Annotated in this window: 45 protein-coding genes, 1 tRNA gene and 1 pseudogene (1 of these 47 cut by a window edge); 19 read left to right on the top strand and 28 right to left on the bottom strand. The window is 55.6% G+C overall.

Annotated features, from left to right (window positions below; translation table 11 throughout):
- The 6 genes and pseudogenes from AVHM3334_RS06655 to AVHM3334_RS06630 all read left to right on the top strand — a co-directional run.
- Positions 1-124 (top strand): annotated as a pseudogene (locus AVHM3334_RS06655) (IS630 family transposase); the annotation flags it as partial.
- A 307-nt stretch (positions 125-431) separates the two neighbouring features.
- Positions 432-1,631 (top strand): site-specific integrase, encoded by a 1,200-nt coding sequence (locus tag AVHM3334_RS06650; RefSeq protein WP_284410715.1) that lies wholly within the window; start codon positions 432-434, stop codon positions 1,629-1,631.
- Positions 1,603-2,268, top strand: coding sequence for a PIN domain-containing protein (locus AVHM3334_RS06645; RefSeq protein WP_284410714.1), 666 nt, complete (start codon positions 1,603-1,605; stop codon positions 2,266-2,268). The genes AVHM3334_RS06650 and AVHM3334_RS06645 overlap by 29 nt, the downstream gene beginning before the upstream one ends.
- 29 nt (positions 2,269-2,297) lie before the next feature.
- The gene (locus AVHM3334_RS06640; RefSeq protein WP_284410713.1) at positions 2,298-2,933 is read left to right on the top strand and encodes a hypothetical protein; all 636 of its coding nucleotides are present in this window, start codon (positions 2,298-2,300) and stop codon (positions 2,931-2,933) included.
- Positions 2,923-3,801 (top strand): hypothetical protein, encoded by an 879-nt coding sequence (locus AVHM3334_RS06635; RefSeq protein ID WP_284410712.1) that lies wholly within the window; start codon positions 2,923-2,925, stop codon positions 3,799-3,801. The genes AVHM3334_RS06640 and AVHM3334_RS06635 overlap by 11 nt, the downstream gene beginning before the upstream one ends.
- A 2-nt stretch (positions 3,802-3,803) precedes the next feature.
- Positions 3,804-4,556 (top strand): caspase family protein, encoded by a 753-nt coding sequence (locus AVHM3334_RS06630; protein WP_284410711.1) that lies wholly within the window; start codon positions 3,804-3,806, stop codon positions 4,554-4,556.
- 157 nt (positions 4,557-4,713) lie between these two features.
- On the opposite strand, the gene AVHM3334_RS06625 is transcribed toward AVHM3334_RS06630, so the two are convergent.
- Genes AVHM3334_RS06625 through AVHM3334_RS06615 form a run of 3 tightly spaced genes read right to left on the bottom strand, consistent with a single transcriptional unit; the run spans position 4,714 to position 6,778 of the window.
- Positions 4,714-6,066: a relaxase/mobilization nuclease domain-containing protein gene (locus AVHM3334_RS06625; protein ID WP_284410710.1), complete on the bottom strand. Its 1,353-nt coding sequence runs from the start codon at positions 6,064-6,066 to the stop codon at positions 4,714-4,716.
- Entirely contained in the window at positions 6,063-6,365 is a 303-nt protein-coding gene (locus tag AVHM3334_RS06620; RefSeq protein WP_284410708.1) for a hypothetical protein, read from the bottom strand. The genes AVHM3334_RS06625 and AVHM3334_RS06620 overlap by 4 nt, the downstream gene beginning before the upstream one ends.
- Entirely contained in the window at positions 6,362-6,778 is a 417-nt protein-coding gene (locus tag AVHM3334_RS06615) for a plasmid mobilization protein (protein WP_284410706.1), read from the bottom strand. The genes AVHM3334_RS06620 and AVHM3334_RS06615 overlap by 4 nt, the downstream gene beginning before the upstream one ends.
- Positions 6,779-7,234: 456 nt before the next feature.
- On the opposite strand from AVHM3334_RS06615, the gene AVHM3334_RS06610 reads away from it, so the two are divergent.
- Positions 7,235-7,603, top strand: a complete 369-nt coding sequence (locus AVHM3334_RS06610; RefSeq protein WP_284410705.1) for a hypothetical protein — start codon at positions 7,235-7,237, stop codon at positions 7,601-7,603.
- Entirely contained in the window at positions 7,600-7,884 is a 285-nt protein-coding gene (locus AVHM3334_RS06605; RefSeq protein WP_284410703.1) for a hypothetical protein, read from the top strand. Before AVHM3334_RS06610 ends, AVHM3334_RS06605 begins: the two co-directional genes overlap by 4 nt.
- A gap of 130 nt (positions 7,885-8,014) precedes the next feature.
- Here AVHM3334_RS06605 and AVHM3334_RS06600 read toward each other — a convergent pair whose 3' ends face one another.
- The 5 genes from AVHM3334_RS06600 to AVHM3334_RS06580 form a co-directional block, all read right to left on the bottom strand.
- Complete coding sequence (locus AVHM3334_RS06600; RefSeq protein ID WP_284410701.1) at positions 8,015-8,545, bottom strand: hypothetical protein; 531 nt, start codon at positions 8,543-8,545, stop codon at positions 8,015-8,017.
- Positions 8,546-8,620: 75 nt separating this feature from the next.
- Positions 8,621-9,208 (bottom strand): hypothetical protein, encoded by a 588-nt coding sequence (locus AVHM3334_RS06595; RefSeq protein WP_284410699.1) that lies wholly within the window; start codon positions 9,206-9,208, stop codon positions 8,621-8,623.
- Positions 9,209-9,342: 134 nt separating this feature from the next.
- Positions 9,343-9,711, bottom strand: coding sequence for a helix-turn-helix domain-containing protein (locus AVHM3334_RS06590; protein WP_284410698.1), 369 nt, complete (start codon positions 9,709-9,711; stop codon positions 9,343-9,345).
- 84 nt (positions 9,712-9,795) lie between these two features.
- Complete coding sequence (locus tag AVHM3334_RS06585; protein ID WP_284410697.1) at positions 9,796-10,152, bottom strand: hypothetical protein; 357 nt, start codon at positions 10,150-10,152, stop codon at positions 9,796-9,798.
- A 13-nt stretch (positions 10,153-10,165) separates the two neighbouring features.
- Complete coding sequence (locus AVHM3334_RS06580) at positions 10,166-10,999, bottom strand: DNA-methyltransferase (RefSeq protein WP_284410695.1); 834 nt, start codon at positions 10,997-10,999, stop codon at positions 10,166-10,168.
- Positions 11,000-11,520: 521 nt separating this feature from the next.
- On the opposite strand from AVHM3334_RS06580, the gene AVHM3334_RS06575 reads away from it, so the two are divergent.
- A complete protein-coding gene (locus tag AVHM3334_RS06575) occupies positions 11,521-11,859 on the top strand; it encodes a hypothetical protein (RefSeq protein ID WP_284410693.1) in 339 nt (112 codons plus the stop codon).
- A 177-nt stretch (positions 11,860-12,036) separates the two neighbouring features.
- Positions 12,037-12,219, top strand: coding sequence for a hypothetical protein (locus tag AVHM3334_RS06570; protein ID WP_284410691.1), 183 nt, complete (start codon positions 12,037-12,039; stop codon positions 12,217-12,219).
- On the opposite strand, the gene AVHM3334_RS06565 is transcribed toward AVHM3334_RS06570, so the two are convergent.
- The 3 genes from AVHM3334_RS06565 to AVHM3334_RS06555 form a co-directional block, all read right to left on the bottom strand.
- Complete coding sequence (locus AVHM3334_RS06565) at positions 12,216-12,416, bottom strand: hypothetical protein (RefSeq protein ID WP_284410689.1); 201 nt, start codon at positions 12,414-12,416, stop codon at positions 12,216-12,218. The genes AVHM3334_RS06570 and AVHM3334_RS06565 overlap by 4 nt on opposite strands.
- 107 nt (positions 12,417-12,523) lie before the next feature.
- On the bottom strand, positions 12,524-13,357 hold the full coding sequence (locus AVHM3334_RS06560; protein ID WP_284410687.1) for a hypothetical protein: 834 nt from the start codon (positions 13,355-13,357) through the stop codon (positions 12,524-12,526).
- A 42-nt stretch (positions 13,358-13,399) separates the two neighbouring features.
- Positions 13,400-13,756 (bottom strand): helix-turn-helix domain-containing protein, encoded by a 357-nt coding sequence (locus AVHM3334_RS06555; protein WP_271466929.1) that lies wholly within the window; start codon positions 13,754-13,756, stop codon positions 13,400-13,402.
- A gap of 133 nt (positions 13,757-13,889) precedes the next feature.
- On the opposite strand from AVHM3334_RS06555, the gene AVHM3334_RS06550 reads away from it, so the two are divergent.
- The 3 genes from AVHM3334_RS06550 (at position 13,890) to AVHM3334_RS06540 (ending at position 15,539) form a co-directional block, all read left to right on the top strand.
- On the top strand, positions 13,890-14,651 hold the full coding sequence (locus tag AVHM3334_RS06550; RefSeq protein ID WP_284410684.1) for a hypothetical protein: 762 nt from the start codon (positions 13,890-13,892) through the stop codon (positions 14,649-14,651).
- 173 nt (positions 14,652-14,824) lie between these two features.
- The gene (locus AVHM3334_RS06545) at positions 14,825-15,130 is read left to right on the top strand and encodes a hypothetical protein (RefSeq protein WP_284410683.1); all 306 of its coding nucleotides are present in this window, start codon (positions 14,825-14,827) and stop codon (positions 15,128-15,130) included.
- Between the two features lie 115 nt (positions 15,131-15,245).
- On the top strand, positions 15,246-15,539 hold the full coding sequence (locus AVHM3334_RS06540) for a hypothetical protein (RefSeq protein WP_284410682.1): 294 nt from the start codon (positions 15,246-15,248) through the stop codon (positions 15,537-15,539).
- 308 nt (positions 15,540-15,847) lie between these two features.
- On the opposite strand, the gene AVHM3334_RS06535 is transcribed toward AVHM3334_RS06540, so the two are convergent.
- The 5 genes from AVHM3334_RS06535 to AVHM3334_RS06515 form a co-directional block, all read right to left on the bottom strand.
- Positions 15,848-16,840, bottom strand: a complete 993-nt coding sequence (locus tag AVHM3334_RS06535) for a replication initiation protein (RefSeq protein WP_284410681.1) — start codon at positions 16,838-16,840, stop codon at positions 15,848-15,850.
- Between the two features lie 239 nt (positions 16,841-17,079).
- Positions 17,080-17,799, bottom strand: coding sequence for a DUF6710 family protein (locus AVHM3334_RS06530; protein ID WP_284410680.1), 720 nt, complete (start codon positions 17,797-17,799; stop codon positions 17,080-17,082).
- A gap of 63 nt (positions 17,800-17,862) precedes the next feature.
- Positions 17,863-18,366 carry a DUF1240 domain-containing protein gene (locus AVHM3334_RS06525; RefSeq protein WP_284410679.1) on the bottom strand — a complete coding sequence of 168 codons (504 nt, stop codon included), beginning with the start codon at positions 18,364-18,366 and terminating at the stop codon, positions 17,863-17,865.
- A 1-nt stretch (position 18,367) separates the two neighbouring features.
- Positions 18,368-19,288: a hypothetical protein gene (locus AVHM3334_RS06520; protein ID WP_284410678.1), complete on the bottom strand. Its 921-nt coding sequence runs from the start codon at positions 19,286-19,288 to the stop codon at positions 18,368-18,370.
- Between the two features lie 181 nt (positions 19,289-19,469).
- Positions 19,470-19,943, bottom strand: a complete 474-nt coding sequence (locus AVHM3334_RS06515; protein WP_284410677.1) for a hypothetical protein — start codon at positions 19,941-19,943, stop codon at positions 19,470-19,472.
- A 303-nt stretch (positions 19,944-20,246) separates the two neighbouring features.
- On the opposite strand from AVHM3334_RS06515, the gene AVHM3334_RS06510 reads away from it, so the two are divergent.
- Positions 20,247-21,434 (top strand): phospholipase D-like domain-containing protein, encoded by a 1,188-nt coding sequence (locus AVHM3334_RS06510; protein WP_284410676.1) that lies wholly within the window; start codon positions 20,247-20,249, stop codon positions 21,432-21,434.
- Here the strand turns inward: AVHM3334_RS06510 and AVHM3334_RS06505 are convergent.
- On the bottom strand, positions 21,431-23,065 hold the full coding sequence (locus AVHM3334_RS06505; protein WP_284410675.1) for an N-6 DNA methylase: 1,635 nt from the start codon (positions 23,063-23,065) through the stop codon (positions 21,431-21,433). The genes AVHM3334_RS06510 and AVHM3334_RS06505 overlap by 4 nt on opposite strands.
- A gap of 290 nt (positions 23,066-23,355) precedes the next feature.
- Positions 23,356-23,808 carry a hypothetical protein gene (locus tag AVHM3334_RS06500; protein WP_284410674.1) on the bottom strand — a complete coding sequence of 151 codons (453 nt, stop codon included), beginning with the start codon at positions 23,806-23,808 and terminating at the stop codon, positions 23,356-23,358.
- Positions 23,809-23,861: 53 nt separating this feature from the next.
- Between AVHM3334_RS06500 and AVHM3334_RS06495 the strand changes: the two genes are divergently transcribed.
- A tRNA-Arg gene (locus AVHM3334_RS06495) sits at positions 23,862-23,937 on the top strand.
- Positions 23,938-24,368: 431 nt separating this feature from the next.
- Positions 24,369-24,878: a guanylate cyclase gene (locus AVHM3334_RS06490; RefSeq protein WP_284410673.1), complete on the top strand. Its 510-nt coding sequence runs from the start codon at positions 24,369-24,371 to the stop codon at positions 24,876-24,878.
- A 32-nt stretch (positions 24,879-24,910) separates the two neighbouring features.
- On the opposite strand, the gene AVHM3334_RS06485 is transcribed toward AVHM3334_RS06490, so the two are convergent.
- From AVHM3334_RS06485 to AVHM3334_RS06460, 6 genes are all read right to left on the bottom strand, one after another.
- Positions 24,911-29,137: a translocation/assembly module TamB domain-containing protein gene (locus tag AVHM3334_RS06485; protein ID WP_284410672.1), complete on the bottom strand. Its 4,227-nt coding sequence runs from the start codon at positions 29,135-29,137 to the stop codon at positions 24,911-24,913.
- A 24-nt stretch (positions 29,138-29,161) separates the two neighbouring features.
- On the bottom strand, positions 29,162-31,063 hold the full coding sequence (locus AVHM3334_RS06480) for an autotransporter assembly complex protein TamA (RefSeq protein WP_502869868.1): 1,902 nt from the start codon (positions 31,061-31,063) through the stop codon (positions 29,162-29,164).
- 145 nt (positions 31,064-31,208) lie between these two features.
- A complete protein-coding gene (locus AVHM3334_RS06475; protein WP_284410670.1) occupies positions 31,209-32,396 on the bottom strand; it encodes a vWA domain-containing protein in 1,188 nt (395 codons plus the stop codon).
- 27 nt (positions 32,397-32,423) lie between these two features.
- Positions 32,424-33,026, bottom strand: a complete 603-nt coding sequence (locus tag AVHM3334_RS06470) for a GNAT family N-acetyltransferase (protein ID WP_284410669.1) — start codon at positions 33,024-33,026, stop codon at positions 32,424-32,426.
- Between the two features lie 8 nt (positions 33,027-33,034).
- On the bottom strand, positions 33,035-33,265 hold the full coding sequence (locus tag AVHM3334_RS06465; protein WP_284410668.1) for a hypothetical protein: 231 nt from the start codon (positions 33,263-33,265) through the stop codon (positions 33,035-33,037).
- A gap of 12 nt (positions 33,266-33,277) precedes the next feature.
- On the bottom strand, positions 33,278-34,132 hold the full coding sequence (locus AVHM3334_RS06460) for an AAA family ATPase (protein WP_284410667.1): 855 nt from the start codon (positions 34,130-34,132) through the stop codon (positions 33,278-33,280).
- A 104-nt stretch (positions 34,133-34,236) separates the two neighbouring features.
- On the opposite strand from AVHM3334_RS06460, the gene AVHM3334_RS06455 reads away from it, so the two are divergent.
- Positions 34,237-34,902 (top strand): c-type cytochrome, encoded by a 666-nt coding sequence (locus tag AVHM3334_RS06455; protein WP_284410666.1) that lies wholly within the window; start codon positions 34,237-34,239, stop codon positions 34,900-34,902.
- A gap of 246 nt (positions 34,903-35,148) precedes the next feature.
- Positions 35,149-36,207, top strand: coding sequence for a hypothetical protein (locus AVHM3334_RS06450; protein ID WP_284410665.1), 1,059 nt, complete (start codon positions 35,149-35,151; stop codon positions 36,205-36,207).
- Between the two features lie 45 nt (positions 36,208-36,252).
- Here the strand turns inward: AVHM3334_RS06450 and AVHM3334_RS06445 are convergent, their stop codons facing one another.
- The 4 genes from AVHM3334_RS06445 to AVHM3334_RS06430 form a co-directional block, all read right to left on the bottom strand.
- The gene (locus AVHM3334_RS06445; protein WP_284410664.1) at positions 36,253-38,772 is read right to left on the bottom strand and encodes a bifunctional diguanylate cyclase/phosphodiesterase; all 2,520 of its coding nucleotides are present in this window, start codon (positions 38,770-38,772) and stop codon (positions 36,253-36,255) included.
- A 165-nt stretch (positions 38,773-38,937) separates the two neighbouring features.
- A complete protein-coding gene (locus AVHM3334_RS06440; protein ID WP_284410663.1) occupies positions 38,938-39,372 on the bottom strand; it encodes a DUF1841 family protein in 435 nt (144 codons plus the stop codon).
- A gap of 126 nt (positions 39,373-39,498) precedes the next feature.
- Positions 39,499-41,361 carry a methyl-accepting chemotaxis protein gene (locus AVHM3334_RS06435; RefSeq protein WP_284410662.1) on the bottom strand — a complete coding sequence of 621 codons (1,863 nt, stop codon included), beginning with the start codon at positions 41,359-41,361 and terminating at the stop codon, positions 39,499-39,501.
- 218 nt (positions 41,362-41,579) lie between these two features.
- Complete coding sequence (locus tag AVHM3334_RS06430; RefSeq protein WP_284410661.1) at positions 41,580-42,383, bottom strand: IclR family transcriptional regulator domain-containing protein; 804 nt, start codon at positions 42,381-42,383, stop codon at positions 41,580-41,582.
- Between the two features lie 109 nt (positions 42,384-42,492).
- Between AVHM3334_RS06430 and AVHM3334_RS06425 the strand changes: the two genes are divergently transcribed.
- Positions 42,493-42,514 carry the 5' portion of a 3-oxoacid CoA-transferase subunit A gene (locus AVHM3334_RS06425; RefSeq protein WP_284410660.1) on the top strand. 680 nt of this gene lie beyond the right edge of the window, so 22 of the gene's 702 nt are visible here — the first part of the coding sequence; its start codon is at positions 42,493-42,495; its stop codon lies beyond the right edge, outside the window.

Below are 42,514 nucleotides of genomic sequence, written 5' to 3'. Positions count from 1 at the left end.
ATTGCGAAAGGGGGAGAAGCTCAAGGAGCGTGTGGATGCGCAGTTGCAGTCGGTGGCTGAAGATCCTGCACTCATCAGGTCATTCTTCAGACACCCATCTGTCGCCTATATTTCTGACTTGTGAGTAGGTGTTCGGATTCCCACATCGTCATGCGTTCCCTCCAAGAGTTTGAGAACTCGGTTTTGTCCCGAACTTGTCCCGTTTTGGCGACCTTGAGGAAAAGGCCGTTGATTTCACTGCAGAAATCTGGTCCCCTCGACAGGAATCGAACCTGTATCTAGCGCTTAGGAGGAAACCAACCTAAGTCAGAAAACCTGTTTCCTGACTTGTACTTAGAGATTATTGGTACGCTATCCTAGCAGAAATGTTCCAAATTTGTTCCAAGTGCCAAGTTGGTGACTGGAACGGACTGCATAGGAGAGCGGCTGGGATGGCAGGCAAGTTGATCACAGAGCGGGTGGGAGTGCATGGCGATGTCTCCTACCTTGTGCGCATTCGTGAGGCCGGGGCGAAAGTCACCAAGACCTTCAAGGCCAAGAAGGAAGCTGAGAAGTTCATCCGTGAGGTCAAGACCAAGCTGGATCGAGGTGAGTCGGTAGACATTGCCAAGGTCAAGAAGATGACCCTTGGGGCCATCTTTGACGACTACTTGAAGCACAACACGGTGGCGAAGGGGAAGCTCTACACCCTGAACAAGCTCAAGCTGGAGATCGGCGCCGTGCCTCTCCAAAGCTTCAAGGCTGGCACGTTTGCCATCTACCTGAAGACCAAGCTTGAACAGCCCATTCCCGATCAAGCCAAGAAGAAAAAGGATCACCCCTTGTTCAAGGGAAACATGGTCAAGGACGAAGCTTCTGGGGAAATGGTCAAAAAGACCTATGCAGAAGGCACTGTTCGGAAAATTTACTATGTGATCAAGAATGCTTTGGAGTGGCATTCAAGGCACATGGATTACACATTTGATAGCAAGCCGTTCGATGACAATCCACCGCCCAAAGCTTGGAAGCCACGTGATCGCATCTTGGAAGAAGGTGAGCTTGAAAAGCTGCTTGCTGCTACCGATAAGATGTATGTGAAGCGGGAAGAGTGGAAGTGCTTCATCCTCTGGCAGTATTACTCTTGCATGCGCGCTGGAGAAAGCTTGCTCATGAAGTGGAGCGATATTCATATCAATGAAGAAAAGCCGCAACTGTCTTATATCTTCCTTCCCAAAGAGAATACTAAGATCGCAGACAAGAAGAATGCTGAAGACCGTAAGGTGCCTTTGCGGCCCGAATTCTTTCACTTCATCAAAGATAGGCTGCTGAAGCTGAAGAAGGAAAAACAGCAGCTTGTCTTTGGCGATTACTGGACCAGTAGCTCAACGCTGGGCAACAGGTTCAAGGTGATCTGCAAGAATGCTCAAGTTGAGAACTTCAAAATTCATGATTTGAGGCATTGTGCTGTCAGTTGGTACTTCATCAACACCAGCTTGACGGACATTGAAATCAGCAAGATTTCAGGTCACATTGAGCTTGAAACCTTGAAGCGGTATGCCACCTTAAGGCATAGTGACATCGGTGTGAAGCTGTGGGCGAATACCGCTGTTGAAAGCAAGAAAAATGAAGAGCAAGAAACTGTTGTTGGTTGATCTGGAGAATAAGCACAAGGTGGACCTGTCACCGCTGGACGAGAGCTTCAGGGCCATCATCTTCGTTGGGGCCAACCAGAACCCTCCCAAGGCTGCGAAGAAGCCTGCTACAGCGCACAGGTTCAGCCGTGTGGATTTCCTGAAAATTTCAGGCGCTGGCAAGAATGCTTTGGACTTCCACATTGCCTTTGAGCTTGGCCGGACCTTTGAGACAGCACCTGACACCGAATGCTTCGTGCTCAGTGGCGACAAAGGCTTTGATCCCCTGCTGAACCACCTGAACAACAACGGCATGAGCTGCCGCAGAGTGGAGAGCATTGCTGAACTGGTGCCGGTCAATGTCGTGCCCTTGGTGGCTCATGACCAGGTGGTGTGTCCATTCTGCAAGAAGGCCAGCACGATTGAGCATTATGGTGGGCACTGGTGCAGCAACTGCGGCAGGTTTGCTACGCCTCCTGATCCGAAGCTCTTGCCGTCAAACCAGAAGGGCTATAGAGAGCCTGAACGGTATGCCTACGAGGATACGACCCACTATGGAATGTGTGGCTGGTGTCACCAGAGAACCGATCTGACGGGGGGTATCTTCGATGACGGGGAGTGGATGTGTGGCGGCTGCATAGCTCGCTATGCCCGTTGAAAAAATCAAAAGAAGGAATGCGTTTGCGTATGAATTACGAAGAAATTTTGGAGTACAAGCAGGTCTATCTTGGCATGTTGACCAATGCCATTGCAGAGTCTGCAAAGTTGGGCTTTACCAGGCCAGCGATCATTTCTCCTGAAGCGCACATTGACGACAGCGTTCTTGGTGCAACCTCTGAACTTCTTGGTGAGCTTTCGGCCTTCTTGAGCATGATTGTTCCTGGCTACTGGGGAAACTCTTGCCAGACACTATCCACCAATTTTTTTGCGCACCTGAACAATCAAGGCATACCTGCGAACATCGTTCTTGGGAATGTCTGGGTTGGTGCCACGGATGAGTTTGAGACAACCTTGGAGAGTCTTCAGCAAGAGGTGTTGGCAACAGAGCAATTACAAGGTGAGCAAAAGGTTCATGCGTGGATCTCTTTAGGAGGCGACACCATTGTTGATGCTGCGCTACCTCCGCGTCTGGTCAGGCACTACAAGGCTCCGGAGCAGTTCAATGACATGATTTTTATTGGAAGGGCTGCTGAAATGGTTGATCGCTACAACATCAAATATCAGCCCATCTTAGTGGGGACAGAGTTCTTTGCGAGAACCAATCCACCAGATCCAATGGATCTTCTTAATGGGATGATAGAAAGAAGATGTCTTGTCGGTTGAGTCTTTCGTGGCTTTGATAAATAAAATCAAGAAAGATGAGGGATTGATGTTTAAAAGAAACAAAGAAGAGGCTTGTGACTTTGGTCAGTACGATGAATTGTGGAAAGTGCATAAAAATAGCTGCAAGCGCATCATAAGAATCACCAGCCGCTATATTGTTTGCATTGACCGTCAGAACAATATCGATTGGGAGACTACAGAAGAATACGACAATTCAAAATCAGAAGAAGGAAGACGAGCTAATGAAAAGGTTCTCAGTCAATGCCTGATTGCTGAGCATAAACCAACGGCGGGGTTGAGCGAGTCTACGATACTGAGCTTTAAAACCATCATCGGAGAAGCGATAGTAAACTGTCTGGAGAGCAACTGTGAAGGCTCTTATGAAATCCTGAGGCAGGCTGATGAATTCAGGCTTGATAGGGTAGTGGAGAAATCAAGAAGCTGGTATCTGAGCTACTCGGTTCTTATTTCGGCTCTGCTGATTGTTGGTGTGTTGGTTGCCGCACGCTTTGCCAATTTTTCCGAAGAAACACTTTGGCATCTCAAGATAGGTGCTTGGGCTTCTGCCGGTGCATGTCTTTCGATAATGCTTAGATCTGGCCGATTGCAGCATGCAAGCTATGCGGGCCGACAGCTCCACTTTATTGAGTCTGCATGTCGAATATTTGGTGGATTTATATCTGGTCAGATTGTTTATCTCGGTATTAAATCGGGGGTGATATTTTCAAGCTTCGTGTCTGGAGATAACGCTCCATATGTGATTTCATTCTTGGCACTGCTCGCAGGAGCAAGTGAGAGGTTCGCGCCGTCGATAATCACCAAGATTGAAGAGGCTCCTTCATTTCAAGAATCAGCAAAGGATAAATAAACATGGCTTCTCGTAAGGCTCTTATTATTGGATCCCCCGATGAAAAAATTCCGGGTGTTAATGTGGATCTTAAGCAATTGAAGGACTATTTGAAGTCCGCTATAGGTGGATTATGGTACGAAAATGAAATCACTACGCTGATCTCACCCTCTGCCACTTCAATAAGAGTCCAGCTCAACTTGCTGAAGTTAAATGACTATTCGCTGATATTTTTTGGCGGGCATGGTTTTCATTCTGTTGAAAGAAATAGAACAATCCTGCACATTAACTCTCATGAAACTTTTGACAGTCTTGAGCTACGTGTTGGTGCTCAAAAGCATTCACTAATTCTTGATTGCTGTAGGAAAGCACAGAGCGAGCGCCGTATAGCTAAAGCTACTATGGAGGGATATACGTTTGATTCGGCCAATAGGCAGCAGTTAGACCCAGCTCAATGTCGGCAGTATTTCGATAAAGCAATTTCGGAATGTGACGCTGGTCTTGTTGTTATGAATGCATGCTCATTGAACGAGACGGCTGGTGAAAGTACTACAGAAGGCGGGTATTACACTTCCTCTCTAATCGATGCTGGAAACGAATGGGCAAGAAATAAACTCTCATCCATTGACTTGGCAAAGAGCTATGCAACCTCATCTACTCAGGATTGCCATGAAGCGGCAGCAACACGGGTGAAATTGCTAAGTGGGGGGCGACAGACACCTAACTTTGAAGCTCCGAGAGCGGATAAGAAATTCCCATTCGCTGTCGTGGCATAAATTAGGAGGCTAGTTAGTCAAAATCATATGACTTTGACTTACGCAAAGAAAAAAGTACCCTTTTGGGTGCTTTTTTATTATTGCAGTTTCGATTTTTCAAGCTCTAGCCTTGCAATTGATTTTGTGAGTAGGAATGTCAAATTTTCGATAGCATCATCTATGTCGTCAGTGGCAGCGGTGTGTTCTTATCTTGAAGTTTCTTTTTTTCAAGTTCAAGATTTAAGGCCGATAGCTCTTGCTCCAAGGCCATGATTTGAGACTTGATCTGTGAAGCTCCTCTTCCTTTGGCACCAGCCAGCATGAGAAGAAGGCTGTGGTACTGCATGGACAAGCTGCCGATCTGAGCTTCTAGGCCACCGACAGCACCACCAGTGCCACCGGGCACACTCGATGCGATCTCATGATCGTCCTTGTTACGGGCCGCGTGGTGTGGAAGGTGGGAGGCGGCGCTTTTGGTTGCTGAGGCAGCTTGCTCTTTGAGCGTGTCTAGGTGGGCCTGTAGCTCTGCTCGGATTTCCTTTGCAGGCACCGGCTTGGCCATCTGATCCAGCTCGCCCTTGCGGCGTGCCACTCGGTGTGGAAGGTTGGCAGTCGGTAACTTGGCCCTGCGAACTCGCTTTGCACCTGGCTTGGGGGTGAGGTAGCGGCGCTGAGTGAAGGCAGCACGTGCCTCTATGCCATCCGCAAGCTTGGCTTTCTGAGCCTTGGCCTCGGCAGGTGTCAGGTACTTCGGGACCTTGGACTGGTGGTGTTCGGCCACGAGTTGCGCGTAGTCGCTGCCCTTGGTAAACAGCGGCCCCTTGAGGCGGGTGTTCTTGCTCGCACCAGGCAGACGCACGGTGATGAAGTCTGTGCCAATGGTTGGCACCTCTACGCCGTGGCGTTTCAGGTAGCCAATGAGCTGGTTGCGGTCTTTGATGAAACCACCAACGATTTCGGTGTGAAGCACCTTGGCAAAGTCGTCCTTGGCCTTCTTGTCCTTCTTCCCGTTGGGTGATTTGGCTTCAAAAGGTGTCAAGCTAATTTTGAGGGGGTCGGGTACCACTTGTGCGAATCCGAAGGTTTCGTTCATCACACTGACAAAGACATTGAAGAACTGAATATTCTTCTCACCGGGTGGGTGAATGTTGAGTTGGGTGCCGGTGCTCAACTCAGTGTTGGCGACAAGGAAGTGCAGTTCAACGTTTCCTTTTTCGCGGTGCATCACCCAGAAGTCTGCGAAGTTCTCATCCACCTTCAGGCCAGGTAGAAACGTCGCACGGAATGTTTCGATGAGGGTATTGACTTGATCAGGTGTGATCGTTTCATTGTCACGAAAGGCGATGACACCAGAGGTGTACTTATGCTGCCTTTTGGTGGCATTGGCGATTGCTGTGAAAGTATCTGGATCGCCAAACAAGATCTCAGGCATGACGAAACGCTTCTTGCCTGCATGGTCGGTGTCACTGAGTAGGTATCTAACGGCTGATTCGGAACCTCCTTTGCCGGTAGGAAAGATTGTGACGTTCATATCTTTTCTCTGCTGGTGCTTCCTTTCTCACCAAGATTGGACTCAAGCTTCTCTTTCAGGGCCTTCTTCTCTAAGAATTGGCCGTACTCTTCTTCGGAAAGCTGACGGCCATGAACCCACCATTGGTGGGGCTTGCCTTCTAGAAGAACGGCAGGGCCATCTTCTCTGTGCAGTTCGCTATTGCGGTAGTGGTAGATATAAATGACTACATCATCCGTGCCTGTTCGGTAATCTGTAGTTGTTCTTGTGAATTTCATTACTCCTGAAAAATTTTCTGGTAATTCTTTTTTGTTGATCATTTTTTCTCCTTGAATAATTGACTTATGGCGCTCACTCCTTCCTGAATCTTGGTGAGTTCCTGGAACATCCCTTTGGTTGTGTCGTTCCACATCTTCATGCGGTTTAGCGCACGAGCGATCTGATTTATGTTGCTACCTATCTTTCCAAGCGACGCCAGAAGCTGAACACGCAACTTGTGTTCTGCCTTGGTTTCTTGATCGGCTAAGTGATTGGATGGAAGCAGGACAGAACGAGCGTAGATCGCTGTTGAAGATGCGCCTGCTTCACTGGCACGTTGTTGGAGTGCCACCCATTCTTCAGGTGTGAACCTGATCTCAAATCGCTTGCTGCGAATTTTTCTGTTGACCTCTACGCCAGTTTGACCCGCTCTTGTTTTGAGAGTCGGGTCTTTTTCTTTTATGGGGTGTGCCATTGGGGCCTCCTTTATTCTTGTTTTTATCGAGCCTCGCGCAGCAGCGGGTGTGGGTGAAACCCACGATATTCAATCCTAAAGTTAGCCCAAAGGGGTATACGTAGGATTGATTGACCTTGCTTTTTCTATTTTTTCCTGCTTTTGGCAATTTGCAGGGGGTTAGAGTAACGGTGCTTATTAGTACCTTAGCAGGATAAAAATTGAAGTCAACGCCCGATGGAATAAATCGTTTGCTTCCATGCTGCCAATATCGATGTGGACGTTCTGGAGATAGACGTTATTTCCATATCGCCATTTTTTCCAAATGGCATCATCTTTCTATCGCCATCTTTTCCAAATCAACTCATCTCCAAATGGACTTCTTATCGATGTGGAGATGTAGCAATTACCAGCAATTGACATTGGGCGGATGTTTTTGCGAAATGGCTCTAGGCGAAAAGAGAATTTAGCGTTGACTTGAGAATTTTTTCTGCTATTGATGATGAAGCAATGGAGGAATCAATGGCTAAAAAAAGAACAAAAGATGCTACAGGTAAGCAGCCATCCAGAGTTGAGGCACGAACAAAAATGACGGCAAGGATAAATACGCAGGTCTATCTAATGTTCAAGGCGGCTTACTCTGGTGGTGATAAATCTATCGAGGAAAGAATCGAAGAGCTCATGAAGAGGGATTTGGATGGGCTGCTAAAGACGGATTGGTTTAGAGAAAAAATCGCAGGTGGATATTTTGAGGTCGTTGCAAGCAGGCTTCGATCAGAAGAAGGTTCTGATGGTCAATCAAATGATGCTCAATGGAATAGCAATAACAAAGGAGACAAGCAATGAAAATAAGAAACAGCAAGGTGAAGATAGGTGCGAGAATTAACTATCAGGTTTACTTCATGTTTAAATATGTTTGCATGACACAGGGCATCACGATGGAATCTAGGGTTGAAGAGCTTTTGGAGAAGGATATGAAGGCGACTATGAAGAAGACATGGTTCCAAGACTACTTGATTGAATTGGAGAAAACGGAGCCATCTGTCTTTGCAATGCTCGTTACCATATTCAATGGTGGAAAAGCAACGGGTGGAAATGAAGAAAATTCAAATGAGATAGAAGATTGACTTCTTCCAGCGCACACGCCTTGTGGCGGCCCCGGCCTCACATGGTTAAGGAACGACGGAGCGTTCTCACTAACGTGTCAATGTTGCAAAAATAAGAAAGCCCCTGAATGGGGCTTATTGATTGTGCTACTCATGCTTTGGGTTTGTTGGTGGATTCGGTCACATTCACCTCTCTCATCGCCAACATCTTGGCAACAATGCGGGAGACACTTTTAAGCTGTCTGTCACTCAAGGTGGATAAAGTGGACTCCACGTGTTTCACCTTATTCATGGGGAACGTTTCGCGGCTATATCTTCGACCATGAAGAAACCACTCATTCATGCCGTTAGGATCTTCTACAGCAGGGCCGTCACTGCGATGTGGTTCGCCATTTAAATACCACTCCTTGCGGCCATTAGGTGCTTCAAAGGCTGGACCATCTTCGCGGTGCATTAAGCCGTTGACATACCACTCCTTGATGCCCATCTCCATAATGATGGCAGGGCCGTCCTCACGGTGTTTTTTGCCGTTGATGAACCAGTCTTGCCTTCCGTTTTTCCATTCAACGGCAGGTCCATCTTCACGATGGGGTTCTCCATTGGCGAACCAAATTAGCCCTTCATCAAATTCCACCATGCCATCTTCTTTTGGTGGGTTGTTTAACATGTAGTAAATGTCCATTTGCGCTGACTCCTTATTCTTATCATATTGATGATAAAAGGTGATTTTTGGAAGTCAACGCATGATGAGCTGCTACTAGATATCTAGTATGCCCGCCAATGCATTTACAGCTTGAAATAGTGTTTTTTTGTTATTCTCTTCATTGAGCTGTGGGAATTTTTCGTGCAACCTCAGCATGGACCACCATAAGCCTGAGCCATCGTTAATTTGTTTGATGGGCGTCCAGACAGTTGTATTGTTTATGTTTTGCTGAACCATATAAATTCCGCCGTCGAACTTGAGCCCGCAGCATCTTATAAATCTAGATGGCAAATTGAGGTTTTTGGGGTCTTCGGCTTTCGAATTAACAGAAATAAGCACGATCTCACCAAAAATTTTGACTTGCTCTCGAACCTCTTCAAAGAGGCCCTTTCCCCATGTGCTTCGATATTTTACTTCTACAAGTTGTTTGGTGGTCTGCTCCCTATTCATGACAGTAAAGTCGGGCAGGTGACTCATTGCATCAGGATAGCCCAGTTTTCCATACTCAATAGAATTTAGGCAAGATAACTCCCGAAGAACTTTTTCAATGCCGCAATCAATGACTCTATATTGGGCGTCCTCAAGTATCGCTTTTACTATGCCCTCAGTCATCTCTTTTTTGATTCGGTCGGAGAATTTCATTTGCTCTACTATTTGGGTTGATGGTTGACCTGTTTTATTTCTGAGCGTGCTCTGAAATGAAATAGGAGCTTCCGCAGGATTGCTTAAATTTTTGCCGAATTTCTATGACTGTCGCAAGACTTGAACCTACACACTCATGGTTTATGGCTGATTAGCTTATTCTGCTTCTTGTGTGAAAGGGCACAAATGCTTTCAACAATCTTGACGATTTCATCCCGATCACTGCTGGACACGCCCTCAAGAAGATCGGCAATGTGTTGCGCCTGTGCAGACAAACCAACGCTAGTTTCTACAATCAATTCTGTAATTGAGCATTGGAATACCTTAGCCAATTGATCAAGCAACTCGATGTCTGGAGAACTGTCCCCTCGTTCGTACCTAGCGTAGCCCTCTGTGCTTAGGCTCACCTGTTCCGCTACATCTTTTTGAAAAAGCTTTGCCTCCCTGCGCTTTTTGGCAATGCGTTGACCTACGAGGTGTCTAAGTTGTAGTTGGCGGCTCATGGTGCGTCTTGTTTAGTTAAATTCATATGATTTGACTATAATAGGGAAAGTTGTCTATAAAAAGCACCCGATTGGGTGCTTTGTTTATTGAAAGAGTTCGTCAAGCTTTCTTTTTTGCTTGCTGCTCAGGCATGACAAAAGCATTGTGAGATTGCCTTCCACTGTCTTCACCAACTCATCATTGAGTCGGGTAAATTCCTCGGAGGTCATAAACTTGATGACAGACATAGGTGTCTTGGGCATACCCTTGAGCTGCATGGCCGCTTGAACCATGAAGTAGCTGTTGTAGGCAATCAAGAGTTCCCTGATCTGGACTTCCCGGCTGGTGAAGTTCTTTTTGCAGAAGTGAAGCAATGCTTTGCCGTCTTTGGACTTGGCGAAGCTGAAGATGCGGTCACTCATACCATTAACGCAATATTGGAGGCAGGTAGTGCTTTTCATATTCTGCCCCTCCTTAAGCCAATGCAGCAAGTTCGTTGTCCATGACGCGGTTCAACTCGCGCACGATGGCTTCGTCGTCAAAGGTAGCGTGGAATGCAAGTTCAAGCTGCTCTTTGCAGATCCTGTTCCTGGCCATCTCATAGAACCAAGGCTCACTTTCAAAGCCAATGGCATTGCGGCCTTGCTGCTTGGCAATCACCAAAGTGGTCGCTGATCCCGCGAAGGCGTCAAGCACCACATCACCTGGCTTGCTATGGTTCCTGATAAGAGGCTCAACCATCCATGAATACTTCTCTGTAGGGTGGTGAGTCTTTTTCTTGCCAATAGAGCCTTCGTACCACTGCACCATGTCAGCCTGCGGTCCAAAGTTGAAAGTGAATTGCTTGCCCTTGGTGAACCAGACGGCCTCTTCAACTGCGCTGCGGTAGTTCTTCTTGCGAATGCTGGGGACAGGGTTCTTCTTCCTAAAGTAAATTTTATTCTTGAAGTTCAAGCTGAAGTCTTTTTCAAGGCAGCGAATGATGAAGCCTGTGTATTTCCTATCCAAGAAAAGAATAAGAGAACCATCGTCTTTCAAAACGCGGATGAACTCAGCAATGAAAGGTTTGATCCACTCATAGTAATCTTCAACGTTGTCCCAACTGTCGTTGAAGTCGTTGCCCCATGCTTCCTGGGTGCTGACGATTTGGGAGCCCTTTTTGGTGAGCTTGGTGGCATCAGCAATGCCATAAGGCGGATCGGTGAGAACCAGATCGATAGACTCGCTCGAAATCTTTTTGAGGCCCCTGTGGCTGTCGGTGTGCGCAAAATAATTAACAGAAAAATAGTCTTCTTTTGTTTTGTTCATGATGAACTCCTTTTTTAATTCATGTTTAATCCTCCTTTCCGTATGAAAGTAGGTGTGATGCGGGTGACCGCTGGGAACTCCAATTTGATCGCTGTATGTTGAATGTCGTTTGCGCCAATCAACAAAACGAACTGTACGCTTGTCGTCTTCTAAGATCTATGAATGCGTTCTTGGGGAGCCCAAGAAAAACGTAGGGTCGTAAAAAAGCACCCGAAGGTGCTTAAGTCGATAACCGATTGCTCTTGATCGTTTGTGGTTTTTTGCTAGCTTGTTGTCAGGAGGGTGAAGGAGTCAATAAATGAAAAATGGCCTTTACCATGAGGATGATTTAGAGCTATGGTATTTCAACGATCAACTACACAGAGAAGACGGTCCAGCTTGTATTGAGTCAGATGGAACGCAATCTTGGTACTTGCACGGCAAGCTGCACCGTATAAACGGCCCTGCTGTCATGTGGGGAGAGGGGCGGCGAAGAATGGTGGCAATTTGGTGTGCGACACCGCACAGATGGCCCTGCCGTCATGAACGCAGACGGTAGCTGTCGCTGGTATTTGAAGGGCATGCTGCACCGTGTTGACGGGCCGGCGATAGAAGCGGCCAGCGGTGCTGCGGCTTGGTATCAGCGAGGGCAACTACACCGCGATGATGGGCCTGCTGTAGAAGGTGCTGACGGGACCAGGGAGTGGTATTTGCGTGCTATCAAGCTCTCTGAAGAAGAGTTCAACGCGGCGCACGGTATCAAGCCGATACTTAAAACCACACCTCAAAAGTCCAAGCATGCGGTTAAGCGGGACATCTTGTCGCTGAGAGAAAAGTATCTCAACAGCGATGGAGCTTCGGGAATCAAGATCAGGTGGTGAAGTGCTTGCCACCTGCTTCATATCTGTCGGAAGGAAGGTCAAGCCTTCCACTGGCGTAATGCCAAGGGAGAACGGCACCTAAGAATTCTTGGGTGCTTTCCACTTGTCTATGTTGTCGATGCCCAAGTATTGATCAAGCAGAAATATTGCTAGTTTGATTTCAAACATGACTTTGGATTGCAATTCATCTCGCTCTTGCTGGTCTTTGATGTGGCGACAATACTTGTGTATGTGATGAAGTGCTTTCAGCTTCTTGCTGGATTTGATAATGAATTTGTCTCTTGGCATGCTATGGTGCAGGGAAATTTCTATAACTCAAATACAACAGGCGTTAAAAAAGCACCCGAAGGTGCTTCTTAGTAGTTTTTCTGTGCTGAGATCCGTTTGCGGATAGCGATGATGATGTCTGCCTGCTCTGGTGAGAGCCCACCGTTGCTTGAAGTGACTTGCTCTTGGTGGAACGGCTGATTCTTGATCCACTGCGACAAGATATCCTCCGCAGTTTCGCTAAGTTGTGTGCGTTGGTCCATGAATTGCATAGGTTGCTTGAAGCTCATTTGCTTTGTTTGCTATAACTGCAGTGACGTGCAAAGCGTAGCTTCTACGTAAAAAACAAAGTGGATCTAAGCTGTAATAATGATGATCCAACCGTAGGTATAAGTGCTCAACTTGGTTGGTGAGTGTCTTCTGATAAATGAAACTGTAATGGATTGGCTAGGTCAAATTCATCTAAAAGCTCAACTATTCTTCGTGCGGGTACACCGCGAATAGTTTCATCTTTTAAATATTCTAATCCGATTCCTGCGAATCGAAACGTATCTTCAAGACTGGGCTTTAATATTTGTTTTTTTGCAAAGAAGAACATAGCCCCGCCGCTCATCCCTTTGGGGTGGTAAGCTGTGCTGACCTTTCCTTTGTATTTCAATGATGCGTCCTTGGGCGAATACTTTCCTGTGATTTCAATCGCATTGTTGTTTATTAACTTGGAGGTTATTTTGTAGTACTTTGCACTGGTTAGATAAACTCCTGTGGAATCACTGTGGACGTATCTATTGACTAGCGTGGCGGGAGTAATGGTTTTGCCAATCGTTTTTATTTCTGAGAGGCTGGCGGGGAAGCCGATCCATGTAAAGTGTCTTTTGTCAAAGCCAAGAAGGCTTTTTTGCTCAAGGTCAAAGTAGTTTTTCCCATCAAGCCTTTGGTTGAAGCAATCAACAATGACCACATCTTCTTTTTCAAAGACTTTATGCCCGATTGATAAATCGTGTATTGGGAGGAATTCTCCATTGACTAGCATCATGTGAATTTTTTGAAAATCTTCCTCGGTGCGTAGTGCGTGTGCTGCAAATAAAATATAATGATGGTTTTGGTATTTTATCAATGTGCCAGTAGATGAAAAATGAAAATTCTCTATTTCATCTTTTAAATACAGCGGAATGACAAACCTTTGGGATTGTCGGTCATATTCGTCAGATTGATAGTAGAAGGAATTTTTCATTTGGAGGGTTTCTTTCAATTCTTTGAATGCTAGTTGATAAATTTACAGCCTATCCTTCAATCTAGCCGCAATTTTCTGCACTACCTCAACAATCATGGCTCTGTCGGCGTCTGGCAGGGTCTGGAGCACTTGAGCGATCAGCTCGGCCTGGTCGTTGCTCCGTGTGCTGCTGGCAATCAGTAGCTCATCGATCCCGCACCCATACACCTCTGCCAACTCGGCCAGCCGCTGCACGGTCGGCATGGTGATCCCTCTCTCCATGCGGGAGACTGCCTCTGTGCCTATCCCCAAGGCTTCAGACACTTGGTCTTGAGTCAGGCCCTTGGCTTCTCGGCGCTGGGCCAGCGTGCGCCCAATGCTCTTGAATAGCTCAAGGTGTGGTGTGTTCTGTGGGGGCATGCTACTGGTTCCATCTTCGTTAGACAACTTCAATGGTTGTGAGTCAACGCCGAAAGATGAACATGCGTTAGAGTCGTGTATCAACCTGAAAAGTCTGGTTGGTGCCCAAAGTTCTCTAACGAAAGTAGCAAAGATGCATCTCAGTCTGAAGCTGGCAGCAGCCAACATCCTGGCGATGAGCCTGGTGGCATGTGGTGGGGGAGGAAGTGACGGCAGCGCAGGATCTGCACCACCCAACGGATCAAGCCCCACCAGTCCGCAACCTGCGGGAGAGGACAACGTGACGGCCTCCGATGCGCAAGTCGTCGCCAACGTAAAGTCCAGCAACATTGACTTCTTGCCGGGTAACCGGCCTGCTGGCACATGGCGCTGGTCTGGAACCCATGCCCAAAAGGTTGCGGTGTATGTGCCTGTTCCTGCTACAGCCACTGAGCAAGACTACGCGGGCAAGGTTCGCGCCTCCATTGCCCAGATCAACACCAAGCTCTCTGGCTCCTTGGTCATGGAGGCCACCGACACCCTGCCTGCAAGTGGCAACTTCATCCGTGTGAGTTATGGCACGTCGTATGTGCCAGCGGGTTCCACCAACTATGCCGGCTTCTGTGCCAATGTGGCTATCGGCCCCAACGTCGGCAATCCGATCCAGCCTGACCAGCAAAACGGCATTGCCTCCAGTCCTGTCTATGTGAATCTGGGCAATGGCCGCTGCGATGTGACCCAAGAGATCGTGACCCACGAGTTCGGCCATGCCCTTGGCCTTGCCTACCACTTTGACGGCTTCGGCGGTGACGGCCCAGCTAGCTCTACTGCCTTCTGGGACGTTCTGGCTACCTTGTACGGCAACCCGCAATCCACCGTGGCTAGCAATCTAGCTGTGAAGCGTGCAGCCAAGTAACTGCCGGTTCATCTAGACAAGCCAACCAAGAAAGCGAGATAGAAATGGGTATCCAATGTCCCAAGTGCGGCAGCGACCATGTGCAGTCCGTACGCGTCATTCTGGATAGCGGCACCTCCCTCAGTTCTGGCACGGTGACAGGGGTGGGTGTGGGGAGTGGTGCAGCGGGCTACGTGGGCACCGTGAACGGTGTGAGCCAGACCAGCCTTGCGCAGCGCTTCAGCCCTCCGAAGAAACCGGCGCTCTGGGCTGTGTTTGCTCTGGGCGTGCTGCCTCTGGTGAGTTCACCGTGGCTCGCGGCCAGCGGTCCTGACGCGATCTTCCGCTACATGAACTTGGCACTCTGGGCTGTGTTTGCACATGCAGTCTGGAGCTATCGCAAGAAGTCGGCAGTCTATAAAGTGGAGTTCCCCAAGTGGAAGGCTCTGTATGACAGCGGCTTCTTCTGCCACCGCTGCGGTCACACCTTCTTGAGCTGATCAAGACGCCCCCATAAAATGGGGGCAACTTATTGAGGAATAGAGATGCTGCAAAAGAGCTTCTGTCAGAACCTTGTTGGGGTGCGAATACGTAGTAGCACCACACATGGACATCATGACCATCTATCTGGCATTTTTTGAAGCCCACATTGATCCAGTTTTTCGCAAGGACACCAACAAAACGATTGGCGACACGCTGATTGCTTTGGCTTACCCTAACTTGATTCTTATTGGACCACCGCCTCAGTTTGCTGACCTGATCATTGATGTGAAGAAAGAAGGCTTGTTGATTGAGCCTGACAAGTACCCTCTCTACCAGTTTTTGGAAGAGAATCCTGAATTCTGCGAATCAATGATTCTTCGGCATGCAGGCTTGAGGGAAATTTTTAAACAGTGGATGAATAAATGAAAGAAGCACCTTCGGGTGCTTTTTTATCGTCAATATTTAGATCCGCCAATTTTTCTTTATCTTCTTTTCTTTAGTCCTGCGGACATCTGATTTTCTTTGGTGATGCCCTGTCGGGATCGTGGATTCAGGTTGTAAGTCCTTCGGAATTCTATTTGCTGGGATCACCCATGAATGGGTATATATCTGATAGCACCGGATGATCATATAGTTGAAAATTAAACTAAGTATCTTTTCATGAAGATAAATGAAAAGTACGTCAGCAAAGAAAGAATATTTGCGAAAGCAAATAAATTTCCCTGCACCAGAAATCAAGCCGCCTTCTTGTAAAGCCCAAGCGCCTTATCCACTTCGTTCCATAGTCGTCTGACTGATGGCAAGGACACATCAGCACGGATGGCTACTGATCGCTGTGTGACGGGCGTGCCTGCTGCTCTCAACGCAATGGCTGCTTCGAGAACGGCTTCGGTTGTTGACTTGCTTCTGGCTTCATTGACATAGGAAGCTCCAGCAGCCTGCTTGGCCTTTATGGACATGCCCGCTGGTAGCTGCATGACCCCACGGTTCTTCTGCTGCCCTATGGTGGCCCTGTGCCTCCATGTCCATGTGCCAACAGACCTAGCGGTGGAGAGCACTTCTTTGGCTGGCAGTATGCCTTTCTCGCAGTCAAGGAAGGCTCCGTTGAGGGAGAGTGCCTTGGAGTTCACGCCATGCTGGAAAAGCTCATAGGAGCCTTGCTGCAAGACGTCTCGGTAGGCCCAGCGCCTCAAAGTGTGGAAGAGGGTGGTGTTACGGCCCTCTGGTGACTCTATGAGGCGTTGCTTATGCTTGTGGCCCCTGAGATCGACGCCCCATTCCTTGAAGTCGTCCAAGTCATAACTGGCTGGGTGGTGGATGAGGCGCCAGTGAGGATGAAGAGGGTTCTTGACGAAGTGACCGACATAACCTAGATCGGCCCCCAGCATGTTGGTGAGGGCTATGTCTGTAGCTTCAAAGAACTTCTGCGGGGCTCTGCGGGCTTGCTCTGTGTAGTAAACGGGGGTGTTCAACTCATAGAGATAGTGGCAATGGGCATTCTCTGGATTGACCATTACAAAGGTTGGTGGAGGAAGTCCAATGCTGTCCCAGAAGTAGGCTGCACCAGGTCTATCTATGTCTAAGGCAATGTACTTCTTATAGGACTGGGGAAGTTCTACATACAAGTGCTCTAGAGCCTTGTCTTTTTTCCTAAACTTGCACCCATACTGAAAATCGTCTGTGCTTCTCACCTTGTCAGGTAAAGCCTGAATAAAACTCGCATACATAAAAACTCCTTGTTTTCTTGCGAAATACAGGAATTAATATGTTATGCTCTTGACAATTGATATTAAATACGTTTTAATATTTACATCAGGTCAAAGCCAGTCACAGCTTCTTCTTATTCCTGAATTTCTAAAATGCTCAAGTTTGCTGCTTGGGCATTTTTCATTTCTCCATTTGTTTTACGAAATTTAATGGGAAAAGTCAAATCTTGGAGGTGTGCATTTTAAAGGCTAAGAAATTTTCACAGCATGCCTTGCATCGGAGTGATGTTTTGCCTCTTCATAATTCGGCCTATCTCAAAAATGGCCGCAATTCTTTTGTCATGGACTTTGCATATAGTGGTTCTGTCAGGCTTAGATAGGTAATTGTTGCCATCGCATTCAATTTGCTCCAATAAAGGCGTCATGTCATAAACCTCAGATGGTTTAAGAGTACCTTCGCCACTGAGGATGCCCGCTGCTATAGAGTGATTGCCGCCATGAACGAAGACGATTCCCCAAGGTAGCCAAATGACGGCCTTATGATTGGAATCTTCCCTCCATACTCCGGCCTTTTTCCCTTTGCCAATATATGAGAGGGTTCCTGTGTATCTATCCCTTTGCCAAGGGCAGGGCAGAATTGGATCGCAACTGAGTTGAATGGTGAAGTCGTCTGGATTGAGCTGAGGGCTCTCTAATCCCATTTGTAGCCTAGTCGGACCATAAGGCATGAAAAACTTATAGCTTTCTACTTCGCCACGCGCTTTGTGTGCTTCTCGTTCAATAGCAGAGATCAGTAAATCTGACTGAAGAGGGCGCAGTAATGCTCTAACCAAGCTGATGAGGGATTCAGGATTGGATTTCTCAAGTTCCAATGCGAATTCAAGAATATGATCGAATTCGTCTTTCTGAGGTATTGGTGGCTTGAAAAGTCTTTGCCAAATCTTACTTGGCGCCTTTGTCTTATTAAAAGATTCTGTCATGGTTTGTGGCAAACTCAGTAACTATTCCCGTTGCGCTAAAACGTTTGAGTGGAAAGATGTAATTTATTTTATCTTCTGCGCTTGCTGCAAAACCCAAGCCCTATCTTTTCCTTGCACACACCATTCTGGATTCTTAACCCAGTCGTTGAACCACATATTTGGGTGCCCTCTTAATATATTGCACTTTGAGTATCCAAGTTGAGGCATGTAGTGATACTGCAAGAATGTCAGCACAGGCACGCCAACAATCATAAAAGCAGCCGCCGCAAAAATATTTATGTTTAACAATTTGACTATAAAATTCATACCCCCCCACCTAATGGGTATGCATTTTAAAACAACAATAATTAAAACTAGAATAAGCAACGGCACTAGAAAAAAAGTCCCAAATACCGCTACAGATATCCTAACTGTGGCAGATTGATTCATCAAATCGCTTACCGTTGTTTTAATTTCTGGCATTCCCACTAGGTAGGCCAATCCTAACATAAGAAATATAGCGGGAATCCCCAGCCACAGTCTCTTTCGTAGATCTAATATTTCTTGACGACTGGGGTTGTTTTTCAAATCAATATCTCCGACATATAGGGCAAAGCCAATCGATCAACTCGTTATTTATTTTTCTTTCGACATTATTAAAACTGTTTTTTATAGCCGCAAGCCAGGATTGTGATCTCTCATCCACCTTATAAAAACCCTGAGGCATATTGTCGGGCAGATTCTTTAGCGCCGCAATAACTTTGGACTTAATTTGGTACTGTTCGTCAACATAATTGAGATAAGTTCCCGCCACAAAAGCGACGAAAGCCATAGTAACTAGGGGAGCGATTGCTATTGCAGTAGCACCACCGAAAATGCTAGCGATTGCATAAGCTACAAGCCCTCCGAGTCCTCCTTTGACTGCCTCAACGCCAATACCACCTACAAGGTCATACATAGTCTTTTCATTGTTAAAAATAAAGTCTAGAACTTCCATGCCTGTTGAAACAGTTACACCGAGAATAAATCCACCAATCGCAATCCCCTTCAAGCTTTGAATTCCAAGTCCAAATTTTATCATCAATGGATTGGTGGCGAGGTATCTTGTTCCAGTAAGAGCCCCCCCACGGTGCGCAGCATACCCTTTGATGATAATGTAAGTGCCAGTGGCTGATGTCTTCACATAGCTAGTAATGCCTGCCATCCCAATTGCGTTCAATGTCTTCGTTATCGCAATCATGTCATTGGCACTTTGTGCCGCTGGCCCTACCCAAGGCTGAGAAGCATTCGGACTAAACGTCCCTTTCCAATACTTCCCGAACGATGTATTTGCAAGAATGGTCCGGATAGTGTTTTCGAGCCTTGGGTTGTTCTTGGTCTTATCCTCCAATATGCTGAAATATTGAGGAAACGTTAAAACAAGAATATCAGCTTGGTTGGTCTCCATGGATTTGGCAAGTTCTTGCCCGTAGCTCATGGTGTAAAAAGTTGCAGCGAGATCAGCAGACATCTTCCCTCCGTTATTAAAGAGGCAAGATTCTCTCACTCCAGTCTTGACAGACCAGTCATGGCGAATGGCTGAGTTGCATCAAATCGCAACTCATTTCACTAGATGCCTTGAAATAAATTTCATTTATTGATCCCATAATAAAAAAGCACCTTAAAGGTGCTTTTTGCTGAGGGAGCCAAGTTTAGGCTGCTTTGAACTCGGCTTCGGTGATCTCACCCAACTGTTCCTTGGTGGGCTTCTTGCCCAGACGGCTGGACAGCTTCTTCAGGAGGTTGAGCTTGGCCTTCTTTTCGGTGGGAGTGACCAACCATGCATCAATGGACTTGCCGCTCTCATAGGTGGTGAAGCAACCTTCAGCTTCCAAGAACTTGGGCGGGTGGGCCAGCCACACGCCGGTTTCGTCCCCCTTCGTTGACTTGAGCGGCTTGTTCATGGTGCGGGTGCCACCAGCACCTTTGGCAACAGAGGAAGAACGTGCCGTAGATGCTGCATGAAGGCCGAGTTCGTTGGCTGTGAAGTTGAACATCTTAATTTGTTCCAACACACCAGCCAGAGCAGCAGGGCGCTCGGACTCCATCTGAGCTGCAACCATTTCTTCAAACTCTTTGCGCTTTGCGAGGATGTCAGCGAGGGTCAGCTTCTTGGCTTCTGCCATGTAAGTTCTCCAGTAGTGATGGTAAGACTGTAGTTGCTTGAAATGCTCAACAAGCTCCTACAGTGCCTTTGCTTGTTGATGAATGTACTCTAGGAGCAAGAACAACAAGCGTCAACTGGTTCGCTGTTTTCTAGCGAAGATATTTTTCTGAAAAACCGGAGGATTCAATAAATCTGACTGGCGATATTTAAAATTAGCGTAGACCTTTCTTTTTGATGAAGGTCATGAGTGCCACCTGCATGTCGCGATCTGGTCAGATGCCAGTCTCCTTGATATCATTGCGTAACATCTTGGAGGGCATACATGGCGAAGGCACGGTTCCTACTGCAAGCAGTGACTGAGGAAGATCATTCAACTATCATCAAAGAGGCCCTTGGCAAGGACCTGGACAAGCTACTGATCAGTGTTGCCTTTGCGAAGAGTCAAGGTGCTGCTGTCATCAAGGCTGCACTAGAAAAAAACAAGGGAAAGTGTGCTGTCTTCGTTGGCGTCCGAAACGACATCACTTCCTATCAGGCCCTGGAAGTGATTTTGGAGACTGGTGCGAACCTTTATGTGGTTGATACAGGGTCACGCACTACCATCTTTCACCCCAAGATATATCTCGCAAAATTCAAAAAATCAGCAACAGCAATCATAGGTAGTGCCAATCTGACTTTTGGCGGCCTACACAACAATATTGAAGCTAGTTCTATCCTTGATCTTGATTTGAGCACTGCTGACGACAAGAGTTTTGTTGATCAGACTGAGGCAATATTTAATCACCTTGCCGCTGCTCATCCTGAGCATGTTCTGAATATCAAGAGCAAGAAGGATATTAGAGAAATCTTTGAGAGTGGTAGAGTTGTTGATGAAACTGTAGTAATAAAGCAGAAGAGCTCCAGGCCATCAAAGGGAAAAGGTGATAGCACCCCTTTGATGAAGCTATTCAAGAAGTTTCCACTTCCAGTCTCCAAAAAGAGGGCTGGTAAAGAATTTATTGACGAAATCATCGTCAAAGAAAATGGAAAAGAGGAAATTACCCGTCGTCCTAGCATTGCGAAACCCAATACCCAAGATTACTACTTGGTATGGCAGGGCAAAGAGCTGAAAGAGCGGGATTTAAATATTCCTACTGGAGGAAATACTAATCCAACTGGCTCTATGTTATGGAAAAAAGGTGCTATGGAGGGAATAGATCAGCGACACTACTTCCGTGATGAAGTTTTTGTTGATGTGGGTTGGGCCGTTGATGCATCCAAGCCTCATTATGAGAGGGCTCAAATCAAGGTTCATATTTTCACCAAAGGTGAATATAGAGGGACCTTTGACTTGAAGATTTCGCATAATACTGATACGACGTCCAAATCATATCTACAGAATAATGCGATGACCAATATTAGCTGGGGCGATGCAAAGAACCTCATCGCGCAAGATGACCTGCTAAGGCGGATTATGACCTTGCATAGAAAAGATTCCAATCCCCCGGAGTTTATGATTGAGATTGATTAATCACTGATTCGTTGTCGCCTATTCTTTAAACGCTTCCAAGCATTTAGTAAAGTTGCCTGCTGCTCAGTGGTAACTCCAAGTGCCCCCAAGACAATTCTTGATTGTTGTTCAAGAATTTCAGGGGCACTTTCTTTTTTATAAACACCATTCAAGGCTTCCAAATCAAATTTGGTGAGCTTCTTGGGGTAGGCAATAGCTAGTTCTTCAATTTCAGAAGGAACAAGCTCAAGAACTCCGCCTCCATAGTGACGGCCTTCAAGTTCTGCACTCAAAGCAGTCAGCGCCGTTAAAAAGCAGAAGACAAGCTTGTCAGCGGCAATATTTTCCTTGGCTCTAATCCGATATGCTGTGTCGGTCGTATAGGCTTCAACAGTATTAAGAACTAGTTTTGGAATGTCATGACTGCGTTTGAGCATGCCAATCCTCGTTGAATACACAGAAGGAACGGTATACCAAGGTTTTCTGATCCTGCACTTATAACGAGTATGTAGCTTCTCAGACTCACCAAGAGCGATGTATTCCTTCACCTTCTTGGGAAGCTTGCTCAATTCATCTTTAATAAGGATGAAGTTGGTGGGGCTGCCTTTTTCAGCATTCTCTTGATGCTGCTTCTCATCATAGATAAGACCGGGACAATGTTCGCTTCGTCCAAACATTGGATGAGCGAACTTTGCCAATCCATATTCATGAACTACTTGATTGGGGACCAAGAAAAACTTGTTCGCACCGGTGACGATGCCAACGTCCACTTTGGCAATGTCATGAAATTTATGAACTTCATCAAGTTTCAATAGCGACTTGTAGAGTGTTCTTTCTTCACTGGTCAAAAGGGCTTGTGTCCACTTACCTTCAACAGTTTCACCATTGATACGCGGTGTGTTCTCAAAAGTTTTCTCTGGATCCTCTTTTAGGAAGTTCTTGCCAGCTACTTTATAGATACCAAGTCCATAAGAATGACCTTTGATTTCTTGCTTCTTTTCTGCAAAAAGAATGATGGCGCCTTGCAGAGTGCCTTCAAACCAAATTTCTTCTGGATCAATGATAAGTAGCTTGCTGCATTGCTCACCGAGGTAAGTTCTAAGTGATTGTGCATGCATGACATGTATGATTTCAGCGGGCAAAATCATCCCAAGCCTACCACCAGGCTTCAAAGTCTTGATTGCTGCAATGACAAATGGGACCCACGCGTTCGTGTGCTTGGTGAATTTGAGTTGTTCGCTCTTAAAGATAATCTCCGACTTTTCTTGAGATTCTGTTGGAAGATACTGATAGCGGATAAATGGTGGATTGCCAACTACCGCATCATATTCAGCTCTCTCTGTAGTCATAAGCCTGATGGCATGATCCAGAAAGTCAGCGCACTTAATCGTGCTCTTAATCTTGTATTGCGAGGCTCGCTTTTTTGCGATGGCAACCTCGTCCTCGAACAACTCAAAGCCGTGGAAATGAAGATTTTCCGTTTTGCCAACATTGTGAAATGCCTTCAAAAAAATACCATCGCCGCAGCTAGGCTCCAATACGTCTTTTGGATTACTCTTTGAAATCCATTTGGCAATATAAGTTGCCAAGTCTTCTGGGGTGTAATAACCTCCACGTAGCTTTTGCTCCGATTCGTTTTCAATGAAGTTCATTATTCTTTATTCTTTGCGGTGAAGATTTCTGGGTGTTTTCGCTTCATCGATTCTTCGGCTGTTTTGATGAACCAGTCTTTTAGTGTGATTTGCTCTAGGGCGAGACAGGCATAAAGTCTCTTCTTAAGATCGGGGTCTATCTCTAGGACAATTCTCCCGGATTCTCCAATGGCCATCATGTGCCTTATGTGATGTTACTTAGATGACATGATGTTAGCGGGGTACGATGGAGGCGTCAACAAAAAAGGGCACCCCCGGTGCCCATCTTCGCAACAAAAACTTAGTAAAAACTAGTGCTTAATTGGAAACTGCCGATTGAAGCTCTCCATCATTTCCTTCTTGCTGGCATAGTCCTTCAAGTTCTCTGCCAAGGAAAGCATAGTCATAGCACGCTCTTCCAAGGACTGTGCGAAGGCCCGCAGCATGAAGATGTGCGATAGATCTTGGACATGTGCCTTGGGCTTGACACCTTTCTTCTTGATGACGATCGGCGCAGGTGCTTTCTGTGGGACTTCCTTGGAAGGTGCTGTTTCACCATTTAAGAGAAAGTCGGCAACATCATAGATAGAGTAGTAGACCAACCGTCCAATGTTCTTGAAGGGAATAGGAAACCGGCCTTCCTTTCTAAGCTTAGATTGTTGCTTTGTAGGAATGCCAATCTCTTCAGCCAATTGTTCAGGCGACATCAACAACTTGCCTTTGGTCTTTGACCTTAAATAATCAATGAGTTGTTGGTCTACCATCTTCGGGCTCGTTCTTGTCTAAGGGCTTTTCCTGCTGCTATAGTACAGCGCTGGCCCCCGTAGCTCAGTGGATAGAGCATCTTCCTCCTAAGAAGAGGGTCACACGTTCGATTCGTGTCGGGGGCACCATCAAACGAGCCCTATGGGTTCCACTCCTTGGATAGCGCAGAGCTATTTTCTGGGCAAAAAAATAGGTAGCCATGCGCTACCTGTTTTTGCTTCTGGGGCACGCTTTTCAGTGCCTCATCTGACCGTCCTAAGCCTCACTTTGTGCCCGTTCCACGTTCCAAATTTGTTCCAAGAGTGGGTTGGAACTGGGCGGATTTGGGTGGATTTCAGAGGTTTGATTTCTAATGAAATCAACGACTTAGGAGTCGCATGTCACCACCCGGAATGGCTTAGGAGGCACTCGTTCTATCCATTGAACTACGAGGAGGACGGGCGATTGTAAAGGGGTGGCGGTCGTGCCCCCGGCGGACGCGGCCGTGGCTTGGCCGCGCGAAGCGTTTCCGTTTTGGTACGGCGTCCAGTGCCGGGGGCCCTCTAAAATGCCTGCCGCAATGACCCTTCCCATGACGCCCGCACAGTTCCACGCCCTGCTCCAGGCGGAGGGACTCTTTCCCGCCATGGAGGCGCTCAATCATGGGATTGCGCACCGGTACACCGGAATCTTTCAGGTGATCGAGTCGCAGCTCATCAACGTCTTTCTCTACGACAAGCAGCAAGAGGTTCGGCCCGAGGCGCTGGCCGTGGTGGCGCTGGACGACAGTTTCTGCCAGTTCGTGCTGCGCGATGGTTCATTGCTGGTGGACAACTCGATGCATGACGAGCGGCTGCTTTCCAGTTCGTTTCGCGGCGTGGTCGTGGCCTACCACGGGGTGCCGGTGACGTACCCGCGCGGTGGCCTGTACGGCACGCTGTGCCATTTCGACCTCATCGAGCAGAGTTTGGCGCAGCCTCAATTCGAACTGCTGCAGGCGGCGGGCGGGCTGCTTTACCCGTATCTGCAGCACCTGGATGGCCGCATGGACTGCGCTCCGCAGGCCGCCAGGGCAGTGGCGGCCCTCTGAAGGCTTTTCGGGGCGGGTCTGTCTGAGTCCTTTCAGTCGTACCGCACCGTGTAGATCAGGTCCACCGCGCTTTGTGCGCCGGTCTGGCCGCGCAGCGTCAAGCTCTTGGTCAGGTCGTAGAAGATGTACAGCGTGCCCAAGGCGCCCGAGAGGCTGCGTTCGTAGGTCACGTACAGGTCCTTGGACAGGCGTTTGCCGAAGGTGAGGGCGGCCGCCGAGGCATCCTCGCCCGAGCCCGGGCCTTTGAACCCGATCTCGTCGAGCCCCACGCGCTTGGCGAAGTTGCCGGCGCCGGCATTGCCGTTGCCGCCGAGCAGCGCCAGCGCGGCCTGTTGCAGCAGCGCGGCCTCGGCGCCGCCGGCTGCGCCGCTGCGGCCCAGTACCACCCAGGAGAGTTTTTCGGCATCGGGCAGTTCGGGGTCGGAATAGAGCCGCACGCGCGGCGCCTTGGCCGAGCCGGTGACCTGCACACCGGCACGCACGCTGATGTTGGGCCGGATGGCGAGAATGTCGAGCGCCGGGTTGTCATACGGTCCGTTGAAGCGCGCCAGGCCCGTTTCCACATCGAGCGACTGTCCCCAGGCGCGGTAACGGCCTTCCACGGTGCGCACTTCGCCGGTGACGCGGGGCGGCGCTCCGGCCACGGTGGCGCCGCGGATTTCCAGCTCTCCGGCCAGTCGCGTGGTGATGCCATGGCCCTGCAGCGCGAAGTCGTCGCCCAGGTTCAGGGTGACGGCGATGTCCGGCGGCTTGGCGGCCTCGACACGGCCAGCGGCCTCGCCTGCGCGTTCGGCCTGCTTGACCGTTTCGCGGTCTTTGGCCGCCGAACGCACGACTACGTCGGTGCCCAGGCTGGGCGCACCGGCTTCGGGGAGGATGATGGTCGCGCGGTCGGTCGTGAGCTTGCCGCGCAGCGTGAACTGCCCCTGGCGCAGCCGCGCTTGCAGGTTGCCGGACACGCTGACCTGTCGGTCGGCACGCACCAGCACCTGCAGCGCGCGCGCTTCGGCGTCGAAGTCCATGGCGATGCCGGAGGCCGCGGCGTTCCCGCCTGTGCTCCACGACACGCTGCCTTTGCCGGTGAGGGTTCCGCCGTCCTTCGGGGCTGCGGTGCGATTGCCGCTGAAGCCGGCGATGCGCGCGTTGCTGCCCTGGCCGCCGTTCACGCGAAATTCGGTGATGTCGAGCCGGTCACCGTTCAAGGTGGCGCGCAGTCGCCCGTCCTGCAGGTCCACACCGTCGATGAGCGAGCGCACCGACAACTGGTCGGCGCCCAGCGTTCCGCTCCAGCGGGGGGCGGCGCGATTGCCCGCCAAGGCAACGTTGGCGTCCAGCGTGCCTTTCACGCGCCAGCCCGGTGGTGCGAGCGCGGACCACACGCCCACGTCCGGCAATTGGGCGCGAACGGTAGCGGCCAGCGGGGCATCGGCGGGCCATTGCCAGCCACCGTCGGCACGGGTCAGGCGGGTGCTGCCGTCGGCTTGTACGCGGCCCGCACGCTCGCTGTCCCATTGCACGCTTGCCCGCACGGTGTCGCCCTCGGCCTGCAGTCGTACTTCGGCCTGGCGCACGCCGGCGGGCGTGCCGGGCCCTTCGCTGGCTTGCGCTCGGCCGGCGCCCTGGCCCTGGCCGCTGCTTCGCACCACGGTGGTCGCCGGGGGGGCGCTGCCGGCCAGCACGCGAATGTCGCCGCTGGTGCGCCGCACACTGGCCGTGGCGCGCAGGGTTTCGCCAGCGTCCACGTCCCAGTCACCATCGAACACCAGATTGCCCGCCAGGCCCAGGCGCTGCAGGGCTTCCTGGCCCTGCGGTCCGAACGCTTCGGTCCAGGCCATGGGCAGCCCTTGCAGCCGGCCCTGGGTGCGCAGCGCGATCGCGCCGTTGGCGGTCTGCGCAAAGCGCACGGGCTCCCAGTTCAGCGTGACCTGTCCTGGCGCAGGGCCAGAGACGGTCGCCCCACCGCCGGAGGTTTCCACCTGCAGGCCAGCCGACTGGCGCGTGGTGATCGACAGAGGCTGGTTGAACTGCACCGTCCACGGGCCGGGCAATTGCTCATCGCGAGCCTGGGCGCGCAGTTCGGTGATCTGAGCGCTCCATTGCCCGGGCGCCGTCGTGCCTGCAGTGCCGCGCAAGCGCAGGTCGAGCCGGCGCCGGTCCACGCGCGCTTCAGCGTCCAGCGACAGCGTGGACTGGGCCAACCCGCCCGCCACGTCGGCGCGCACAGCCGTGAGCCGAACAGCGAGGGGCGCGGCAGAGCCGTTGGCGGGCAGCGAGACATCGAAACGCGGCGCAGCTAGCCGGGCCTGCCATTCGAACCGCTCGCCAGTTGCGGCGCGGGCCGTGCCCGCCGCGGCGGGCGAAAGCAAGCCTGCCGCCTGCAATTGCCCCTGCAAGGTTTGCCAGCCGCCGTTCCAGCGCGTGGTGAACTCGGCGTCGCCCTGCATGGCCGCGCCGCGCAGGGCCGTGGCCATGCCGGGCAGCGACTCGATCCAGCGCTGCACGCGCTGGGCGTCGGCCACGCGCAGTTCCAGCTGCCCGTTCCCCGCACGCGGTGCGATCTGGCCGTCCAGCTTGGCGGTGGCGCCGGGCACGGTGGCTTGCAACTGGCCTTTGACCGACAGGTCGGCCGTGCCGATCTGCAGCGACTGTGCGTTGACCTGGGCTTGCAGCGCATCCAGCTGCAGGCGCGCCAGCGTGAGCCGGCTGCCTTGCCAGGTGCCTTCCGTGTTCAGGCGCTCGACGCGCAGCGCCGTACCCGTGCTGGTACCCGTGCCCGCGCGGCGAGGCGCCGCGGCCCCGGTGGCCCGCAGGTCGGCCGAAAAGCGCATGAGCGGGTCGCCATCACCGCCTTCGCTGCGGGCCTGCGCCTGCCCGGCGACGGGCGTTGCGTCGAGCGTGCTGTACAGGGCGCTGGGGCGCACGCCGCGCACTTCGGCGCGGCCTTCCATCGCACGCGTGGCGGGCGTGAAGCGGCCTTGCAGTGCGACGGTGCCGTTGCCGATGCGGGCGGTGGCGTCTGGAATGGTCCATTGCGCTCCATCGAAAGCGACCTGGGCGTCGATGCCCTCCAACGGCAATCTGGCCTGGTCCCAAGGGCCGGGCAGCGCGTTGCGCAGTTGCGCTGCAATGGTCCAGCCGGTGGTGGCTGCGCCGGGGGCGGCCGCTGCCGGGTCCACGCGCATTTGCCCGCTCAACTGGGTGGCGGGCGCCTGGGGCCACAGGGCGCCCAGGTCGAGCGAGGCGACGTCGGCCTTGGCTTGCACCAGCGGCTGCGTTGCCCAGGGCGCGACTTCCGCCTGCACGTCGGCGCGCATCGGCTCGGCGGCCGGCGCCGTGCGGGCCGCAGGCTTGGCAGCCGCTGCTCCGGAAGCTCGGGCAGCGGGAGAACGGGGAGAGGAACGCGCGGCGTTGGCTGCCGGCGTGGAGGCTGCGGGCAGCGGTGCACTCCCTGGCAACGGCGCTGCGGCCTGGGCCTGCAGTTGCGCGGTGATCTGCAGGCGCGCCGCGGCGGTGGCCAGCGTGCCTTTAGCCTCGGCATGGGCTTTGGCTTCGAGGTCGTCTCCACCGCCGGGCGAGGCCGTGCGCACGGTGCCATCGGCCCGCAGTTCCAGCGCCATGGGCGACCGGGCCTGGACGGTGGCCTGGCCCGAGTACAAGCCTTGGGCGAACGCCACGTGATCGACCACCAGACGGTGGTGTGCGCCGTCGTAGCGGTAGCGGCCCGCCAAGCCCTGCGTCGTGACGGGGTTCGGCGCCGCCCAGGTGAGCGAATCCACCTGGAACGGCAGGTCGATGCGCAGCGGCAGCACCAGCGATTCCAGCGGTTGGGTTGGCGCATCAGGCTCGGTGCGGGGCGGGCCCTGTGGGGTGATGCGCACCTCGGCGGCGTGCACTTCGCCCAGCGTCAGCTGGCGCTGAAGCAGCGGTGCGATGCGCCAGGCAATTCGCGCGTCGTTGACTTCCACCGCCAGCGTGGGGCTGCTCCAGCGCAGCCAGCCGATGTGCCCGCCCGCTCGCAGCGAACCGGTCACGTCGCGCGTTTCCAGCCGCTGGTCGGCCGGCAGGTAGCGCGCGGCCCGGTCCAGCGTGCTCGCCAGCGAAGCTTGGCCGCCGGCCCACCACCAGGCTGCGCCGACGATGATCGCGACCAGCGCCAGCAGCGCCGCCAAAGTCCATAGCGCCATGCGCCAGCCGCGCCGGGGGGCGGGAGCAGGGGCCGCTGCGGCGGCGTAAGGGTTGCGAGAGGGGCGGTCTGCCATGGGGTCTGGGGTCTCTCTTGCCGGTCAGAAACTGAAGCCCAGCCGCAGGTGCAGCCGCAGTTGCTTGGCTTGCACGCCATAGGCCACGTCGGCCTGCAGCGGGCCGACCGGGCTGCGCCAGCGCAGACCCGCGCCCACGCCCACGCGCGGGTCCAGGTCGCCCGCGCGGTCTGCCACGGCGCCGGTGTCGATGAACACGGCGCTTTCGAAGTCGGTGCGGTTGCCACGGAACTCGATGGGGCGCTGCCATTCGGCGCTGGCCACGGTCAGGTAGCGGCCGCCATACAGCTGGCCGTTGTTGGTGCGCGCCCCGATCTCGCGGTAGCCGTATCCCCGCACCGTGGTGTCGCCACCGGTCAGGAACAGCGTGGTCACCGGGATCTCGGCGCCACGCCGTGCGATCACCGCGCCGCCCTCGGCGCGCAGGGCCAGGCGGCTGGTGCGGGTCACGCCCTCGCCCATGTCCACGCGGCCCATGGGGTAGAAGGACTGCCACCGCAGGTAGGCGCGCACGAACGGGTCGCGCTCGGGCCGCAGCGTGGTGCCCACGCCCAGCTCGGTGGCCAGGCCGAAGCCCCGCGTGGGGTTGGTGGTGTTGTTGAAGTAGCGGCCCGTCCAGCCGTAGTTCGCGCTGATGGCCGCGCTGGAAGGGGGGGCATCCGTGCCCTGGCTCTTGGCGGTGTCGTGCTGCAGGAAGTAGCTTCGGTCGATGTGGTCGGTGCTCTTGCTGCGGCCGCCGCGCACTCGGGTGCTGTTGACCTCGTAGTCGCCGGTGGTTTCGCGTTGCACCTGTGCGCCGGTGAACCAGCGCCAGCCGTCTTCGCCGGGCAGATCGGTCCAGTCGGTGGACAGCAGTTTGTTTTTGCGGTCCACCGAGACCTTGCTGACTGCGCGCCAACCGATGCCGGGCAGCTTGTTGTGGATGTGGTCCACGCTCAGCCGCGGGCCGCTGTCGGTGGACAGGCCCACGCCGAACACGACTTTCTGCAGCGGTGCCTCGCGCACCTGGGCCACCACGGGCGCCGCCTGCGGATCGGTGCCGTCGGTCTCCAGCGACAGGAACACGGCGTCGTAATAGCCGCTGCTGGCCAGGCGCATCTGGGCATCGAGCAACTGGGTTTCGCTGTAGTCGGCCCCGGTGGGCAGCCGTGCGATGCGCCGTGCGCCGTCGGCGCTGTAGCGTTCGCCGCCTTGCACGCGCAATGCGCCGAAGCGGTAGGGCGGGCCGGGGTCGTACGTCACGCCCAGCTTGGCTTCGTTGCGGTCAGCGTCGATCTCGGCACGGCTCTTGGCGATGCTGGCCGTGGGGTAGCGGCTGGCCTGCAACTGGCGCAGGCCTTGTGATTTGGCGCCGTCCCACGCGTCCTGCGTGAAGGGCTGTCCGGGCGTGAGCGACCAACTGCGCTGAAGGCGCGCACGGCGGTTGGCGAATTTCGGGACATCGGCCTCGGCGCCCGTGAAATCGATGTCGGCACTGGCCACGCGGGTCTGCGGGCCGGGTTCCACTTCCACGGTGATGGTGCGCGGCGCGCCTGCGGCCTCGGGGGGTTCCTGCATCGTGATGGTGAGCGCGGGACTGAAGTAGCCCAGGGTACCCAGCAGTTCGCGGGCATTGGCCTCGGCAGCGCCCAGCAGCCGCGTGATCTCGCTCGACTGCAGGTCGGGCAATTGGCGAAAGCGCTGCAGCTCCATGTGGCGCATGAGGTATTCGCGCACGGCGTCCGGCGCGCGCACCTCCAGCGAAAACGCATCCGGCCCGGTGCCGGCCCCGGCGTCGGACTGGATGGTGTTGTTGTCCACCGTGCCTTCTTTCGCACCGGGCAGCAGGCTGCACCCCTGCAGCGCCACGAGGCTCGAAAGCAGCAACGCCGGCCACAAGGCCGGCGTCGGGAATCGTCTCGAAGAATGGAGGGCGTTGAGGGACACGTAAAAGAGGGCTTTGAAAGGGCAGGCAGGGAAGGGCGGCCAAGCTGCTGCGCCCTGAAGGGCGCGGCAGCAATTGGGGGCACTATGGCCTGAAAAGTGTGCAGTCGCTGTCAGACAGCGGCGCGCGCTGCGCTGCCCGGCCGGGTTATTTGGACAGCAGCCGCATCGTCTCTTCGAGGCCCTTCAGCGACAGCGGGTACATGCGCTGGCCCACGATCTGCTGAATGATGCCGATGCTCTGCCGGTACTGCCACACGCCCTGGGGTTCGGGGTTGATCCATGCGAAGCGGGGAAAGGCGTGGATCAGCCGCTGCAGCCATTCGGCCCCGGCCTCTTCGTTGTTGTATTCCACGCTGCCGCCCGGCTGCAGGATCTCGTACGGACTCATGGTGGCGTCGCCCACGAAGATGAGCTTGTAGTCCTTGTTGTACTTGCGGATGATGTCCCAGGTCGGAAACTTCTCGGCGAAGCGGCGGCGGTTGTTCTTCCACATGAAGTCATACACGCAGTTGTGGAAGTAATAGCACTCCAGGTGCTTGAACTCCGTCTTCACGGCGGAAAAAAGCTCTTCCACGCGCTGCACATGCTCGTCCATCGTGCCGCCGACGTCCATCAGCAGCAGCACCTTCACGTTGTTGTGGCGCTCGGGAATCATCTTGATGTCCAGATACCCCGCGTTCGCCGCCGTGCTGCGGATGGTGTCGGCCAAGTCCAGTTCCATCTCGTGGCCTTCGCGCGCGAACTTGCGCAGCCGCCGCAGTGCGACCTTGATGTTGCGCGTGCCCAGTTCCTGCGTGTCGTCGTAGTCCTTGTAGGCGCGCTGGTCCCACACCTTCACCGCACTCTTGTTCTTGCCGGCGCCCCCGATGCGAACGCCCTGGGGGTTGTAGCCGCCGTGGCCGAACGGGCTGGTGCCGCCCGTGCCGATCCACTTGTTGCCGCCTTCGTGGCGTTCCTTTTGCTCTTCCAGGCGCTTCTTGAGCGTCTCCATCAGCTCGTCCCAGCCCATCTTCTCGATGGCGGCCTTCTGCTCGGGCGTGAGTTCGCGCTCCAGGATCTTGCGCAGCCAGTCGGCAGGAATGTCCTTGCGGAAGTCGGCCACCATCTCCACGCCCTTGAAATAGGCGCCGAAAGCCCGGTCGAACTTGTCGAAGTGCTTCTCGTCCTTCACGAGCACGGTGCGCGCGAGGTGGTAGAAATCGTCCAGGCTCCAGGCATCGTCCGAGTTCGGCCCCACCACGCCGGCCTGCAAGGCTTCCAGCAGCGTGAGGTATTCCTTCACCGACACCGGCAGTTGCCCGGCGCGCAGCGTGTAGAAGAAGTCGATCAGCATGGTTTGAGCCTTTTAGCCTTCCAGCGCTTATTCCAGTAGGGGGTGCTGCTGCAAAAGGTATAGCAACTGGGCGCGCGCTTCCGGCCACTCGCCCGAGCGCATGCTGTACATCACCGTATCGCGGATGGTGCCGTCGCGGCGCAGCGCATGGCCGCGCAGCACGCCGTCCTTCCTGGCGCCCAGGCGCTCGATGGCGCGCTGCGAGGCGAAGTTGTAGTTGTCGGTGCGCCAGCCCACCACGTGGCAGCCCAGCGTGTCGAAGGCGTGGCCCATCATCAGCAGCTTGCAGGTGGTGTTGACGTGCGTGCGCTGCACGCTCTTGGCGTACCAGGTGAAGCCGATCTCCACCCGCTTCACGGCCGGCACGATGTCGTGGTAGCTCGTGGTGCCCAGCACCTTGCCGGTGTCTTCCTGCACCACGGCGAACGCGAACCGGTGGCCCTGCTCGCACCCGGCCAGGGCGGCTTCGATGTAGGCGCGCACATCCTGCGGCTCGGGCACGGAGGTGATGCGCAGCGTCCATAGCGCACCATCGGTGGCCGCAGCGCGCAAGCCCTCTTCATGCGATAGCGCGAGAGGCTCCAGGCGGATGCCACGGTCGCGAAAGGTCACGGGTTCGACGAAAGCCATAAAACCACTCATTCCTTGTCGCGCTGTGCGCGGCTGACGCGCCAGCGCCGCGCCGCTTGCAGGCCGAAGCCGCCGCCCAGGCCGACGAGCGCAATGCCTGCCAGACTGGACGGGCCGTAGCCCGAAGAAAAGATGTCGAAGCCCAGCAGGTGCCCGATCCAGTAGCCTGCGAGCGCGCCGCCCACGAAGCCCACGGCGTCGGACAGGCCTTCCATCAGCAGGCGGCGTGCGCTGCTCATCGGGGGGGGCCTTCATCGGTTCCGCTGGTTCATGAACACCAGCTTCTCGAACAGGCCCACATCCTGTTCATTCTTGAGCAAGGCTCCCACCAGCGGCGGCACGGACACCTTCTGGTCGGCGCTTTGCAAAGCTTCGAGCGGAATGTCTTCGGCCACGAGCAGCTTGAGCCAGTCGATGAGTTCGCTGGTCGATGGCTTTTTCTTGAGGCCCGGCAGGCCGCGCACGTCGTAGAACGTCTTCATCGCCACGGCGAGCAACTCGCTCTTGAGCGTGGGGAAGTGCACGTGGACGATCTTGCGCATCGTCTCGGCTTCGGGGAACTTGATGTAGTGAAAGAAGCAGCGGCGCAGGAAAGCGTCAGGCAGTTCTTTTTCGTTGTTGGACGTGATGAAGACCAGGGGCCGGTGCTTGGCGCGGATGAGCTCGCGCGTCTCGTAGCAGTAGAACTCCATGCGGTCGATCTCGCGCAGCAGGTCGTTCGGGAATTCGATGTCGGCCTTGTCGATCTCGTCGATCAGCAGCGCCACGGGCTGGTCGGCGGTGAAGGCCTGCCAGAGCACGCCTTGCACGATGTAGTTGCGGATGTCCTTCACGCGCTCGCTGCTGTCGGCGTCGCCCAGCTGGCTGTCGCGCAGGCGGCTCACGGCGTCGTACTCATACAGCCCCTGCTGCGCCTTGGTGGTGGACTTGATGTGCCACTGCAACAGCGGCATGCCCAGTTCGCGCGAGACCTCTTCGGCCAGCATCGTCTTGCCTGTGCCGGGCTCGCCCTTGACGAGCAGCGGGCGCTGCAAGGTGATGGCCGCGTTCACGGCGAGCATCAGGTCCTGGGTGGCAACGTAACTCTGTGAGCCTTGGAATTTCATGGGCCGTAAATAGGGTAATCGTTGATAAAAGGCCTGGAAAGGCGCTGGCTATAATCGTTTTCTGCCCGAGCACCGACAAACTTCCACGAGATTGTGCGCGCAAAATGAACAAGAAGTTGACCACGATATTCGCCCTGGCTGTCGCTTGCGTGACCGCAGTTTCGCAGGCCCAGGAGACCAAGGGCGATGCCAAGGCGGGCCAAGGCAAGATCGCCATGTGCATCGGCTGCCACAGCATTCCAGGGTACCAGGCCAGCTTTCCCGAAGTGCACAAGGTGCCCATGATTTCGGGGCAGGGCGAGCGCTACATCACCTCGGCGCTCAATGCCTACAAGAAGGGCGACCGCAAGCATCCGACCATGCGCGGCATTGCCGATTCGCTCACCGACCAGGACATCGCCGATGTGTCCGCCTACTATGCTGCCCAGGTGCGCGAGGGCGCCAACCTGCCTGCCAAGCCCACGCGCGAGCCGAGCGTGCAGGTGGCGCAACTGCTGCAAAAGGGCGCGTGCGTGTCCTGCCATGGAGACAACTTCTCCAAGCCCATCGACCCGTCGTACCCCAAGATTTCCGGCCAGCACGCAGACTACCTTTTCGTGGCGCTGAAAGCGTACAAGGCCGATCCGAACAACACCCATCTGGGCCGCTCCAACGCCATCATGGCGGGCATCGCCAAGCAGTTCACGAACGCCGAACTGAAGGCGCTGGCGGGTTACATCGGCTCGCTCGATGGCGAGTTGCAAGTGGTTCCGCAGTCGCGCTTTCGGTGATGCGTTGACCCGGCCAACCCCCGCGTTGCCTTGCTGGCCCCGCTTTGAGAACCCGCCGTCCGGCGGGTTTTCTTTTGGCCGGTTCATGGCAAGAACGATGGCCCTGCGCGGGCGTTATATTTTGGTCGCGGCACTTCGGGCGTCCGGATGGCGGCGTGCCGGCTGCATCGATCGTTTCATGGACGGTGTTCCGCCGCCGCACTGTTCGTTATTTATTCCAACCTGCATGGCAAGAGGGGTCAACACATGAGCATTTCCATCGCGGGGCACGTGCTGCCCCAGTCTTCCACGTTGTCGGAGTCCGCGCAGGTTGCCCTGTCGTTGATCGATGGCGGCCTGCAATGGCTGCGCTGGGCGACCACTTCGCCCAGTGCGCACTACCATTTCCCCGATGAAGCGGCGCTGGTGAGCGACATCCAGCAAGGCCTTCATGGCTCCGGGCTGGCGCTGCTCCCCGGCCTGGGCCTGACGGTCAGCCCGGCCAAGCTGATGACGCTGGAGCTGAACGATCTGCGGACCCTGGCGCGCGTGGAGGCGGGCGACGCGGACCCTGCGGTGATGGTTCAGGGGCAGCGCATCCTCCGAGAACATCGGCTGCTGACGGCGACGGAGTTCCAGAAGGCGCGGGCATTCCTCGGGTCACTGGGCGTGGCCGAGGCACCGGTGTTTCAAAGCATCGATTTCATCGATGGCGTCGCACTGTGCGAGTTGCCTGGGTTTTCGGTGGGCGGCGCGGTTCCGTCCCCTGCATTGCAGGCAGAGGCCGCGGCGTTCGCGATTCGCCAAGCGCACACACCGCGTGAGTTTGTCGACTACTACCGGATCTATCTCCACCTGGCCAACACCCTGCCAGGCTTGTTGCAGGCCACCCCGGCGCAGCGCGGCACCGCAGCTGAAGTGGCGCTGCAAGCGCTGCTGCCTGCGCTTTTCGGTGCGCTGGAAAGCCTCAGCCTGATGAACGCCGCTGTCTCTTCGCGGGAAGTGAGCCTTGCCATCTCCAACTGGTTGGCACAGGGCCGGCGCCTCGGATTTTCGCGGCTTTCCGAGGGCATTCGCTGCATCGTCGAAGGGGCGCACTACCGCGGCGAAACCGGTGCGGCAGCCGCGAACCTCGTGGAGGCGGCCCTGCAGCAGGCCATGGCGGTGCTGGGGGCCAATCGGCCGGGCGAGGGGGAACTGGGGCAAGACGGTGTGACGCTGACCTTGTCGGCAGGCGCCCAGAACCAGCAGGTCGGCATACGGGTCTCAGGCTCGGGTTTTGTGTCGCTGAGCCGCATCGGCCGTGCGGCCACTCCCGCCGACTGAACACCGATCACCCGGCGCCAGTCCCGAGCGCCGGCACTGCGACGCTTATCCCCGAACGGAACGGTCGAAAAGCTCCAGCGGCGCTGGCCGGCCGAAATAATAGCCCTGGGCCTGGGCGCAGCCCATGGCCCGCAGTTGCCGCGCCTCGCCCTCGGTTTCCACGCCTTCGGCCACCACGGTCACGCCGAACCCTTTCGCGATGTTGAGCACGGCGGTCACGATGGCGGCGTCCTGTGGCGAATGCAGCAGGTTGCGCACGAATCGCTGGTCGATCTTGAGGCAGTCGAACGGCAGCCGGCTCAGATAGGCCAGCGATGAGTACCCGGTGCCGAAATCGTCGATGGCGATCTTCACGCCCAGCGCGCGGATGGCCGCCAGGCGAGCCTGTGTCACGCCGTCGTCCTCGATCAGTACCGATTCGGTCAGCTCCAGCGTGAGGTGGTCCGGCGGCAGCCCGCTGTCGCGCAGCACCTGCTGCAGCGTAGCGGGAAAGTCCGACTGGATGAGCTGGCGGGCGGACACGTTCACATGCAGATCGAAGCTCTCGGGCAATTGGGCCCGCTGGTGCGCGATGGCGTGCGTGGCTGCGCGCAGCACCCAGTCGCCCAGCGCCAGGATGAGGTCGGACTCTTCCGCGATGGGAATGAAAACGCCCGGCGGCACCAGCCCCCGCGAAGGACTGTTCCAACGCACCAGCGCCTCCGCGCCCGTGGCGCGGCCGCTGGCGAGGTCGATCACCGGCTGGTAGTGCACGAGGAACTGGCCTTTCTCCAGCGCCTGGCGCAGTTCGATGGCCAGCCGCGTGCGCTCCATCGACTGCTCGACCATGCAGGGCTCGAACACCACGCACTGGTTGCGGCCGCGGCGCTTGGCCTCGCCCAGGGCGATGCTGCCGTTGCGCAGCCATTCGGCCAGTTGGTCGCCCGCCAGCGACCCCGCCACCACGCCGACCGACGCGTTGAGCATGACCTCGTCCGCACCCGCCGAGAACGGCGTGGAGAAAAGCCCCAGCACCGCTTTGCCGATGGTGTCTTCCGCCACGGCTTCGCCGTCCAGATGCAGCAGCGCGAATTCGTCGCCGCCCAGGCGCGCCATCAGCACCGTGGCCGGCAGGCGCTGGCGCATGCGCTCGGCGATGGCCTGCATCAGTCGGTCGCCCGTGCCGAAGCCCACGCTGTCATTGATGGCGCGAAAAGCGTCCAGCCCCACCAGGCTGAGTACGGCCCAGCGGGGGGACTGCCAGTCGGCCTTCTCCAGCAGGCCGCGCCGGGTGAGCAGGCGGGTGAGCGGGTCGCCCAGCAGCTGCTCGCGCATCTGCAGGAACGATTGCCGCAGCCGGTCGGCCATCTGGTTGAAGGCCTGGATGAGGGTGGTGGTCTCGCGCAGTGCGCTGGTGTGGCGCAGCAGGCCCGGTTCCCAGTCGCCGCGCGACAGGCGGTTGGCGGCCTCGGCCGTGAGCAGGATGGGACGCGCCACGCGCTGCACCACCCACAGGCCCAGCAGCAAACCGAGCAGCGCGATGCCGCTGGCTGCCAGCATGTAGCGGCGGCTGATCACGCGCGTATCGCCCAGCAGGTCGGACTCGGGCAGCAGCACCACGATGCGCCAGTCGATGCCGGGCTGCTGCGTGAACGGGGTCACGCGCGCGAAGTAGCGTTCGCCGTTGTGCTGGAATTGAAACTCCGTCCCCGCGTCGGCTCGCGTGCTCGGCAGGGCTGCCGCAGCGGCACGGATGGGCGCGCTGGCGCTGAGCCCGGCGGTGAGCCGCTCGCGTTCGCCGGTGCGGGAGACGGGCTGTTCCGACAGCACCGAGCCGCCTTCGGACTGTGCGACCAGCCGCTGGTCCACGTCCAGGATGAAGATATGGCCGTGCCCGCGCAAGGGGTCGTCGCGCAGGAAATGGTTGAGGGTGTCGAGCCGCACGTCGGCTTCCATCACGCCCACCATCTGGCCATTGGCGACCACGGCGGAGGCTGCGGAGATGGTCACATCGGCCCGCTCGCCGGCCGTGGTGTAGATGGGGGACCAGCCAGGGTTGCCCGTGCGGGCCACCGGCGCATACCAGGGGCGCACGCGAGGGTCGTAGCCGCGAAACGATGCCGACACCGAATCGGGCGTGCCGCTTTGGTAAACGTGCATCAGCCCTTCGGTGGAGCGGTCCTTCAGGATCAGCCGATAGCTGTCCGCCTCGCGGCGCAGGCCGGTGTAGTCGCCGTCACGGCTGCCGAAGCTCAGCAGGCTGATCTGCCGCTCGTCGCGGTACAGGGCATCGAACACCGCGCGAATGTGTTCGTGAATGGGGCGCATGTCGCCGGGCTGATAAAGGCCATGTCGGCCGATGGCATCGGCGATGTCGCGCTGTATTTCGAAGGGCCGCGAGAGGAACCGCGACAGCCGGTCTTGCGAGGTGTGCATCACCGCGTTCAGCAGCCGCACGCTCTCCTGGTCGATCAGGTGGCCGATCTGCCGCTGCTGGGTGAATGCATGCAGCCCCACGGTGGCGGCGAACAGCACGGCGAAAGGGACGGCAATGGCGGTGCGCAGGGAGATCTGCCACCGGCGCATGTCAGGCCACCCTGTCCGATGCGAGGGCGCTGGCCGGCCCCGGTAAATGGGCGCTCTGGGCTGGAGAAACGACCGCCGCCATGCCGAGCCCGGACTTTGGCGTAGCGGCGGCAAGGAGGTGATCGTTCCAGGGCATGGTGTGCAATGGTGGCGCAGGGGCCGGCATCAGTCCCGGGTTGCGCGCCGCTGTACGCACGCGACATAGGCATCGCCATCGGGCGGGCGGCCGGAGCGCTGGCTTTCCCACAACATCTGCCCCAGGCATTCCATGGCGGCGTGGTGGGCGTCGTGCAGCGAATCCAGGCGCGCGGCGAGCAGTTCCACCGCCTGGCGAATGCCGCGCGGCTGGTCGATGCTGCACTGCTCGCTGATGGACAGGTGCATCGACAGGTGCAAAAAGGGATTGGTGCGGTCCGGCGTCTCGTCGTAATTGCGGGCCAGGGCTGCATCGACATCGGCCAGGTCGGCGTGGTATTCGGGGTGCTCCGCGATCCACAGGCTGGCCAGCGTCTCGATGGCTTCCATGGGCTGGCCGGCCTGGGACTTGGCATACACGGCGCAGAAAAAGCGCCGCACATCGGCTTGGGACGGATTGAACATGTCAGCCAGCGTAGCACGGGCCACGGGGGGGTTGCGCCCTTGCCGCACCGCCCGGCCGCAGGCATTCCGGCATGCGGAGCGCTGCCGGGATCGGCAGGCGTCCGCGCACCCGGGCCGGACGATCTGTCAGAAGGTTTCCCAGTCGTCGTTGTTGTGCTTGCCGCCCGGTGCGGGCGCTGCAGCCGGGGCGCTGGCGGGCTGCGATGCAATGGCGCGTGGCTTCGGTGCGGGTGCCTTGGATGCCTTCGATGCGTTGGGGGCCGCAGCCGTTTTGCCCGCTGCGGGCTTGGGCGCCGCCAAGCGGGTGCGTGCCGGCTGCGCGACCGCCTTCGGGGCGGCTGCGGCAGCGCGTGCGGGCAGAGCGACCGGCTTGCGCATGGAGGCTGGCGACGCTGCGGAGGCCGGTGCGGATGCGGCATAGGCGGACGGAGCGGCTGCAGCACCGCTACCGGGAGCCAGCTTGAAGACGGCTACGGCCTGCACCAATTGGTCGGCCTGCACGCGAAGGCCGGAGGCCGCCGCAGCGCTTTCTTCGACCAGTGCGGCGTTCTGCTGGGTGGCCTGATCCATTTGCACGACGGCTTCGCCGACCTGCGCCACGCCGTCGCTCTGTTCGCGGCTGGCGGCGCTGATTTCGCCCACGATGGCGGTCACGCGGCGGATGGAGGTCACCACTTCCTTCATGGTGTTGCCCGCCTGGTCCACCAGGGCCGTGCCCTGTTCCACGCGCTCCACGCTGGCGCTGATGAGGTCCTTGATCTCCTTGGCCGCATCGGCGGAGCGGCCGGCCAGGCTGCGCACCTCGCTGGCCACCACGGCGAAGCCCCGGCCCTGCTCGCCCGCGCGGGCGGCTTCCACGGCGGCGTTCAGCGCCAGGATGTTGGTCTGGAAGGCGATGCCGTCGATCACGGAGATGATGTCCGCGATCTTGCGTGAACTCTCGTTGATGCCCTTCATGGTGTCCACCACCTGGTTCACCACTTCGCCGCCCTTGACCGCCACTTCGCTGGCGTCCTGGGCCAACTGGTTCGCCTGGCGGGCGTTGTCGGCGTTCTGGCGCACCGTGCTGCCCAGTTCTTCCATCGACGCGGCCGTCTGCTCCAGGGCCGACGCCTGCTGCTCGGTGCGCTGGCTCAGGTCGTTGTTGCCCTGAGAGATTTCGGCACTGGCCGTGGCCACGCTCTCGGCGTTGCCACGCACGGTGCCCACGGTCTGCACGAGGTTGGCCTGCATGCGCTGCAGGGCGGTGAGCAGCGTGCCGGTTTCGTCCCTCGATTGCGCGACGATCGGCACGCTCAGGTTGCCGTCGGCCACGCGATCGGCGGCGTCCACGGCGTCTTGCAGCGGGGCGGTGACAGAGCGCGTGATGAAGAACGCGCAGACCATGCCCATCAAGGCCGCGATGAGCGCCGCGATCCAGACGATCATGCGGGCGCTGAGGTAGGCGGCATGGGCCACCTGGCCGCCTTGCTGCATGTTCTTTTCCTGCAGATCGACCATCTTTCGCAACGTGGCGAGGTAGGTGCCCTGGATGGCGTAGCGCGGTCCGAACAGCAGTTGCTGGCCTTCTTCGTTCTTGTTCTGGAGGCCGAGCGCAGCGACGTCCTGGCTGAAGGCGATGTAGGTCGCGCTTTGGGTCTTGATCTCCTGGATGAGCGCGCGTTCTTCGGGCGTGTCGGCCAGCTTTTCCAGCGTGCCGATGAGCGTGCCGGTGGTCGCGATGTTCTTGTCCAGCGCGGCCTTGTTGGGAGCCATTCCCTTTTCGTCGGCCAGGATGATCAGGTTGCGCACGAGGCGTGCCGTGTCCATGGTCAGGTACGACAGCTGCTGGCTGGCCGCTGCCTTGGGGTACAGGTCGTTGATGAGCTGCTGCGAGGCTTCGTCCTGATCGGCGAGCCGAAAGAGACTGATGCCGGTGATGAGCGCCATCAGTAACAGCACCAGTCCGAAGCCGAGGCCCAGGCGAACGCCCAGTTTGAGATTTTTCATGGGAGTTTCCTGGAATGGGTGCTTGAGCGGTATGCGGAAGCAGCGCAGTACGCCGACTGTTTGTCAGTAATCGTAACCACTAAAGCTGCAGCTTTTCTTAACGGCAGGGAGTTTTCAAAGAGACTTTGGACCGCCTGTGGGGAAAACTCAACAGGTGTAACCAGCACAGGCAGCCAGTCCCGTGGCGAGCGCTCCATGCCTGACAAAAATCCTCTCATTCAGCGGCGGCGCGTGCCCAACGTGCGCGAAATCGCCTCGGCCGCCTTGAGCAACGCGGGCAGCAATTGCGTCTGCATCATTTCCGCGCTGGTGCGGTTGGCCTGGCCGCTGATGTTCAAGGCCGCCACGGTTTCACCGGCGCGGTTGCGCAGCGGCGCCGCGACGGAAATCAGGCCCTCTTCCAGTTCCTGGTTGATGAGGCACCAGCCCTGCGTGCGCGCCTGCCGCACTGCGGCCAGAAGGCGCTCATCGTCCAGCAGGGTGTGGGGTGTCAATGGCCGGCGCGGCAGGTTTTGCAGCAGCGCCATGACCGCGTCGTCCGATTGGCCCGCCAGCAGCACGCGGCCCATCGATGTCCAGAAGGCCGGCAGCCGCGAGCCGACGCCGAGGTTGGTGCTCATGATCTTGTGCGTGTGCACCCGCAGCACATAGACGATGTCCCGGCCGTCCAGCACGGCGGCCGAACACGATTCATGCACATGGTCCACCAGCGCCTCCATCGCCGGCTCGGCCAGGTCCCAGATCGGCATGGACGACAGATAGGCAAAGCCCAGATCGAGGATGCGGGGGGTGAGGCGAAACAGCCGGCCGTCGCTGTCCACGTAACCCAGCGTCTGCAGCGTGAGCAGGATGCGCCGCGCACCGGCGCGGGTGAGGCCGGTGCGGGCCGCCACTTCGCTCAGCGTCTGCTGCGGCGTGGCGGCGCTGAAAGATCGGATCACCTCCAGGCCGCGGGCGAACGACTGCACGTAGCTGTCGCCTGGCCTAGGGTTATCACCGATCTCAGGGGGGCTGTCGCTCATGGGGATTTGGTCCTAAAATTCATTGTACGAACATTTGTTCTTTATACGAACAAATGCCAGGCCGCTCAGGCGCTTTCCGAATTTTCACCTTTTGCACCCCCACCTCCCCATGATCAACAAGATTGCGGATT

The organism is Acidovorax sp. SUPP3334 (genome assembly GCF_030159055.1).
In the GTDB taxonomy this organism is placed as follows: Bacteria; Pseudomonadota; Gammaproteobacteria; order Burkholderiales; family Burkholderiaceae_C; genus Paracidovorax.
This window is presented reverse-complemented; position numbering and strand designations above follow the sequence as displayed.

Coding starts and splice junctions, on each gene's coding strand:
- AVHM3334_RS06650 (WP_284410715.1), top strand. CDS start 432: ATGGCAGGCAAGTTGATCACAGAGCGGGTGGGAGTGCATGGCGATGTC.
- AVHM3334_RS06645 (WP_284410714.1), top strand. CDS start 1,603: ATGAAGAGCAAGAAACTGTTGTTGGTTGATCTGGAGAATAAGCACAAG.
- AVHM3334_RS06640 (WP_284410713.1), top strand. CDS start 2,298: ATGAATTACGAAGAAATTTTGGAGTACAAGCAGGTCTATCTTGGCATG.
- AVHM3334_RS06630 (WP_284410711.1), top strand. CDS start 3,804: ATGGCTTCTCGTAAGGCTCTTATTATTGGATCCCCCGATGAAAAAATT.
- AVHM3334_RS06625 (WP_284410710.1), bottom strand. CDS start 6,066: ATGAACGTCACAATCTTTCCTACCGGCAAAGGAGGTTCCGAATCAGCC.
- AVHM3334_RS06620 (WP_284410708.1), bottom strand. CDS start 6,365: ATGATCAACAAAAAAGAATTACCAGAAAATTTTTCAGGAGTAATGAAA.
- AVHM3334_RS06615 (WP_284410706.1), bottom strand. CDS start 6,778: ATGGCACACCCCATAAAAGAAAAAGACCCGACTCTCAAAACAAGAGCG.
- AVHM3334_RS06605 (WP_284410703.1), top strand. CDS start 7,600: ATGAAAATAAGAAACAGCAAGGTGAAGATAGGTGCGAGAATTAACTAT.
- AVHM3334_RS06600 (WP_284410701.1), bottom strand. CDS start 8,545: ATGGACATTTACTACATGTTAAACAACCCACCAAAAGAAGATGGCATG.
- AVHM3334_RS06595 (WP_284410699.1), bottom strand. CDS start 9,208: ATGAAATTCTCCGACCGAATCAAAAAAGAGATGACTGAGGGCATAGTA.
- AVHM3334_RS06590 (WP_284410698.1), bottom strand. CDS start 9,711: ATGAGCCGCCAACTACAACTTAGACACCTCGTAGGTCAACGCATTGCC.
- AVHM3334_RS06585 (WP_284410697.1), bottom strand. CDS start 10,152: ATGAAAAGCACTACCTGCCTCCAATATTGCGTTAATGGTATGAGTGAC.
- AVHM3334_RS06580 (WP_284410695.1), bottom strand. CDS start 10,999: ATGAACAAAACAAAAGAAGACTATTTTTCTGTTAATTATTTTGCGCAC.
- AVHM3334_RS06575 (WP_284410693.1), top strand. CDS start 11,521: ATGAACGCAGACGGTAGCTGTCGCTGGTATTTGAAGGGCATGCTGCAC.
- AVHM3334_RS06565 (WP_284410689.1), bottom strand. CDS start 12,416: ATGAGCTTCAAGCAACCTATGCAATTCATGGACCAACGCACACAACTT.
- AVHM3334_RS06560 (WP_284410687.1), bottom strand. CDS start 13,357: ATGAAAAATTCCTTCTACTATCAATCTGACGAATATGACCGACAATCC.
- AVHM3334_RS06555 (WP_271466929.1), bottom strand. CDS start 13,756: ATGCCCCCACAGAACACACCACACCTTGAGCTATTCAAGAGCATTGGG.
- AVHM3334_RS06550 (WP_284410684.1), top strand. CDS start 13,890: ATGCATCTCAGTCTGAAGCTGGCAGCAGCCAACATCCTGGCGATGAGC.
- AVHM3334_RS06540 (WP_284410682.1), top strand. CDS start 15,246: ATGACCATCTATCTGGCATTTTTTGAAGCCCACATTGATCCAGTTTTT.
- AVHM3334_RS06535 (WP_284410681.1), bottom strand. CDS start 16,840: ATGTATGCGAGTTTTATTCAGGCTTTACCTGACAAGGTGAGAAGCACA.
- AVHM3334_RS06530 (WP_284410680.1), bottom strand. CDS start 17,799: ATGACAGAATCTTTTAATAAGACAAAGGCGCCAAGTAAGATTTGGCAA.
- AVHM3334_RS06520 (WP_284410678.1), bottom strand. CDS start 19,288: ATGTCTGCTGATCTCGCTGCAACTTTTTACACCATGAGCTACGGGCAA.
- AVHM3334_RS06515 (WP_284410677.1), bottom strand. CDS start 19,943: ATGGCAGAAGCCAAGAAGCTGACCCTCGCTGACATCCTCGCAAAGCGC.
- AVHM3334_RS06510 (WP_284410676.1), top strand. CDS start 20,247: ATGGCGAAGGCACGGTTCCTACTGCAAGCAGTGACTGAGGAAGATCAT.
- AVHM3334_RS06505 (WP_284410675.1), bottom strand. CDS start 23,065: ATGAACTTCATTGAAAACGAATCGGAGCAAAAGCTACGTGGAGGTTAT.
- AVHM3334_RS06500 (WP_284410674.1), bottom strand. CDS start 23,808: ATGGTAGACCAACAACTCATTGATTATTTAAGGTCAAAGACCAAAGGC.
- AVHM3334_RS06490 (WP_284410673.1), top strand. CDS start 24,369: ATGACCCTTCCCATGACGCCCGCACAGTTCCACGCCCTGCTCCAGGCG.
- AVHM3334_RS06485 (WP_284410672.1), bottom strand. CDS start 29,137: ATGGCAGACCGCCCCTCTCGCAACCCTTACGCCGCCGCAGCGGCCCCT.
- AVHM3334_RS06475 (WP_284410670.1), bottom strand. CDS start 32,396: ATGCTGATCGACTTCTTCTACACGCTGCGCGCCGGGCAACTGCCGGTG.
- AVHM3334_RS06470 (WP_284410669.1), bottom strand. CDS start 33,026: ATGGCTTTCGTCGAACCCGTGACCTTTCGCGACCGTGGCATCCGCCTG.
- AVHM3334_RS06465 (WP_284410668.1), bottom strand. CDS start 33,265: ATGAGCAGCGCACGCCGCCTGCTGATGGAAGGCCTGTCCGACGCCGTG.
- AVHM3334_RS06460 (WP_284410667.1), bottom strand. CDS start 34,132: ATGAAATTCCAAGGCTCACAGAGTTACGTTGCCACCCAGGACCTGATG.
- AVHM3334_RS06455 (WP_284410666.1), top strand. CDS start 34,237: ATGAACAAGAAGTTGACCACGATATTCGCCCTGGCTGTCGCTTGCGTG.
- AVHM3334_RS06450 (WP_284410665.1), top strand. CDS start 35,149: ATGAGCATTTCCATCGCGGGGCACGTGCTGCCCCAGTCTTCCACGTTG.
- AVHM3334_RS06445 (WP_284410664.1), bottom strand. CDS start 38,772: ATGCGCCGGTGGCAGATCTCCCTGCGCACCGCCATTGCCGTCCCTTTC.
- AVHM3334_RS06440 (WP_284410663.1), bottom strand. CDS start 39,372: ATGTTCAATCCGTCCCAAGCCGATGTGCGGCGCTTTTTCTGCGCCGTG.
- AVHM3334_RS06435 (WP_284410662.1), bottom strand. CDS start 41,361: ATGAAAAATCTCAAACTGGGCGTTCGCCTGGGCCTCGGCTTCGGACTG.
- AVHM3334_RS06430 (WP_284410661.1), bottom strand. CDS start 42,383: ATGAGCGACAGCCCCCCTGAGATCGGTGATAACCCTAGGCCAGGCGAC.